We start from the raw sequence: 47,140 nt of genomic DNA, 5'->3' as shown, positions 1-47,140 counted from the left end.
TCTCAATTCATTAAATTGTCTAATCTTCGATTAGCAGATTATAAAAAAAGACTGTACCATTTGTTTTATGATACAGCCTCTTCCGCTATACAGCGCCGCCTCGCTACGCAAGCGATAGTGAGATATATTGGATTTGCACGCGGGAGACGCAAAATATCGCGTCTTTACATAAAAAATACTTAATCAAACAAGCCGCCCGCCAGGTATTTCATTCCCGAATCGCAGGCAACAGTAACTATGGTATGGCCGGGGCCCAGGACTTTGCCAATTTTAATGGCAGCACAAACGTTCATGCCGCTTGATGTGCCTGCAAAGATGCCTTCTTTAGCAGCCAATAGCTTGGCCATACTGCGGGCATCGGCTTCGTCTATGGCCATTACATCGGTGTAATTGTTTTTGTTAAGCAGGGGCGGTACAAAACCCACGCCTATGCCATCTACTTTGTGCGAGCCCTTTGTTCCCAATGAAATAAGTGGTGCCGATGCCGGCTCCAGGGCAATCACCTTGGTAGCCGGATTTGCTTCCCTTAACGCTAACGAAACTCCGGTAATCATACCCGCAGTACCTACGGCTGCACAAAATACATTAACAGGACCGTCGAGCTGGTTTAAAATTTCACGACCCATTACACGGTAACCTTCAAGGGCGTCGCGGTTTTCAAATTGGCGGGTGAGGTAAGCACCTTCCTGTTGGCTTATTTCACGGGCACGTTCAATCATCCGGGGAATGAGGTTGGGTGTGATCTTGCCGTTTTCGCTTGGGAATAATTCCAGGTCGGCACCAAACAGGCGCATGCTTTGCAGCTTCTCTTTAGCAAAGGCATCCGAAGAAACTACTTTAAATTTATACCCTTTTACACTGCAAACAAACGCCAGCGAAGTGCCGGTACTGCCACCTGTACACTCCACAACCGCCATGCCCGGTTTTAACGCGCCCCGCTTTTCGGCCTCTTCAATGATGGCCAGGGCCATGCGGTCTTTATATGATCCGGTGGGGTTATAGTATTCCAGCTTTACATATATCGATGCGCAGTTTTCAGGTACAATATTTTTGAGCTTTACCAATGGTGTGTTACCAATGGCGTTGCTGATATCATAATTATGCATTGATTGGGCTTTCATAAATAGTGATAGCTTATTGGTTTTATTATTAGGTTTTTGTAGTGCACAATATACTAAAATAACGAGGTGACTTACCCTGAAAAAAGTCTACGATTTTACCGAACGATACCGAAGTGTTTCACCGGAACGGGTCCATCCAGGCAAAATGATGAACAGCCGAGATCAGACTGAGATCAGGTTTACATTTTAGGTGATGATTAAGCCGCTATAATTAATAACCCTTATGGCTTGCCTTTCAAAAAGGCAAAGGATTTTTCTTGTCCAATGCTTTTGCAGCGACAATTATTAACTCAATTACTATGCTGTACAAAACGCAGCCAATCGTTATTCTCAGGCCTAATCCCCACCAACTGTTTAGCGTGTAGAATTTATCTAATACTTTAGACGGGAACAGTATAACGCTAAATATAAATTTTATAACAGGTAAGACTCTGGCAGAAAAAAAACCGGGGCCAAAACCGCTTTCTTCATCGCCAACTACTATTACCATCGATATAAATGCCATGATGCCCAACAGCAAAGCGGATAATAACAGACGGAGGTAGTTTATATTTTTCATTATCCTAAATTTGCAGTGGTTTAAAGTTAGCATTTAAATCAAATACAGGCTATGAAATCCCAACAACCCAACTACCCATCTAAAAAACATATCTTCTTTGATCTTGATCATACCATTTGGGATTTCGACAAAAATGCAGAAGAAGCCCTACATGAGCTTTACCATATTCACGGCCTGGCCAATATTGGTCTAAGCAGTCCCGATTTATTTATTGAAACGTATACCCGCAATAACCACCGCCTTTGGGCACAATATCACATTGGTGAAATTACCAAAGATGAGCTGCGTGAAGCGCGCTTTAAAAGCACTTTTACAGATCTTGGCCTGCACCCCGATTTGATGCCGGTTGATTTTGAGGATGCATATGTAAAGCTATGCCCTACAAAAACAAACCTGTTTCCGCACGCGCACGAAACGCTGGCTTATCTGCAAAATAAATACACCCTGCATTTGATCTCCAACGGTTTTAAAGATTCAACCCGTATTAAAGTAGCCGGTACCAACCTGTCGGGGTATTTTCAAAACATTATTATATCTGAAGATGTTGGCGTTAACAAACCCGATAAAGCCATTTTTCAGCACGCTATTGACCTGGCCGGCGCTACAAAAGATGAAAGCATCATGATAGGCGATAGTCTGGAGGCCGATATTTATGGCGCGCTTAACTTTGGTATGGAGGCTATATATTTTAACCCGTTCAACGCACCTAAACCAGCCGATGTAGCTGTGCAGATAAATCATTTAAAGGAATTGACGGAGATGTTTTAATGAAAAAGAGGTCAATTGCAATTGTGCAAACCATTAAGAATACTTTTCACAACTATATGTACATCTTCATTCAACTCACTTAAAAGCATTAACTTTGGTTTATGAGTTTTGCCCAGGAACGCCGTGCTATTGAAAAAGCCCTTGATAATTACCGGGCGCAGTTAGATGTTATTCCCGATGAGGAGTTTACCCAAACACCGCCCGATGGGGGCTGGTCCTTCGCCGAAGTATACAGCCATATTTTGCAGGCCACTTTAGCCTCGTCAATAGCCCTGGAGCGCTGTACCCATAGTAATTGCCAGCCTACAAACAAAGGCACCACGCTGGCGGGTAAAATTCTGCTGTTATTTGGCCGTTTTCCGCGGGTTGATGCCCCCGCTGTTGTTAACGAAAAAATGCCCGCCACCAAAATAAGTAAGGAGGATGCCAAAAACTTCATCATCAAATGCCGTAAGCGCATGGAAACTATTTTGCCGCTTGTGCCCGCGGCCAATAAAACAAGCAGGTATAAGCACCCGCGCCTGGGCATGTTAAATGCAGGGCAGTGGTTTAAGTTTATTCGCATCCATTTGCAGCATCATTTAAAGCAATTACAACGGGTAAAAATAAAATTATCGGCCGCGTGAAACCTTTTACATTTAACAGAGTCTTAACATCATAATAATGTTGATTTTCTGATATTTGTAAAAATCATTTGTGATGAATTTTGAGTACGCGTATTTGGTTGTTATAGCTTTATTGCTGCTGGTTGGTATTTTTTATGCCAGCCCATATGAATTGAATGTTAATGAAGAAGACGACGACGAATAATCGTTTCTTAAATTATTTACCTGCTTATACTCACCGGCAAATTTTGCCGGTCGGGAATTTAACCCCCAAACTTTAATGGCAAAACGTGAAGTAGATATCGTAGTAATATCTGACGTGCACCTGGGTACTTACGGGTGTCACTCCAAAGAATTGCTTAAATATTTAAAAAGCATTAAGCCCAAAACGCTTATCCTTAATGGCGACATTATTGATATATGGCAATTCAGCAAATCGTACTGGCCAGAAGCGCATATGAAGGTGGTGCGCCGTATTCTTAAATTTGTTACTGATGGGGTTCCTGTATATTACCTAACTGGTAACCATGATGAAATGCTGCGTAAGTTTGCCGATTTTGATTTAGGATCATTCAAGCTGCTTAACAAAGTAGTTTTAAATATTGATGGTAAACGCGCCTGGATATTTCATGGCGATGTATTTGATGTTACCATGCAGCACTCCAAATGGCTGGCCAAATTGGGCGCGGTAGGGTATGATACCCTTATCCTCATCAATAGCATGACCAATTGGCTGCTTACCGCTATGGGCCGCCAAAAAATGAGTTTTTCGCAAAAGGTGAAAGCCCGTTTCAAAGAAGCAGTTAAATTCATTAATCAGTTTGAACAAACCGCGGCCGACCTTGCCGTTGATAAAAATTACCAATACGTAATTTGCGGGCACATTCACCATGCCGAGATCCGCACGATAGAAAACACTGATAAAACAGGATCGGTACTTTACCTAAACTCGGGCGACTGGGTAGAAAGTCTTACCTCACTTGAATATCAAAACGGTAACTGGACCATCTTCAAATACAGCCCCGACGATTTTAATACCGATGCCGACGAAGACGACAAAACCGACGCCGAAGACCTTGACGCCAAAATGGATGTTAAAAGCCTGCTGGAAAGGTTTAAGCAAGAGCCTTCTTAAAAAAGAATCAAGAGATTAGAGTCAAGAATCAAGATGGGAACCTCAGCTTTACAGGCACGGGATTTTTACGTTATTAAAGAAAAATAAAATCGTTTTCAAAAAGGGCATCAGCAAATAGTAATTTGTTTATTAACTTGAGGCCGTAATTTTAATTAAAGTCCATGGGTTTGTAATTGAGCTAATTTTTGTCTTGATTCTTGACTCTTGGTTCTTGACTCCACCCTACTGCACTAATGAAAATATTGTTTGCCATACAAGGAACCGGTAACGGGCACATTAGCCGGGCGCGGGAAATTGTGCCTTTACTACAACAATACGGCGAGGTTGATTTGCTGGTTAGCGGCACTGAAGCCGAAGTATCCCTATCGCAACCACTTAAGTACAGGTTTCACGGGGTTAGCTTTGTGTTTGGCACCAATGGCGGCGTTGATAACTGGGCCACCTGGAAAATCATGAACCTGCGTCGCTTTATCCGCGACTGCTGGACTCTTCCTTTAAAACAATACGATTTAATTATTAACGATTTTGAACCCGTAAGTGCCTGGGCCTGTAAATTACAGCGGGTAAAAGCGGTATCGTTAAGTCACCAATGTTCTTTTGTATCGCCCAACAGCCCGCGGCCAGCAAAAAAAGATCCGTTCGCGCAATGGTTGTTAAAAAATTATTCGCCAACGGCCTACCATGTAGGGTTTCATTTTGAAAGATATGATAGCTTTATCAATACCCCGGTCATCCGCAGCGAGATAAGGCAGATGGAAACCTCCAACCTGGGGCATTATACCGTTTACTTGCCGGCTTATGACGATAAAACACTGTTGAAACACTTAGGGGCTGCAAAAGATGTAAAATGGCAGGTTTTTTCTAAACGGCAAAAGGCACCTTACGTATCGGGCAATGTAGAAATCTTCCCGGTAAATAATGAGGCATTTAATAAAAGCCTGGCAAGCTGCACAGGGCTGCTTACCGGTGGCGGTTTTGAAGGCCCGGCCGAGGCTTTGTTCCTGGGCAAAAAGGTAATGATGATACCCATGAAGGGCCAATATGAGCAGCAATGCAACGCGCTGTCTGCATCAAAATTAGGGGTGCCTGTAGTAGCCGAAATTAATGATCAGTTTGGCGTTCACCTCCATAAATGGATCAACGATGATAAAAAGATAGTAGTTGATTTTCCCGACGAGACGGCCCAGATAGTTGATAATTTGGTAAAGACTTATGCAAAACCACAAAGCATTATAGTGTAATGCGGTTTTTGTACTAATTTTACCCCGCAAATTATCGCCCTATATGATCCAGGTTTTCCGGTCTTTTAATCCTTTGAATGTTTTGTGGCTGGTGTTTGTGCTGTTGCTTACGCGGGTAGGCTACCTCTTTAACATTCCGGATAAGGTTGAATTTGTTTTTGTTGAACCATTTGCGCGCCTGTTGGTGCCGGTTGCGTATGAGTATGTTTTTTCGCCGGCAGTTAACATGTTGCTGGCGGCGGTGTTGGTTTTTATACAGGCATTACTGGTTAATTATTTGGTAAACCACTATAATTTATTGGGTAAGCCTACCTTTTTGCCGGCGTTAATGTATGTAACGCTTTCGGGCCTGTTTTCGCCGTTTTTGATCCTGAGCCCGCCCCTTATTTGCAATTTTTTGCTGATATGGATGCTATTTAAATTCATGACCTTGTATAAAGGTGATGATGCCAAATCAATAACCTATGATGCCGGCATGATAGTGGCATTGGGTTCGCTTTTTTATTTCCCGTTCATCTACATGTTTTTAGCCATATGGATAGCGCTTATCCTGTTCAGGCCTTTTAACTGGCGTGAGTGGGTTTCTGGCGTTTTGGGCTATGGCACCATATTTTTCTTTTTGGCCGTGTTTTATTATCTTAACGATAGAATCAATAAGTTTTACCTTATCTGGCTGCCATTAGGAAAAAAATTTCCGGATCATATCAGCATCAACTCCTACAATTACCTGCTGCTTATCCCGGTTATTATGATCCTGGCATTGTGTTTTTTTAAGCTGCAGCAAAACTTCTTTAAAAGCTACGTGCAAATCCGTAAATCATTCCAGCTGTTATTTTTTATTTTCCTGATAGCGGCCTTTTCTTTTTATGTAAACGCGGCATTTCATATCAATCACTTTGTGTTGTGTATAGCCCCCGCCGCTGTATTTTTTGCGTATTACTTTTTGTACTCAACTAAAAAGTGGTTTTACGAAAGCCTGTTTTTGCTGCTGTTAATCAGTATCGTGTACTTTCAGTTTAACAAATTTTAACTTTTGCATTCGCCCAAATTTCGGCGGTTATGTTAGTTTTGTACCGTGAAATTATTAGTAAGCGGGTTTTTAAATATACGCTAAACTAATAAGGGGTGGATCATACTGTTTAAGATGTTGCCGCAGCAGGGAAGTTTTTGTAATGTTATTAATTACGCGATAAAATAAATCAAATGAAATTGGGTGTAGTTATATTTTCCGCCTCTAATTTAGTTAGGCTTTGATGACACACCTGGTTATAGATATCGGTAATACTTTAACCAAAGTAGCGGTTTTTGAACTGGATCAATTGGTACAGGTAAACCAGTTTGAGATAGTTGAGGCAGATTATTTTTATGAATTGCTTGATAAGTATAAGGTTACCAGGGCTATAGTATCATCTGTAAAAAAAAATACAGAAGCCTGGCTAACTGATTTAGAGGCGAAGGTTCCCCTGGTTTATTTTAATAATTTGATGACCAGCGGCATCAAAAACCATTACCTAACGCCGGGTACTTTAGGTACCGATAGATTGGCCGCTGTAATAGGGGCAAGCCATTTATATCCGGGTCAAAATAGCCTGGTTATTACAGGAGGCACCTGCATTACCTATGATTATGTAGATAGTGGCGCTAATTATTTTGGAGGCAGTATATCACCCGGTTTAAATATGCGTTATAAGGCAGTAAATAATTATACGGCCGGCTTACCGCTTATAAACGCCGATACTGATTTTAATGCGGCATACGGTAACAATACAGAAACCGCGATACGCTCAGGCGTACAAAACGGTATAAAATATGAGTTAACCGGTTTTATAGAAAGTTATAAAGCGGTTAATAATCAGCTAAATATAGTACTAAGCGGGGGCGATAGTATTTTTTTTGATAGGCTGTTAAAAAATAGCATCTTTGCCCCCTATATAAAAAACGAACCTTATTTGGTTTTAAAAGGATTAAACGCAGCTATACAAAAGCATAATGATTAAATATACCCGGTTTTTTTTAACACTTTTATTTGCTGTTAGTTCGCTTGCAGCGTTTTCACAGGCCACTACAAGTTCTCCGTATTCCAGGTTTGGTTTGGGTGATTTCTCTTCGCAGGCAGCGCCTCAAAATATTGGTATAGGCGGTATAGGCGTAGCTACCAACAGGATAAGCTTATTTAACAACATCAATGTTATTAACCCTGCTTCATACGCGGCTATCGGCATCACCACTATTGATGTTGGTGTTTACAGCAATTTTGTAACCTTTAACCAAACAGGTCAATCTGCCCAAACCGATAAAAACTTCAGGCTTAGCCACGTGGCATTTGGTATACCGGTTTCAAAACATTCGGCACTAAGTTTTGGTTTGTTGCCTTACAGCGAGCGCGGTTACAACTATAAAAAATCGGTTAATAATTTCGGTACAAGTTCGCCGGCAGATACCAGCGTTACCAATTATAATTACAGCGGTAATGGTGGCTTATCAAAAGCTTATATAGGTTACGGTTTCACTGTAGCAAAGCATTTGTTATTAGGTGGTAATGTATCATACATATTTGGTAACCTTAAAGACGTAAGCACTGTAGAATCACCTGGTTTGACTGGCTTTTTAAATACAAAAACAGAGCAAAGCAATGCTATTGGTGGTTTAAATTATGATTACGGCGCGCAATACTCAGTTGATTTCTCCGAAAGCAAACACCTCATATTCGGTTATTCTGCTTCGGTGGGCTCAAAACTTGGTTCAACAAGCAGTTATATTGTAAGTCATTATACTAATGATGCATCCGGAAATCCTAATATTGCTGTTGATAGTGTGATTAATAAACAAGGTGCAAAAGGAAAATTAACGTTGCCGGCTATCAACCGGTTTGGTGTCTCGTTCCAAAATGATGGCAAGTTTTTAGTTGGTGCCGACTATTCAATGGGTAAATGGTCTGACTTAAGCATCAGCGGTGTAAACCAGGGCTTGCAAAATAGCCGTACTTTTAATGTTGGCGCGCAATACACCCCAAACATCAATACCATACGTAATTACCTGGCTACTGTTGATTACCGTATTGGTGGTATTTACGATGAAACTTATATGGTGGTTAACAATACCCGTATTAAAAGATATGCCGTTACCGCCGGTTTAGGTTTACCTTTGCGCCCTGCACAAGATGGTCTTAGTTTTTACAAAATAAACATCGCTGCTGAAGTTGGTGTGCGTGGTACATTAGCGAACGGGCTGGTAAAAGAAAATTATGTTAACCTGCACCTTGGCTTCGTTATTAACGACAGGTGGTTCCGTAAATATAAATTCGATTAAGCAGACGATGTATAACAGCAGGGTAAATATGAGGGGCTTAGGCCTGCTGCTATTGCCCCTGCTTGCACTTTTTATATCGTCGTGCGAAAATGATTTGAATAAGGTTAAAGAGATTGCTGCAACACAGAGCGGCGATGTTGTTTCGCCAACTACCGGTGTAGATATGATCATGAGCGATTCTGCAAAGGTGCAGTTTCACTTAACGGCTGCTCTCATGCTGCAATATCAAACCCAAAAGCCCTATAAATTACTTCCCAAAGGCGTAAAAATTATTTTTTACGATAAAACAACTCAAAAAGAATCGGGAAACATCATAGCCGACACAGGTATTATGCCTGATGATCAAAAGCTGATAGAGTTTCGAAAAAACGTGGTGGCAACCAATATTAAAGGCGAAACCTACAAATCTGACGAGTTGTTTTGGGATCAGCAAACTAAAAAAGTATACTCTCATAAACCGGTGCAGGTAATTATGGCAGGTGGTAATGTAATGAATGGTGATAGCTTTGAAAGCGACGATAAATTTTTGCATCCTACACTAAAAAGCAGTACTGGCGTATTTCACGTTGATGAAAAAGTGACACAATAATGTTGTTTTTTTCAGGAAAATTTTGTGTTATAGAATTTTACTAAAAATTGTATCTTGCGCCCTCTTTTAAAAGAATATAAAATTATAAGAAGTATATGGGTATAATGGGTTTCTTGCGCGATCGAATGGGGAAAATTCTCGCATTCTTTATCGGTTTCGCGCTTCTTGCTTTTATTATAAGCGAGGTTGTAAGATCAGGTGGTTCCTTTTTTAGGGACGACAATAATCAACTTGCTGTTGTAAACGGCGAAAAAGTTCCGTTGGATAAGTTTAACAGGCTTTTCGATCAAAATACAAATCAATTCAAACAGCAATCGGGCCAGGCAATATCAGGCCAGATCACCAGCTACATACAGGAAACTACCTGGAACCAGTTGTTGAGCGATCTTTTGCTAAAAAAAGAGATTGAAAAATTGGGATTAGTAGTTGGTACTGACGAAAGTACGGCTATGGTTAGCGGTAATAGTCCAGACCCGCAGATCGCAAGCCAGTTCAGAGATCCTCAAACAGGTTCATTTGATCGTAACAGACTTAACCAGGCATTAAGTTATTTAGCATCTGCTAAAGCAGATACTGCGCAAAAAAATCAATGGGCCCAGTTTTTAACCCAGGTATTTGAAGCTAAGCAAAAGACCAAATATGTAACTATGGTTACCAATGGTTTATACGTAAACTCATTAGAGGCTAATGATGATTACCAGGCAAAAAATAAACTGGTAAGCTTTAAATACGCTACGCTTGATTACGCGTCTATCCCGGATTCGAAAATTACTTTGACCGATGCTGATTATAGCGCTTACTATGATGCTCATAAAGCGGAATTTAAAAACCCACAGGAAACCCGCACTTTTGAATATATAAGCTTTAATGCTGCAGCATCAAAAGAGGACAGCGCGGCCATTAAAACCGACATTACCAAATTGGCCGATAGCCTTAAAGTGAGCACCAATGATTCGCTTTTTGTACAAATCAATTCTGAAACTAAAACTCCGCTGGCTTTCCAAAAGAAGGGGACGCTTGATCCTAAATTGGATACCTTAATGTTCAATTCGGCAAAAGGTTTTGTTTATGGCCCGTATGTATCAAATGGCAGCTACAAATTAGCGAAGCTAAGTGACGTAAAAACTACATTTGATTCGGTTAAAACCAAGCATATTTTAATTAGTCCGCAAACAGCCGGTGGTTTGGATAAAGCTATAGCTAAAGCTGATTCAATTAAAAAATTGATTCAGGGTGGCAAATCGTTTGCAGATATGGCTAACATGTACTCGACAGATAGGGCCAGCGCGACTAAAGGTGGCGATATCCCTGCATTTGACGTAAATGGCGCTATGGGTGCTGGTCAGGGTCAAATAGCTGCTGAGTACACAAATGCTGCTTTTAAAGCAAAAAAAGGTGATTTGGTTATTGCAACATCACAATTTGGTGTTCACCTGATTGAGGTAGAAGATCAAAAAGGATCAATCAAAGTGGTAAAAGTAGCTCTTGTTGATAAACCTATACAGGCAAGCAGCAAAACGCAAACTGTTGCTTACAGCAAAGCTCAGAAGTTTTTAGCCTCTTTAACTAAAGATAACTATGATGCCGAGGCAGCGAAAGAGGGTTTAAAGCCTCGTAACGCCGAGGATGTTGCGGGTACATCATCAAGCTTGCCAGGTTTAGAAAACGCGCGTGATGTAGTTAGATGGGCTTACAAGGCCGATAAAGGCGACATTAGCGACAAAGTATTTACCGTTGGCGATCAATACCTGGTAACACGCTTAACCGAAATTAAACCAAAAGGCACTTTGTCTTTAGATGCTGTTAAAAAACAAATTAAGCCAGCCGTTCTTAACGAAGTAAAAGGCAAACAACTGGATGAGAAATTCCAGGCTGCTTTAAACGGAGCTTCTTCTATTGATCAGGTTGCGCAAAAAGCGGGTACAAAAGCTGTTCCGGTTCAAAATATTGTGTTTGCTAACCCAATTATTCCGGGTCAGTCTGCCGAGTATAAAGTTGTAGGTTCTGTATTTGGTTCACAGCCAAATAAATTATCGAAACCTGTTAATGGCGCACAAGGTGTATTTGTATACACTGTTGACGGCTTTACCAATCCAGCGCCGCTTACTAACAACATCAGGCAAAAACAACAGATCGCGCAAACGTTGTTACAACGCGCCGATGGTTTAGTGTTAGAAGCATTGAAAGATAATGCCAATGTAAAAGATAACAGGGCTAAAGTATTATAGTATAAAATAAAGTAATTTTACATCCGGGAGCAGGAAACTGTGTCCCGGATTTTTTTTGTAATGAATTTTAAGGTTAATCAACCACTGCGAATAAACCTCTGGTGAATTTTGAGCATAGAGGTGGCAAATTGACGAAAAGACTTACGAAGTTTTTAAAACTTCGTAAGTCTGGACCTGCAACTTGTCGTTTGCAAAAACCGATTTAAGCTTTAGAATTTATTGTTTAATCATTTAGCATTTATACAACATGGATATACAGGAAAATATAATAAATAAGGTTGCGCAAAGCGGCTTGGTTACTTTAGACCCGGCTTCGTTTTATCCCGAAGGCGAACGCGTTATTTACGATATTAAGGATAACCTGTTTCATGGTTTGATGCTGCGTGAAAAAGATCTGCGCGACTTTATTAAAGAGCATGATTTTACCCAATACCAGGATAAAAATGTAGGTATAACCTGCACAGCTGATGCCATTGTACCTACCTGGGCTTACATGCTGCTGGCCAATCGCATGGCACCTTATGCCCGCGAAATTGTATTTGGTGACGCCGCCGTATTAGAAACCGTGTTGTTTGAAAAAGAAATTGCCAAAGCCGATTTTGAGCAATATGCCGGTCAGCGTATAGTATTGAAAGGCTGTGGCGATATAGCAGTGCCGGTTTCGGCCTACGTGGAGCTTACCAAAAAGCTTACACCAATAGTTAAAAGCCTGATGTTTGGCGAGCCCTGCTCAACAGTGCCTATCTATAAACGCAAAGACTAATTTTTTTGCGTTAGGGATTGCAGCGAATACCGGCCTGTGACTAACGCCTGTGCAGTATAAGCGTAAAGCCCGGCCCTTGCGGAACGCCCAAAATGTAATTGCATTGGCGTACAATAAAATAGCATTTAAACCATTTATATTAGCAGGCGTCATATCCGCGTGTGCCGTTAAAATCAAAGCGGCTTTATTTAGCAACCCTGTTAATGAAAAAATATTTCCTATGTTCTGCCTTAATGCTGTTCGGTTACTTAATAGGTTACGCGCAGGAAGTTTCTAAAATAAGCGAGCCCGTATTTAAGATTGGCGAAAAGCTAAGCTACAAAATGCAGTATGGATTTTTTACCGCTGCCGAAGCCGATATAAGGGTGGAAGCCAGTGATAAAAAACTGCCCGGTCCGGCTTTTCACCTTATTGCCGAAGGTAAAACCGCCGGTACTTTTGATGTTTTTTATAAGGTGCGCAATAAGTATGAATCGTACGTTGACGAGAATACCCTTGAGCCATATTTTTATACTGAAGACCGCCACGAGGGCAAATGGAAGCATACCGATAATGTAAACTTTGATCAGAAGGATAAAAAGGTAACCGCCAATAAAGGCGAGTTTAGCTATAAAGGCAAAACGTTCGATTTTGTATCAGCCTATTATTTTGCCCGTACTATTGATGTAACCAAGTTAAAAGTGGGGCAAACCTTTCAGCTGCAGTATTTTTTGGATGATGGTTTTCATGATATGAGCATCACCTACTCGGGCACCGAAACCATTAAATGCGATATGGGGACGTTTAACTGCTTAAAGTTTAATCCTACAATTATTCCCGGGCGTATTTTTCGTAAGGATAGTAAGTTGTACCTTTGGGTTACCAATGATGGCAACAGGATACCTGTAAAAGCCCATGTGGAGGTTATTTTAGGCAGTATTACAATGGAACTGAAATCGGCAAGCGGATTGAAGTATCCATTAAACCCCGTAAAGAAGTAAATTAAAGTATGATTGAGGTTGGCAACGTGTTGGTGCACGAAGATGTGATTAAAGAAAACTTTGTGTGTAATTTAAACAAATGCAAAGGTGCATGCTGTCTGGAGGGCGACTCGGGCGCCCCCCTCAATGCCGACGAATTGGATATTTTAAAAGAAATTTACCCCAAAGTAAAACCCTACCTTACCGCTAAAGGCATCAAAACCATTGAACGCGATGGCGTTTATGTAAAGGATTTTGAAGGCGATTATACCACCCCCTGTGTAGATACCAACAAAGAATGCGCCTATGTAATATGGGAAAACGGCATTACTAAATGTGGTATCGAAAAAGCTTATGAAGAAGGTGCCGTTACCTGGAAAAAACCTATCAGTTGCCATTTATATCCTATCCGTATTACCGCTTACCCCGAGTTTGATGTATTGAACTACGACCGTTGGAGCATCTGTAGTCCCGCCTGCACCTTCGGCGATGAGCTAAAAGTACGTGTACACGAGTTTTTGAAAGGACCGCTGATTCGCAAATATGGCGAGGAGTGGTACCAGGAATTGGAAAACGAAGTGGCGGGGAAATAGGGAAGGTAGAATAGAATCAAGAGTCAAGAATCAAGAGTTAAGACAAAAAGGTTTTTTGCTCGCAGTAGAGAAGCAAAAATTGGGTGTCCTGCATATAGGGTGAATTTGCTAATCTATGCTATCTGATCTTCCTTAAATCCGAAATCGAACATCCGAAGTCCGAAATCAATATATCCGCTAATGCCGTTTTTACAATTAAATTGGATAATATTGTAATATCGAAGTATTGGCAAATAAATATTAATGAAAAGAGCTTTAATAACCGGTATAACAGGTCAGGATGGTGCTTACTTAGCCGAGTTTTTGCTCAAAAAAGGCTATGAGGTACACGGTGTTAAGCGGCGCTCTTCATTGTTTAATACCGATAGGATAGATCATTTATATAATGATCCGCATGAGCCAAATGTGAAGTTTAAACTACATTATGGCGATCTTACCGATTCAACCAACCTTATCAGGCTGATACAGGAAGTGCAGCCCGATGAAATTTACAACCTGGCTGCTCAAAGCCATGTAAAAGTGAGTTTTGAAACTCCCGAATATACCGCCAACGCCGATGGAATAGGTACGCTAAGAATACTGGAAGCGGTAAGGCTGCTTGATCTTACCAAAAAAACCAGGATTTACCAGGCATCTACATCAGAGCTTTATGGTTTGGTGCAGGCGGTACCGCAAAGTGAAACAACACCGTTCTATCCACGGTCGCCGTACGCGGTGGCAAAAATGTATGGTTATTGGATTGTTGTAAACTACCGCGAGGCGTATAACATGTATGCCTGTAATGGCATTTTATTTAACCATGAAAGCCCCATCCGTGGCGAAACTTTTGTTACCCGTAAAATTACCCGCGCCGCTTCAAAAATAGCTCTTGGCTTGCAGGATCACCTTTATGTGGGCAACCTATCGGCCCAGCGCGATTGGGGGCATGCCAAAGATTATATTGAGGCCATGTGGCTGATGCTGCAGCAGGAAAAGCCCGAAGATTTTGTAATAGCCACCGGCGTAACTACTACAGTGCGCGATTTTATTAAAATGGCTTTTTATGAATTAGGCATCGAGATAGAGTTTAGCGGCAAAAACGAAAACGAGCGCGGCGTTATTATCGATATCGACGAACAAAAAGCCGTAGATCTTGGTTTAAATATGGATGCTTTAAGATTTGGACAGACGGTTGTAAAAGTTGACACCAAATATTACCGGCCTACAGAGGTTGATTTGCTGATTGGTGATGCATCAAAAGCGTTTAATAAGTTAGGATGGAAACCTAAATATGATTTGCAGGCCCTGGTTACCGATATGATGCAGGCCGACCTGCATTTAATTAAAAAAGATGAATACTTAAAAAAGGGTGGCTTTGCAACCCTCAACTATTTTGAATAAGCAAAAAATTGATTTATCAATTCTACATATGAAGAAAATATTTACCAGCATTTTATTAGTGATTTTAACAGTTGGAATTGTAAAAGCCCAGTCTGTTTATCAACCATACTCGTACCAGTTTTACCAGAAGCTTGATGAGGATGTGTATTCTACCAAAACCCGTGTTCATAGTTCGTTAAAGCCATTTTTTGTTGATGACTCTTTGATACAGCATCACTACGATTCATTGATGAACGGCGTTGGAGGTTTTAAAGGGAAATTCTTTACGGACCACCAGATTGATGTAAAAGGAAGTAACTCCACTTTTTACGCCGATCTGTTGCCTGATTTTAACATCAGCCGCGATTTTTCTGGTAAAAAGAATACCAGCTTTGGCTCATTAGGGCTACAATTTGGCGGTACTGTTGGCAAGCAGTTTTCTTACTACGTTGCCGGTTATGAAAACCGCGCCCAACTGCCAGAATACCTTGCCACCTACACCAACCAAACCGGGATAGCACGCGGACAGGCTTATGCCGGGTTGTACGGTACAGAATATCGCTGGTCATACATCACCGCGGTAGCTTCATACACGCCAAACAAGTATTTAAATATCAGCGCCGGGCGCGATAAAACTTTTATTGGCGATGGCTATCGTTCTGAACTTTTATCTGATTACTCTTCGCCATACCCATTCTTTAAAGTAACGGCAACATTGGGTAGCGTACGCTATATGGCCATGTGGGCTTATATGGATGATCCGCTTACGGCTCGTGTTGATAACAGCGACCGCAAAAAGTTTGGTGTATTCCATTATTTAGACTGGAACGTAAGCAACCGCCTTTCGTTTGGCTTCTTTGATTCCATTATCTGGCCCGAAAAGGATGACGCCGGTCATTACCGGGGTTTTGAATATACCTACCTTAATCCGCTTATCTTCCTGAGGCCATTGGAAGCCTCAAACGGATCGCCGGACAACGCTTTGATAGGCTTTACCGGTAAGTACAAAATAAGTGACGGGGTTACCGCATATGGTCAGTTTATGTTAGATGAATTTGAAAGCAGCAGTTTCTTTTCAAACAAGGGAAGCTCACGCAATAAATATGGCTTTCAGTTAGGTTTAAGAGGACCAAACTTGTTTGGTGTAAAAGGTTTGAACTACCTGCTCGAAACCAACAACGTTAAGCCATATACCTACTCTGAACGTGGTTCGATTGAAAATTATGCCAATAACGGCGAACCGCTTGCGCATCCGTGGGGGGCCAACTTCCGCGAGGCGGTTGCTTTATTAAATTACTCTTACAAAAGGTTTGATTTTAGCGGCGAAGTAGACTACGGCCACTATGGACTGGATATTAACGGCCAAAATTTCGGTAAAGACTTGTACCAGTTATACATTGATCCTTCAAGGCAATACGGTAACTATACCGGCCAGGGCTTAACCACTAATATGGTATTTTTGGAAGGCAAAGTTGCATATCTGTTAAATCCTAAATACAATTTGCGTATTGAGCTTGGCGGCCTTTACCGAACCGAAAAAAACGCCCAGTTTAACGATAAAACGGCTATGTTAAGCTTTGGTATCCGCAGCTCGTTCCGTAGTATGTATAATGATATTGCAAGCTATAAGGTACATTAAACACATAACTTTTGTATATTTGGGTATGATAAGAACGGTAGTAAAACCAGATAATCAAAATATTTCTATCAAGTTGCCAAAGAATTTTGTAGGTAAACAGGTAGAGGTAATTGCTTTTACTATTGAGGAAGCCAGTAACATAGTGGGAGTAACAGATTCGGTTACCACTCATTTTGCCAGCGAAAAAGTTTTAGCTAAAGATTGGTTATCTCCGGAAGAAGATTTGGCATGGCAGGATTTGTAAAAGGGGATATTGTTGTAATTCCATTTCCGTTTTCAGACCTTTCGGGAAGCAAAAAACGACCTGCCATGGTTTTGGCAGATTTACCCGGAGATGACATTATACTGTGCCAAATTACCAGTCAGCAAAGTAATGATGTTTATGCTGTAGCGATAGATAACGCTGATTTTATAAGCGGTTCATTGCCTGTATCTTCAAATGTTCGCCCTTCGCGAATATTTACCGCCGATAAGAAAATAATATTAAAAAAATCAGGTACTTTAAATTCAGGTTGCATCGCAAAAATCTCAAAAACGATTGTCAAGTTATCAGGTTAAACAACTCACACATTCCTCAACTTGTAACTCCTCACCCCAAAACTTACTACCAACATAAATAGGTTAAACGCCAATATAACCGCGATGTAAGCCATATGGCTATCGTGCTTTACCGCGCCCAGGTAATCTGCAACAGGAATATTTTGCGTAACGGTATAGGTAAGCAAAAAGAAAAAGATCTCGAATATCTTTTTACCGCCGCTAACAATGCCCAGGCAGCCGGCTAACAGCACAATAAATATTGCCCCGCTAATGATGTTGATTATAGCGTAGCCGTCTGCCATTACCGCGTAACGTGCTATCAGCGGCGCTGCCAGTACAACGGCTATGATAATACCCGCCAGTAACTGTGCAGGCAACATACGCTGCAATGGTTTGTAGGATGCGTAAGTGAAATAATGCAGCCTGTTGGTTTCTTCCTTAGTAGTTATTTCCGACCAGCGGGTTACCTGTAAAAACCAAAGCGCCGGTAAAATATAAGCATGTGAAATATTTACAGGAGCAAACAGCATACTGATAGCCACTCCGATACTTAATAACCAAAGCCATTTGGAGCCTTTACGGATCAATAGCAGCAATTCGGTTTTAATAAAGGGCAAGATACCATAATCGGTAACTAAGGGCGGCATGAGCGCCCTGTTGATACCGGTAGGGGCAAACATGGCACCGTCTGTATTGGGTTCATCAATCTTTAGCTTTTTCTTTTTGTTACCTGATTGTTTGAAATCAAACCTATGGAAAAAGAAGGATGAGAAATAAACTAACACGAACGAGATTATCAACCATAGTAATCTGCTCAATAAAAATACGCTGGTAATAGCGATCCCATTCCATTCAAAAGTTTTAAAGCCTCGTTTGCTGTTAAAGGTAAAGCCAAGGTTTATGCCCTCAATATGTTCATGATATTTAATGTTGATGTGGTTTTTGATACTGCTGGTCATAGTGCGCACGCCAAAGGGATCAATGAAAACAGCGAGGGTCTCATTTTTTTGCTGGTTGATATTAGCCATCAGGATGCCGAAAAAGAAAAAGAAGGCGATGTATTGCAGTATGCTGCGTCTGCCTAAAAAAACTTCGGCAATAACAGCCAATGATGATATCACCAGCATGGCCGGCAGCACAAACAGCGAATATGGAATTAAAAAATTACTGAATATAAATGGCGAGCCGGAGGTTCGCACAAAAAACATCACTATACTTACCACAAAGGTACAACCTGCAATGGTAAGCAATACCAGGAAATTGCTAAGCATTTTACTAAGCAGGTAACCAAAGTTGGTGATAGGGGTGGTGGCTATAATTAACCCCACTTCGGTATCAATATCTTTTTTGATGCCGCCATTCACCAGGAAAAAGCCATACATGGATAACATAATGGCCGTCATCATCCCAGACACATAACCTACCCATGCTGAATTGTAAACGCCTTTATAACCCACCACGTTTAGTGTAGTATATGATGCCGTTGGTGGCGGCACAAATGAATAGGCGGCATAAAAGGTTATAGCCAGTGTAATCAGAAACGCGTAGCTGCGGGTGCGTTGCAGGTAATCGGCCTTAATAATGCTGTTAATGTATTTCACGGCTTATTTATTATCGTGGGTTAAAAACAAATAAGCATCCTCTAAAGTGGCATTCACGGTTGCCGGAGATAACTCGGGCGCGCCGGTTTGCGAAATAAATCTTACCCTGGTTTTATCCTTTTGCCTGCCGGTATCTATCACCTGGTATTCGTTTTTAATTCCGGCAACATCATTATTATCAACCAATGTTTCAAAAACTTTGCCTTCAACCAGTTTAATAATCTCGGGCTGTGCGGCTTTGGTAATCAGTTTGCCGTTTTTCATAATGGCCACCTCATCCGCAATGGTTTCAATATCTGATACAATGTGGGAGGAGAGGATAATAATGCAATCATCTGCCAGATCGGAGATCAGCTGACGGAACCTTACCCGTTCTTCCGGGTCCAGGCCTACGGTTGGTTCATCAAATATCAATACTTTAGGATCATTAAGCAGGGCCTGGGCAATGCCAATCCGCTGTTTCATTCCGCCGGAGTAGGTGCCTATGGGGCGTTTGGCATCTGCCGTTAAATTAACACCTTCTAATAACATATCAATCCGTTTACGCAGGTTGCTGCCGCCCACGCCTTTCATGGCGGCTATGTATTCTAAAAACTCGTAGGCATTAAGGTTGGGGTATACGCCAAAGTCCTGCGGCAGATAGCCCAGGATTTTGCGGATGCGATCTGGATTGCCCACAATGTCTTCACCATCTAAAAATAAAGTACCGGTAGTTGGCTTACTAATAGTGGCGATGATTTTCATCAACGTTGATTTGCCCGCGCCATTAGGCCCAAGTAAACCCAATACGCCTTTTTCAATGTTGATAGAGTAATCGGCCAGACCGGTTTTATGCTTGTTATATTGTTTGGTAAGATTTTTAATGACTAAGGACATAGGGGTAGCTTTTATGTCCTGTAAGATGCAGGTTGAGGATTTAAGTTACAAGCGGAAAGCGAATAATTCTTAACGAAACAATGATTCGCCTTTACTTAACGAGATCAAGTAATTTAAGCAGTTCCTTGCTATTTATATCTGATTGTTCCGATTTATCATAAATAGACAAAAGATAGATTTCTCCATTGTTTAACGCAAAATAAGTTATCACTCTTGCGCCTCCGGATTTTCCTCTGCCCTTGGATGATATTGCCATCCTAATCTTATAGCAATCGTTGCCAAGTGCTGTCCCTTTTTGGGGATCGGTGATGAGCTCTGAAACAAGTTCAGAAAGGTCTGATTTTATGGAAGGATATTTTTTAGTGAGGTATTTAAATTGCTTTTCAAATGGAGCAATAGTTAAAATCTTATAACTCATTTAAAAAATCATTCACTGAACGGCCTCTTAATTTACCTGATTTTATTTTTTCAGCATTTTTAAATGCCTTTTTTATCTCTTTTATTTCTTCAAAAAGAGCGGCATCTGGCGCAGATATAGTCATAGGTTTAGCCTGGGAGTAACTTTTTATCATCTCCATAAAGCTTTCAGCTTTACTATCTGCTATGTCAATCAATAATTTCATTTGTATAATTTTATGACGCTATTGTATGCGTATTCCTTTTTGCCCCCAGGTTTTTAACCTGTTGAGCTATGCCCGCGGCATCAAAGCCACATTCGGCCCAAAGTTCTGGTTGGTCGCCATGTTCCACAACCCTGTCGGGGATGCCTAAGCGTTTTACCTGCGTTTGCTGGTAACCGTTATCGGCCATAAATTCCAAAATAGCGCTGCCCATGCCTCCTTCAATACAACCATCTTCAACAGTAATTACTTTGCTAAATTTGGTGAATACTTCGTGTAATAAAGCTTCATCAAGTGGCTTCACAAAACGAATATCGTAATGAGCAGGATAGTAGCCTTCGGCGTTTAGCGCGGCTGTAGCTTTTACCGCCTCGTTACCAATGGCACCGATAGATAATATAGCCACGTCCTCGCCATCGCAAATTTTGCGACCCTTGCCTACGGGGATGGCTTTAAATGGCCGTTGCCAATCAACCATAACACCGTTACCACGTGGGTACCTAATCACAAACGGCCCCATGTTTTCCTGCTGGGCAGTATACATCAGGTTACGCAGTTCTTCCTCGTTCATTGGTGCCGATACCGTCATGTTGGGTATGCAGCGCATAAAAGCCAGGTCATAAGCGCCGTGATGCGTTGGACCATCGGCACCGGCAAAACCGGCACGGTCAAGACAAAATATTACATTGAGCTTTTGTATGGCCACGTCATGAATAACCTGGTCATACGCCCTTTGCATAAAGCTGGAGTATATATTACAAAATGGCGTTAAACCTTGTGTAGCCAAACCTGCCGAAAATGTTACCGCGTGCTGCTCGGCAATGCCCACGTCAAAAGCGCGGTTAGGCATGGCCTTCATCATTAGGTTTAGCGAGGACCCCGATGGCATAGCCGGCGTAATACCCATAATTTTAGGGTTTTGTTCGGCCAGTTCTATAATAGATATGCCAAACACATCCTGGTATTTAGGCGGTTGTGGTTTATCAAATTTAGTCTTCTTAATCTCGCCGGTTATTTTATCAAACAAGCCGGGAGCATGCCATTTGGTTTGGTCTTTTTCGGCCAAAGCGTAGCCTTTACCCTTCGTGGTAACGCAATGCAGCAGCTTAGGGCCAGGAATATCACGTAAATCCTGCAAAACTTTTACCAGGTGATTTACATCGTGCCCATCAATCGGACCAAAATATCTGAACTTTAAAGCCTCAAAAAAGTTGCTGCGTTTAAGCAGGGTACCTTTTATGCTTTTTTCTAATTTCTGAGCTATTTTAAACGCATCCGGGCCAATGGCAGATAGTTTGCCCAACACGTGTGCAATATCGTCCCTGAAACGGTTATACGGTTTTGACGTGGTAATATCAGTTAAATATTCCTTCAAAGCCCCAACGTTAGGGTCGATGGCCATGTTGTTATCATTCAGGATGACAAGCAGGTTGGAGTTTTCGATACCGGCGTGGTTAAGCGCCTCAAAAGCCATTCCGGCGGTCATGGCACCATCGCCAATAACGGCTACGTGCTGCCTGTCTGTTTCGCCTTTATATTGCGATGCCACAGCCATGCCCAAAGCAACAGATATGGAGGTAGAGGAGTGCCCTACGCCAAAAGTGTCATATTCGCTTTCAGATCTTTTTGGAAAACCGCTGATGCCTTTATAAAGCCGGTTGGTATGGAATTTTTCGCGCCTGCCGGTTAATATTTTATGACCGTAAGCCTGGTGGCCTACGTCCCATACCAACTGATCGTAAGGAGCGTTCAATACGTATTGCAGGGCAACTGTAAGTTCAACAACACCCAGGCTGGCGGCAAAGTGACCACCATTTACCGAAACCACATCAATAATATACTGGCGCAACTCCTGACAAACTTTTTCAAGTTGGTCTTCTGTAAGTTGCTTTAAATCAGAAGGGTAATTTATTTTCGATAATAAATCTCCGGCCGGTACCTGCATTGACATTAGTTAGCGTATTTAACTTACAAAGTAAGCTATTTATTTATAAATATAGCGTATGGATTTGCGCAAAAATAGAGCAAGGATTTTGGGACTTATGGAGCAAGGACTTATAGACAAAGGAACAAAGACAGTTTTTGTAAGCTGTAAGTAAAAATGGCCAATCAGGTTAATCAAAATCCTGAAATCTGATAAATCTGTTTAATCGCGGTTCAGAAATAAATCCGAAATCGAACATCCGAAATCCGAAATCAAAAAATCTTGACTCTTGACTCTTGATTCTTGACTCTCCTTACCTATTTTTACAGTCATGATCGACGATAGTTTTGCGATAAGGTTGCCCCAGTTTGAAGGTCCGTTTGATCTGTTGCTCTTTTTTATTGAGCGCGATGAACTGGACATTCATGATATCCCTATCGCCAAAATTGCCGACGATTTTTTAAATTACATCCACCAGATGAGCAGCCTTAACATGGAACTTGCCAGCGAGTTCATATTTGTGGCCGCCACCTTAATGCGTATCAAGGCTAAAATGCTGTTGCCGCGCTACGAAAGCGAAGCCGCCGGCGATGATGCAGATACCAAGGAAAACCTGATCCGTAAGCTGATTGAATACAAAAAGTTTAAAGAGGTATGCGAAGAACTGCGCCCTTACGAAGACGAACGTTTTAAACAGGAAAAGCGCGGTAACATAAAGCACGATCTGGAGCAGGTAGAAAAAGTAGTATTACCCGGCGAAGAGCTATCAGAGATAAGTCTTTATAAGTTGATGATGGTGCATGAACGCCTGATGCGTAATTACCTCAATCGTAGTGCCGAGGTTAAGCACACGGTGGTGCAATATCCCTATACTATCGAAAAGCAAAAGAAAGCTGTTGCCGAATTGCTGAAGATTAATAAAATGATGGATTTTAAGGCTCTGGCCAAAGAATCTGAAAACAAGGTACATTTTGTATACAACTTTTTGGCCGTTTTAGAAATGCTGCAACAAGAGCTTATTGACATTCAGATAGGACTGGGGTATAATAATTTTTGGATCTCAGCCAAGGAGGGGTGAGATATTAGATTTGAGATATGAGAAAGAGCAGAAAATATGATTTTGCACAGCCCTTGTTGCCAGATAATTCGTCTGAAAACGATTTTTGGACCGATGTGCCTGAAGAAATTAAGCGCGCCATTCAAGAGGCCAAAGATCAGCTTAATAGCGGCGAAGGAATTGAACACTCCCAAATTATGGCTAAAATGAGAGCCCGTTTTTTATCTAGATAAAACTCAAATCGTCAACACTAATATCATCATATATGTTATCAGATGCCAATCTTGGAAAATTAAGTGATTTATTGGCTGTAAGTTATTGATTGGCAAATTATATTATGCTGATTATCTTGTAGGTAAAATCTAAGCAAAACCATCTCAAATCTCATATCTCACATCTCAAATCTATATCAATTGCTTATCTTAGCGGCGTTTAAAAACACATAATGAAAAGAGACAAACTAATATTTAAACTTTTAGATGAGGAGCAACAACGCCAGGAAGAGGGCATTGAACTAATTGCATCTGAAAATTTTGTAAGCCGGCAGGTGATGGAAGCGGCGGGTTCTGTTGCTACCAATAAATACGCCGAAGGCTTACCGGGCAAACGTTACTATGGCGGTTGCGAAGTGGTTGATGAAATTGAAACCATCGCTATTGACCGTGCCAAGCAATTGTTTAATGCCGAGTGGGCAAACGTACAGCCGCACTCTGGCGCGCAGGCAAACGCGGCGGTAATGTTGGCTTGTTTACAGCCGGGCGATAAAATATTAGGTTTTGATCTTTCACATGGTGGTCACTTAACCCATGGTTCGCCGGTGAATTTTTCTGGTAAATTGTACGAGCCTCATTTTTACGGTGTAGTTAAAGAAACCGGTTTAATTGATTATGAGCAGCTTAAAAGAGTTGCCTTAGAGCAAAAACCAAAGCTGATCATTTGTGGTGCATCTGCCTACTCACGTGATTGGGATTATGAATTTATCCGCGCCGTTGCCGATGAGGTTGGCGCATTGGTGCTGGCCGATATTTCGCACCCATCGGGCCTTATTGCCCGTGGTTTGTTAAAAGATCCGCTGCCGCATTGCCATATAGTTACTACAACTACCCACAAAACATTACGTGGTCCGCGTGGTGGCTTGATCCTTTTAGGTAAAGATTTTGAAAATCCTTTCGGCGTAAAAACACCAAAAGGCGAAACCCGGATGATGTCGTCATTGTTAGATATGGCTGTATTCCCTGGTACGCAAGGTGGGCCGTTAGAGCATATCATTGCTGCTAAAGCTATCGCTTTTGGCGAGGCTTTGAGCGATGGCTATATGAAATACGTTGTACAGGTTAAAAAGAATGCCGAAGCAATGGCTGCAGCATTTGTTGCCCGTGGCTACCAGATCATTTCTGGCGGTACCGATAACCACCTGATGCTGATTGATCTGCGTAATAAAAACATTACCGGTAAAGCTGCCGAGAATGCTTTGGTTAGCGCGGATATCACCGTAAATAAAAACATGGTGCCTTATGATGATAAGTCGCCGTTTGTAACTTCGGGTATCCGTGTGGGTACTGCGGCCATTACAACCCGCCATATGAAAGAGAAACATATGGAAGAGATTGTAGAGCTGATAGATGCGGTAATTTCTGATCCGGAAAACGAACATTCTATCAAGAAAATTCGTAAAAGGGTTCATAAGCTGATGCACGACTTTCCGTTGTATCGCGAAGAAGGATCTGAATAGATAAATGACAGCAAAGCAACATGGACTTTTAGATGATGAAAGCGCGCGCTTAACAGCACTGCAATCATACCATGTTTTAGATACTTTACCCGAAAAGGAGTACGATGCCATCACCCGTTTGGCATCATACATATGTAATGTACCGGTTGCTTTGATTACTTTAATAGATGCCGACAGGCAATGGATTAAATCAAAATTAGGCGTCGATGTGGAGCAAACTCCCCGCATCGACGCTTTTTGCAATACAACCATCCTTAGCGACCAAATCCTGGAGATTGGCGATATGCTGGAGGATGATGATTTTAGGGATAACGTATTTGTAACCAATCAAAATTTGCGCTTTTACGCCGGCGCCCCGCTTATTGATCCGGATGGCTATCGGTTAGGATCTGTTTGTGTAATTGATACCGTACCCCGCAAATTAAGCGCCGAGCAGCGCGACGCACTGCGCACCCTGGCCGATGAGGTAATGTCGCACCTTATCCTCCGCAAACAAAAGTACGATCTTGAGCTTAGCCTTGCCCGTCACAAAGAGTTTTATGACCTGTTTGATAGCTCGCCAGATGTTCATTGTATTATGGATAGGCAGTTTAATATTGAGCAGGTAAACCGTAGCACGGAATCTATTTTGGGATATTCGGCGGTTGAGATTATCGGGCAACCCATATGGAATTTTTTTACAGAAAAAGATCGTGAAAATTCGCTTCAAAAACTGAAGGATGGGCTTGGTAAACAGCAACGCAAATTTGAAATAGAAACTATTATTATAACGCCCGCCCAAGGTGCAAAATGGGTAAGCTGGTCGGTTACTTTTAATGATGATAAATGGTATGCCAGCGGCAGGGATATTAGTTATCAAAAAAAGATTTCGCAGGATTTGGAGCAACTTGCTTTGGTAGCCAGTAAGGTGAGCAATGGCGTAGTGATCAGCAATGCCGCCGACGAGGTGGTTTGGGTAAATGATGCCTTTGAGCAAATTACCGGTTATAACCTTGCCGATGTTGAAAATAAATACATTGGCGCTACACTTAAAGGTACCGTTATTGATGCCGCCGCCGAGGCCCGGTTAGTGCAATCAATAAAAAATAAAGAATCATACGAGGTTGAACTTTTAATAACGCCTAAAAATGGCACCCCCTTTTGGATAACGGTTATCAATTCGGTTATCATGAACGGTGCCGGTGAAGTGGAAAAGTTTATCAGGGTTATTATTGATATATCGGCCCGTAAAAAGATAGAGCAGGACCTTGAAGTGTTGTCCTTTGCGGCTCGTAAATCACCCAGCGGTATTTTTATTCGTGATATAGAGGGCCGGTTTTTGTGGATGAACGAGGCTCTGGAGAAAATAATAGGCTACTCTTTTGCCGATCTGGACGGCAAATCGCTCGGCACGTCGTTATTAGGCGAAGACTCAGACCTTTCTGTTTTTGAAAGTGCCGTGCAGGCCGTAAAAGAAAACAGGCCTTACGAGGTTGAAATGAAGGTGTATAAGAAAGATGGCAGCCCGATATGGATCTTACTTTCAAATAGCCCCGTTTTTAACGAAGTTGGCCAGGTTGACAGGCAAATTGGCGTTATGGTTGATATTACCGAACGTAAGAAGAGCGAATCTGAATTAACGCTGCTCTCATTAGTAGCGAGTAAGGCTATCAGTGGTATAGTAATTAACAACAGCGCGGGCGAGGTTGAGTGGGTTAATAATGCCTTTGAAGCAATAACCGGTTACAACATCAGCGAAGTGAAGGGTAATCATTTGGGGGATGTTTTAAAGGGAGCACTTACCGATGTATCTATTATTGAGCGGGCGCGTGAACTTTCTCGCAAAAAACAATCGTTTGAGGTAGATTTGCTTATTTACCGTAAAGATGGGCAGCCGCTATGGATCTCGGTGATTAATTCGGTGATATTGGATGGTATGGGCAGGGTGGACAAGTATGTAGAAGTAATTATTGACATCACCGCCAAAAAGAAAACCGAGATAGAGCTTATAGCCGCCAAAGAGGAGGCTTTGCAGCTAAGCCGCGCCAAGGATATGTTTATCTCTGTAATGAGCCATGAGATCCGCACACCGTTAAACGCGGTAATTGGGATGTCGCATTTGCTGTTGGAGGATGACCCGTTGGAATCTCAAAAAGAGAATTTGAGTATTCTTAGGTTTTCGGCCGATAATTTATTAACGCTCATTAACGATGTACTTGATTTTGCCAAGATGGAAACCGGCAACGTTGAGCTTGAAAAAGCGCCACTTAATCTGCGCGACCTGTTGCAAGGCATCAACAGTTCATTACAATATAAAGCAGCCGAAAAAAAAATATATCTTAGCAAAAGCATTGATGATGCTATACCATCGGTTATTTTGGGCGATAAAACCCGTTTAAGTCAAATTATCCTAAACCTCGTAAGTAACGCGGTTAAGTTTACCGAAACAGGGGGAGTGACCATCGATTTAAAGGTGATCCAGGAAAGCGATACGGATATCAGGATAAGGTTTTCGATAACAGATACCGGAATTGGTATTGCAAGTGATAAAATAAACCTCATATTTGAGCAATTTAAACAAGCCGAAGCCGATACTACACGTAAATACGGAGGCACAGGTTTGGGCCTGGCCATAAGTAAGCGCCTCATTGAACTGCACGATTCAAGAATAAATGTGGATAGCGTTTTGGGACAAGGTTCAACCTTTTGGTTTACCATAACCTTTAACAAAGCGGATAGCCACCAAAATAGCAATAATAACAAAGTGGAAGAAGGACTTAAAATTAATGTTTTAGTGGTTGATGATAACCAGATAAACAGGTTGTTGATCAACAAAATTCTAAAAAAATGGGGCGCTGATGCCGATTTTGCCGAGAACGGCATTGAGGCTGTAAACAAAGTAACAACCAATCAAAACTATAACGTAGTGTTGATGGATATTCACATGCCCGAAATGGGCGGCCTGGAAGCTACCCAGGTAATCCGTTCAAATCCCGAACCCTATTTTCAACAGTTACCTATCATCGCGCTAACAGCATCTATGTTAAGCAACCAAATGGGCGAAATTGGCAATGCCGGTATGAATGATTATATCCTTAAACCCTTTGATCCAAAAGTGCTTTACGATAAACTGAGCAGGTATCAGAACCAATAATTAAATGTGCAGATGTGCGGATTTCAGATATGCAAATGAAGCCGCAAAATAGTCACTACCGCGAGCTTCCGGCTCGTGGTAATCATGGCTTCAGCTTTCAGCTGAACTTCAATAACCACTACTCGGCGTAGGCAATAGTGGCGATACTCAGCCTCAATCCCGGCACCTTTAATAATTCAATGCCGCAGGCTTCTAAGGTTGAGCCGGTAGTTACAATATCATCTACAAGCAACACGTGTTTGCCTTCCAATCTTTCCGGCTTATCTATAGCAAATACCTGCTGCATGTTTTCAAACCTGGCAAAGCGCGATTTATGGGTTTGGGTGGTGGTGGCTACGGTGCGTATTAGGTTATCAATCTCCACAACAGCGTTCAGTTTTTCGGCAAGGCCATCGGCAAAACAGGCGCTTTGGTTATAACCGCGTTCCTTTAGGCGTTTTTTGTGAAGCGGAACCGGGATGATGTAGTCTACCGTATCAAAAAAAGTGTTTTGTTTTAATTGGCTGCCTGCTATGTTACCCAACACATTACCAATCTGTTTCATGCCGCTATACTTAAAATGATGCATCAGGTTTTGTACTTTGCCGCCTTTGTTAAAAAAGTACAGGGCGTAAGCTGCCTCAACATTAATTTTGCCATAAAACTGCTGGGCAACAATATTATTTTGTTGGGTATGAAAGTTGGTGAAGGGAAGGTTGTAGCGGCAATCGGAGCAAATTACCTTTTCGCCGGCTACCAGGCTGGCATTGCAGGCCGGGCAAAGGTCGGGGAAAAGCAGTGCTACAAAATCGGCCAGGTATCCGCCAAATAATTTCATGGCCTTAATGTAAGGCACATTTTTGTTAAACGGCTACTGTTTTTGCTTTTTCTTTAATAGCCAGTTGTCCGCAGGCTGCATCGATATCTTTACCGCGGCTCCTGCGCAGGTGCGTGTTAATGCCTTGTTTGGTGAGGTAATTGGCAAAGGCCTCTACCTTATCTTCCCCGGCATTGATATAACTGGCAAAAGCTATCGGGTTATATTCAATGATATTTACTTTACAAGGCAGGTGTTTACAAAACTTGGCAAGCTCCATGGCGTCCTGGATGCCATCATTAACGCCATCAAAAATAATGTACTCGTAAGTTACCGGGTTTTTGGTTTTGGCGTAGTAATATTTAAGCGCTTCGGCCAGGGCCTTTAAGGAGTTTTGCTCGTTAATAGGCATTATGGTGTTGCGCTTTTCGTCGTTAGCGGCGTGTAGCGAAAGGGCCAGGTTAAATTTAACTTCATCGTCGCCCAGTTTTTTGATCATTTTGGCAATGCCCGCTGTTGAAACCGTAATTCTTTTGGCAGCCATGTTTAAACCATCCTCGGCAGTAATGCGCTCAACAGATTTCATCATGTTGGCATAATTAAGCAAAGGCTCGCCCATCCCCATGTAAACAATGTTTGACAGCGGCTGACCGTAATTTTCACGGGCTTGCTGATCAATCAAAACTACCTGATCGTAAATTTCATCGGCATTAAGGTTTCTTTTGCGCTCCATATAGCCTGTAGCGCAAAATTTACAGGTAAGACTACAGCCCACCTGCGATGATACACAGGCCGTCATCCGGCCCGGGGTTGGGATTAAAACACCCTCAATTAGGTGCGCATCGTGTAAAATAAAAGAATTTTTTATAGTTTTATCAGCACTAACCTGTGAAGTATGAATTTTAACGTTGTGAATTACAAAATTTTCATCCAGTTTAGCACGTAGTTCTTTTGAAATATTGCTCATTTCATCAAATGAGAAACATGATTTTTTCCAAAGCCATTCATATACTTGCTTAGCTCTGAAACTTTTTTCCTCCATTTGGGTAAAATGTTCCTGTAAAGCACTCAAACTCAGGCTGCGGATGTCTATTTTGTTTTTTGCAATATTCACGTTGCAAAGGTACTTAATTTAAAAAAATCTTTTTCTTTTTTTAAAGTCATTCTTTTTGATGGTAAAAAACAATAATTAAAAGTTAATTGTTTTAATTTGGAGTGAGCATAAGTTGAAAGAACGTTTAGAGACAGATACCAAGTTTTACAGATGAATGAAAAGTTTTAAAGCCGATTACGTTTTTCCCATTTATGCCGATCCTATAAAAAATGGTATTGTCACAGTTGATGATACAGGTAAAATAATCTCGGTTACCGATTCAAACAACCCTCCGCCAGGGGTTAAACACATTGAAACCTTAAGTGGTATCATTTGTCCGGGTTTTATAAATACCCATTGCCATACCGAACTTTCGCATCTTAAAGGTAAAATTAAAACCGGCGGCGGCCTGGTTAGTTTTATTAAAGATATTCAGACTTTCAGAAACTCCGACCGGCAGTTGGTAGATGAGGCCATTGAAAAAGCCGACCAGGAAATGTACGATAACGGCATTGTAGCCGTGGGCGATATTTCAAACACCAACCACAGCATAGCTGTAAAAGCAAAAAGTAAACTACACTACCATACCTTTGTAGAAACCTTTGGCTTTTTACCGCAAAATGCCGAAGATGTTTTTAACAAAGCAATGGCCTTGCTTGCCGAGTTTAAACCCCAATCGGTATCTATAACGCCGCATGCGCCTTATTCGGTTTCAAAGGAGTTATTTAAACTCATCCGTAAGCATAGCGAAAATGGCCAAAACCTCATTAGCATACACAACCAGGAGTGTGAGGATGAGAATAAATTTTACCGCTATAAACTTGGTGGTTTTTTAGACTTGTATGATTCTTTTGGTATCGACATTAGCTATTTTAAGCCACAGGCCCGTAACTCCCTGCAATCCATCATTCCGCTGTTAACCAACAAGCAGGAAGTTTTGCTGGTGCATAATACCTGTACAAATTTAAAAGATATCTATTTTATAAAACGCTTTGACCGTAAGGTAAACTTTTGTTTTTGCCCCAACGCCAACGTTTACATAGAAGGTAAACTGCCCAAAATTGAACTCTTCGTTGATCAGGGCTTTAATATCACCCTGGGTACCGATAGCCTGGCCTCAAACGATGCGTTATGTATTATGAGCGAAATGCGGGTGATTCAAAAAAAATTCCCTTCATTAAGTTTAACCCGGCTGCTGGAGTGGGGAACCATTAACGGTGCCGAATTTTTAGGCATCGACGATGAAAAAGGTTCACTAAAACCAGGCAAAACCCCAGGCTTAAACCTTATAACCGGCTTAGATGGATTGAAGCTTACGCCGGAAAGCAAGGTTAGAAGGTTGATTTAGTTGGATTATGTTGAATGGGTTAGAATCAGTTATTTTGCAAAAGCATTAAGTAGATGTGTATTGGTAACAACCACTCACCTAATCAACTTACTCTAACTCAATCAACCCAAAACAATGAAACATCTCAATATAACAGTAAAAGGTAAAGTACAAGGCGTTTTCTTCCGTAAATCAACCAAGGCCACGGCCGATCAGTTGGGGGTACGGGGCTTTGTTTTAAATGAGCCTAACGGCGATGTGTACATTGAAGCCGAAGGTGATGATTTTGCCATGGATATGTTTATGGATTGGTGTAATGAAGGCCCAGAATATGGCGAGGTAACTTCTGTAGAAACCCATGAGGGCGAATTAAAAAACTATCGTAATTTTGAAGTTGTAAAAAGGCGTCCGTTATAGTAAAGGGAAGCACCACAAACTATACAGTATATCAACATTGTCAACCGCTAAAAAATTCGCCGGGCAAACGGCCATATACGGGTTAAGTACTATTATTTCCCGTATGATTTATTTTGTACTTACTCCCATTTATACCCGTACACTTTCTGTTGGCAGTAATGGCATTTTTACAACAATGTATGGTAATGCCTCTATTGTAAACGCTGTACTGGCGTTTGGAATGGAAACTACCTATTTCAGGTATCTGCAAAAAAGAGCGGATAACAAGCAGCAGGTTTACAACAATGCCTTTGGTGTAGTTATCATAGTTGCGCTTGCATTTTCGCTTTTAAGCTTTCTGTTTTTAGATAAAATTATAACCTATATGCAAGCCGGCGTAAAGGCCGATCATGCCGATTACGCTTTTTACGTTAAAAATTTCCTGGTTATATTGGTTTGCGATGCGTTTTGCGTTATCCCGTTCGCCAAAATCAGGGCTGATGGAAGGCCTGTTAAGTACGCGTTTATCAAATGCACCAACATTTTGTTTGTGATGGTGCTTAACCTGTTCTTTTTATTTGGCGTTCCTTTTTTTCTCAAGCATCAGTTGCCGGGTGCTCAATGGATGGCATCATGGTACAGGCCGCATTGGGTAGGTTATGTTTTTTTGGCAAATGCCATAGCAAGTATACTAACCATAATTTTGCTATTACCAGAAGTGCTCAAACTGCGCTTAAGGTTTGATGGTGTGATGTTTAAAGAGATGTTCATTTACAGCTGGCCGGTGTTGGTTGCTAACATATCGTTTATTATTAATGAGTCGGTAGATAAAGCGATGCTTAAGCAAATGCTTCCGGCGGCTATAAGCGATCAGCAGGTAGGTATTTATGGCACCTGTGCAAAAATCGCTTTGTTTTTAAGCTTGTTTATACAGGCATTTCGTTTAGGGGCCGAACCTTTTTTTTTCAGCCATTCCAAAAATAAAAACTCGGGCGATACCTACGCCCGTATCATGACCTATTTTGTAATTGCAATGGCAATGATATGTGTAGCACTCACTGCAAATATCAACGTTTTAGCCACTTTTATATTTGGCAGGCACACAGCTCATAATCAATACTGGCAGGGGTTAGGTGTGGTGCCGCTTTTGCTATTTGGATATGTGAGCCTGGGTATTTATGTTAACCTTTCGGTGTGGTATAAACTATCAGATCAAACAAAATACGGATTATATATATCTGGTATAGGGGCGGTGCTAACGCTTATTTTAAACTGGTTGTTTATTCCTAAATACAGCTATATGGCGTCGGCCTGGGTATCGTTAATTGCTTATGCTACTATGATGATCTTATCTTATATATGGGGGCAAAAAAATTACCCTATACCTTATAACCTGAAAAAATGCCTGGCTTATGTAGTTATATCGGTATTACTGGTATACCTGTCATTTGTGGTATTTAATCATAATATTTTTGTGGGTAACGGCCTTTTTCTGTTATTTGCCGTTGGGGCATTTTATTTTGAACGCAAAGAACTAAAGATTATCTTTAAGAGATGACCATCAGCATAATCAATAAATCAAACAATAGCCTGCCGGCTTATGAAACCGCCCATGCCGCCGGTATGGATTTGCGTGCCAACCTGGAGGAGTCTGTACGGTTAAACCCGATGGAGCGTAAACTGATTGCAACGGGATTGCACATTGAATTGCCTGTTGGTTTTGAAGCGCAGATACGCCCGCGCAGTGGTTTGGCATTTAAACATGGTATTGGCATTGTTAATTCGCCGGGCACTATCGATGCCGACTACCGGGGCGAGATCAAAGTATTGCTCATTAATTTTGGCGCCGAATCTTTTGAAATAAACCATGGTGATAGGATAGCGCAAATGGTAGTAGCCAAACACGAAACCGTTAGCTGGAACCTGGTGGAGGTATTAAATGATACCAGTCGTGGCGAAGGCGGTTTTGGCCACACAGCTGTTAAATAGAATCAAGAATTAAGAGTCAAGAATTAAGACAGAGTGCATTAGTAAGGTATTTAGCATGAATAAACAGAGTTGGAGAAATAATAATCGGGAGGGAAGAATGGGCAATGGTTATACTGTTGCAGTTTTATCGCTTGCTGTTTGTTTCCTAACTATAAATACAAACGCCCAACAAAAAGTATCTACCGGCAAACCGATGACGGCGTTTGATAGTACCGAGGTGAGGCAGTTATTCTTTTCGGCCCTGCGCGAAAAAACGGTGGAGAATTTGAAACACGCGTCTGAACTGTTTGAGCGGGTAATTCAAACCGACCCACGGAATGATGCCTCGCTTTACGAACTGGCTAACTTAAAAAAAATCCAGAATGCTTATGCCGATGCCCAGCCCTTACTGGAGCGGGCTGTAGCTATCAAACCCGATAACGAATGGTATTGGGCAGCACTTGCCGATAGCTACGAAAAAAGCAATAACATCAGCAAGCTGGAGAACGTTTTTGACCAGCTTATCCGCATTAATCCCAATAAACCCGAGTATTATTACGATAAAGCCAACGCCTACACCATTCTGAAACGATATGATGATGCGCTGAAAGCTTATGACCAGGTTGAGCAAATTACCGGGCCTACGGACGATTTGCTGGGCAGTCGCCAAAAAATATATTTAAAGCAGGGGAAAATTGATAAGGCTGCCGCCGATATTGAAAAAGCCATTACCGATAATCCCGGACAGATTAGGTATTACCTGTTGCTGGCAGAAATATACAATTCAAACGGCTTAAGTGATAAGGCGCTTAAAGTTTTACAGCAGGCCGAAAAAGTGGATAATAGCAACGGCATGGCGCATTTGGCCCTTGCCGATATTTACCGTGATAAAAAGAATACGGATCTTAGCTTCAAAGAACTCACACTGGCCTTTGCCGCGCCGGAAGTAGCTATCGATCAAAAAATAAGGATCATTACAGGTTATTATCCCAAGTTTCCTGATCCTAATGCCAAGGGAAGCGCGCTTGAGTTAAGCAGGATTTTAACGCTTGCACATCCGGCAGATAGCAAAGCATTTGCCATATACGGCGATATGCTGCTCCAAAACGATAAATTGAAAGAAGCCAAAGCTGCCTATAAAAAATCATTGGAACTGGATGATAAGATTTACGCAGTACATGAGCAATTAGTACGGGTAGAATTGAGCCAGAATGATTTGGACGGCGCGCTGAAAGATGGCGAAAACGCTTTATCGCTGTTCCCTAACCAGGCATGGATCAATTATTTGGTGGGGGTGGCCTACGCGCAAAAAAAGGATTTTGGCAAAGCGTTAGGTTATGTTAAAAATGCAACTTCATTAGAAATTCAGGATAAGGAGCTACTTTCGCTCAGCTTTTCGTTATTAGGTGATTGTTATCACGACCTTAAGAACAATAAAAGTTCTGATGAGGCTTATGACAAGGCATTGGCGGTTAATCCGGATAATGCTTACACCTTAAACAATTATGCTTACTATTTATCGTTAAGAAATGAAGCTTTAGAAAAGGCGGCGCAAATGTCGGCCCGTTCAAACCAATTGCAACCAAATACCGCGTCGTTTGAAGATACCTATGCATGGATACTGTTTATGCAAAAGAAATATGCCGATGCTAAAATCTGGATGGAAAAGGCGTTATCGCACGATAAAGAAAATAGTGCGGTAAAGTATGAACATTACGGCGATATTTTGTTTAACCTTGGTAATACGGACGATGCTGTGCAAAATTGGAAAAAAGCCAAAGGCTACGGCGAGCAATCGCCGGTTTTAGAGCGTAAGATAAATGAAAAGAAATATATTCAATAAGTTACTGGTAGCTTGCTGCCTGCTGGCAATTGTAAGTTGTAAGGCCCGTAAGCAGGTTTTAGTAACCCGTAAACCCGATACTGTTGCCAAAGCTGTTGATAATAAAGTGAGTACCAAGCTTGCCGCTATAAGGGCGCAGCAGGTTTCGTTTAATACATTTAGCGCTAAGGCAAAAACTAATTTAGATATTAATGGCAACAGTAACGATGTAACCCTTAATATCCGTATTAACAGGGATAAAAAAATCTGGGTATCTATCACCGCTATTTTAGGCGTGGAAGTGGCCCGCGCGGTAATTACGCCCGATAGCATCCTGATGATAAACCGGTTAGATGGTGTTTATTTAAAAAAGCCATTTAGCTATGTATATGGCTATGCCAGCAAACAGGTTAACTATAAAACGCTGGAATCATTGTTAGTTGGCAATGCTATTCCTGAATTACTGAATGAAAATGGCGACCTGGTAACCGCCAACGGTAATACTACTTTTAGCGGTAAGTTGGATGATTTAATTTACAAATTGGTTGTTGGTGCCGATAATAAGGTTACCCAAACTAATTTAAATAATGAGGTACAGGCACAGTCATTACAGGTTGCTAACGGTACTTTTATACAGGCAAGTAACAGGGTGCTGCCATCACAAATAGATATTGCATCAATAGTAAAAGATAAAAAAATACACGTTAACCTGCATTACACCAAGGTTGATTTTAACCAACAGCTTGAATATCCTTTTAGTATCCCTGACAGGTACGAGCCGGCTAAATAATTCCTATTTTTGTTTGATGAAATTTTTAAAAGCAGTTTTCTTTATTATAGCAGTCCTCGTAGCTGTAGATGCGCATGCCCAAAGCAGCGCGGAACTGAAGCGCCGGAAAGATAAATTATCTGAAGAGCTTGAACAGCTTAACAAAGATTACCAGGAAACTACTAACAATAAGAAAGCTACTTTAAAACAGCTAAGCCTGTTAAAAGCGCAGATCAATATCCGCGAAGAGAAGATCAACGTGATTAACTCTGAGGTAAGAAATTTAGATAATCAGATCTCTGAAAGCAATAATACCGTACATAGCTTGCAGAGCCAGTTAGATCAGTTAAAAAAGGAATATGCTGCCATGATCCTTTTTGCTTATCGTAACCAAAGTGCCTATAACAAACTGATGTTTGTTTTTGCATCGAAGGATTTTAACCAGGCCTACAAGCGTTTAAAATATTTGCAGCAGTTTGGTACCTATCGTGAACGCCAGGCCGGCTACATACAAGGTACGCAAAAAGAGCTGCATGTAAAGATCAACGAATTGGATAAAACCAAACAGGAAAAAAATACCCTGTTGGTTGATCAGGAAAAAGAAAAGAAAACGCTGGGAAGCCAAAAGGACGACCAGGTAAAAGTGGTAAAAGACTTATCACAGCACGAGGGACAGCTGAAACAACAGCAAAAAGACGTGCAAAATAAGATTGCTAAAACTAACAGGGAAATTAGCGCAGCCATCCGCCGCGAAATTGAAGAAGCCCAGCGTAAAGCCGAAGCCGAAGCAAAAGAAGCAGCAAGGTTAGCAGCGTTGAAAGCAAAGGCCGAGAATAAGCCCGCGCCTGTGGTGGTTAAAGCAGCGCCTAAAACCAGTTCGGGATATTTGAACGCTACGCCGGAAGCGGCCAAGCTATCAAACGACTTTTTGGGTAACAAAGGCCGTTTACCATGGCCGGTTGCCAACGGGATTATTACCCAGGGATTTGGTCAGTATACAAGCGAGGGCATTCGCAGCGAAAATACGGGTGTGGATATCCGTACTAATGCCGGCAGTAATGTGCGGGCGGTGTTTGAAGGCGAGGTGATTAGGGTGGTTGACGTAAGTGGTACCTACCTGGTAATGATTAAACATGGTGAGTACTTTACGGTGTACGGCAACCTGCGCTCGGTAAGTGTAGCCCGCGGACAAAAGGTAAGCACCAAACAATCGTTAGGAGTTGTTGCTACCGACCCATCAACCGGCGAAACGGAAGTGAACTTTGATATTTACAGGGTAAAAGAGGCGCAAAATCCTAAGTTATGGCTGGCGCCTAATTAGTTGTAAATACAAGAGATATTAATTGTTTATATTTGTAACCTAAAAAAAATGCAATGCTAAGTACAGTTTTTTTATTTTTAAATATTGGTACAGGCGAGATGGTACTGATACTTTTTGCAGCATTAATGCTATTTGGAGGCGAAAAGCTTCCGGGAATGGCACGGACACTTGGTAAAGGTATCCGTGATTTTAAAGATGCATCTGAAGATGTTAAACGAGAGATCAATAACCAGATCAATAACTACAGCGAAAAAAAGGAAGAAACCACAACAACTCCGGTAATAGAAGAGAAAGCTACGCCCGTTGTTGAAGAACACTCAACTCCGCTTATTGCAGAACACAGTGCTGATGAAACGCCCGTTGCCGAAAGCGTGGAGCATCACCCCAACCCGGTGATTGCCGAAAATAAGTTGCCGCATTCAATCCCGGTAGCCAATCCTTTCGTAAGTAACCACGAGCCGGAGCCAGTTAGCAGCACCGAATCAAAAATCGACTTAAGCAAACATTCATAATCGCTTAAGCAAATACAAAAGAGCTTCTACATTAATCATAATATTAACATACATAAAACTTAAAAAATCATGGGTGGATTAGGCGCACCAGAAATTATTCTGATCATCATTGCAATTCTTTTATTATTTGGCGGTAAAAAAATACCTGAACTAATGAGAGGTTTAGGAAAAGGCGTTAAAGAATTTAAAGACGCGCAAAACGGCGAAAGCTCTTCTTCATCAGAAGACAAACCTAAAGTTTAATACTTTGAGGTAAAGCGTTTTTAGCGCTTTTAATAACGATATAAACTTATCTGTTGAATAATTTATTATTACAACGGATAAGTTTTTTTATTTTAGCCCCATGGCTAAATTTTATTCCTCTTTAACCGAAATAAAGAGCGGGTTGCAGCGTGCGGAGATTACTGTTCAGGGTTTGGTGAAAAACTATTTGGGCGAGATCAAAAAAAACGCCCATTTAAATGCTTTTAACGAAGTGTTTGAAACAGAGGCTTTGGCAAATGCCAAAGAGGTTGATGACCGCGTTAAAAATGGCACTGCCGGTAAGCTGGCCGGTATGGTTATAGCCATTAAAGATAATATTTGCTACAAAGGGCATGAGGTTAACGCCTCCTCCAAAATTCTCAAAGGTTTTACATCTATATATTCATCAACTATTGTTGAGCGCTTGCTGGCGCAGGATGCCGTGATTATTGGCCGCTGTAATTGCGATGAATTTGCCATGGGCGGCTCAAACGAAAATTCGTTTTTCGGTCCGGTAAAAAACCATGCCGATGAAACCAGGGTATCCGGCGGTTCGTCGGGTGGTTCGGCAGTTGCGGTGCAGGCTAATATGTGCCATGCAGCTATTGGTACCGATACTGGCGGCTCGGTAAGGCAACCAGCATCTTTTTGCGGAGTTATTGGTTTTAAGCCTACTTATGGCCGTATCTCCAGGCATGGTATTATCGCTTACGCGTCGTCATTTGACCAGGTAGGGCCTATAACCCGCTCTGTTGAGGACGCGGCTTTACTATATGAAGTAATGGCCGGTCCCGATGATTATGATAATACTTTGGCACAACAAGCGGTCGAGCCTATTGCCATCAGCCAGGAAAAACCTGCCGCAAAAAAAATAGCTTATTTACAGGAAGCGCTTTCAAGCCCCGGCGTTGATGCCGAGGTGAAAGACGCCATGGTTAAATATATTGATAAACTAAGGGCCGAAGGCCATACCGTAAAACCGATAGCTTTTGAGCAGTTGGATTACATGGTCCCGGCTTATTATATATTAGCTTCAGCTGAAGCTTCATCAAACCTGGCCAGGTTTGATGGGGTGCATTACGGCTATCGTAGCCCAGCGGCTACAGGTTTGCAATCCACCTATAAACGCTCACGGTCTGAAGGGTTTGGTAAAGAAGTGAAACGCCGCATTATGTTGGGCACCTTTGTATTGAGTGCCGGTTATTATGATGCCTACTATGCCAAAGCGCAAAAAGTACGCAGGTTGATTCGCGAAAAAACAGAAGAGATTCTGAATGAATATGATTTTATCCTGATCCCTACAGCACCTGAACCGGCTTTTGCCATAGGTGCCGAAGAAAAAGATCCGGTTGTAACGTATCTTTATGATATTTTTACCGTACAAGCATCTTTAGCTGGTGTGCCCGCCATATCGTTGCCGGTTGGCAATAATACCAAAGGTTTGCCGTTAGGATTACAATTATTAACCAAACATTTTAACGAACAACAGTTGTTAAATTTCTCTGAATACTTCCACAAGCTTTAAAGAAGGGAGTAGTTTAGCAGAATACCTGGTGCGGCAAGCATCATTACTTAATCAAATCCACCAATAAATGAAGAGATTATTTACGCTTACCATCTGCCTGTCACTACTGCAAATCATTCAAGCCCAAGCTCTCCCGTCAACAAAACAGATCAGTCATATTGCAGCGTTTCATGCTGATGTAAACGCCGATACTACCATAGTGCCGGTAATTAACCACCCACTGCCCGTGGGGGCGCAAGGTAGTATTTATAAACGCCGGCTGGATTCTGTCCGCAAGGATATTCAGTTAGATTATAACGAATATGTACAAAGCTATATTGATTTGTACATGCACAACCGCGACGAAATGGGGCAGGTTGCCGGTCTTACCAAATACTACTTCCCAATTTACGAGAAAGCTTTCCGCGACGCGGGCATTCCCGAAGAAATAAAATTTTTATCCATAGTAGAGTCTAAGCTTGATCCTAACGCCATATCAAGAGTGGGAGCAACAGGTCCGTGGCAGTTTATGGCCACTACAGCCAAAATTTACGGTCTGAGCATGACGGATTATATAGATGAGCGCCGTGACCCAATCCAGGCCAGTTACGCTGCTGCTGCTTACCTGAAAGATGCTTACCAGGAATTTGGCGATTGGCTGCTGGCTATTGCGTCCTACAATTGTGGTAAAAGCAATGTAGAGCATGCCATGGAAAAAGCAGGGGCTGGAAGCGATTTCTGGACTATTCGCCAATACCTGCCTGCCGAAACACGTGGTTACGTACCCGCTTTTATCGCCATGAATTACGTAATGAATTATTTTGGCAAGCATAATATAACCGCGCAGGCCTGCAACTTTTCCATAAAAACGGACACCGTGATGGTTAAAAAGTTTGTATCGTTAAGTAATGTTGCCCGCGCCTTAAACGTAGGCGTCGGCGAGATCACTATTCTTAATCCGGCTTACCGCAGGTTAATTGTAAACGGTACGCCTAAGGCGCCACGCAGGTTAATTTTACCACAAACCTCAAAAGAAAATTTTGCTGCTTTATACAACGTGTTGAATAGTGCCGGAGACGCGGTAGCGCCAATGGAATTTGCCAAACCCGCGCCGGTTTATGCTGCTACGCCCGCCCCGGTAACGCGTGCGGCTTTTGTAGAAACCGGCAAAACAGATAGAAAGATAACCACCTTTCATAAAGTTAAAAAAGGTGAAACTTTGGCCGGCATAGCCGATTTATTTGGCTGCGAAGTGCACGATTTAAAAATATGGAACAACCTGGAAGGTAACCGCGCACCGATAGGTAAAACCATTAGGGTGGCAGCCGGTGGCGATATCTCGGCCAGTGTAACTGCCGATGCTAAACCCACGTTGTAAATACAGGATAATATCCGCTTACGGAATAGCCCGATTTTGACATGTTTCAAAACCGGGCTTTTTTATTTGAGGTTACCATAAAAAGAATTGTAATTTTGAACGCTTGAATTTTGAGAAGATGAACAAGAACAACCGCAAACAGGACGCCCTGAATTACCATTCAATGGGTCGCCCGGGCAAGATACAGGTAGTGCCTACCAAGCCTACCAATTCGCAACGAGACCTTACAATGGCTTACTCGCCTGGCGTGGCCGAACCTTGCCTGCGCATAGCCGATAATGTTGAAGATGTATATAAATACACAGCCAAAGGTAACCTGGTAGCTGTGATCAGTAACGGTACCGCAGTTCTTGGTTTAGGTAATATTGGTCCAGAAGCCAGTAAGCCGGTAATGGAAGGCAAGGGCCTGCTGTTTAAAATTTATGCCGATATAGATGTGTTTGACCTGGAGGTGAATGCAAAAAGTGTTGACGACTTTGTAAATATTGTAAAGGCACTTGAGCCTACATTTGGTGGTGTAAACCTTGAAGATATTTCGGCACCAACCTGTTTTGAAATTGAACGCAGGCTTAAAGCCGAAATGAATATCCCGGTGATGCACGATGATCAGCATGGTACCGCCATCATCTCCGGCGCGGCCTTGATGAACGCCTGCGAAATTCAGGGGAAAAAGCTTGATAAGATAAAAATGGTGGTGAACGGTGCCGGTGCTGCTGCGGTATCCTGCTCCAAAATGTACCTGTCATTAGGGGTAAAAAAAGAAAACCTGGTGATGTTTGATATCAATGGTGTGCTGGATGAGCAACGTACCGATCTGGACGATATCAGGATGGAGTTTGCTACCACCCGCACCGATGTTAAAACATTAACCGATGCTATGAAAGATGCCGACGTATTTGTTGGTCTTTCGGCAGGTAACGTGGTAACGCCAAACATGCTTAAGTCGATGGCTAAAAAGCCCATTGTATTTGCAATGGCCAACCCGGTGCCCGAAATTGATTACGATTTGGCTATCGGTACCCGCGATGATATCATTATGGCAACCGGCCGGTCGGATTTCCCGAATCAGGTGAACAACGTATTGGGCTTCCCCTATATTTTCCGTGGCGCGCTTGATGTAAGGGCAACCGCCATTAACGAAGAAATGAAAATTGCGGCTACCATCGCTATTGCCGATATGGCCAAAAAGCCGGTGCCCGAAGCCGTTAACCTGGCCTATAATATTACTAATCTTAAATTTGGTAAGGATTATATTATTCCCAAACCAATGGATCAAAGGTTGATCACAGAAGTATCTATGGCGGTTGCTAAGGCAGCCATCGAATCGGGAGTAGCCCGTAAGGTAATTACCGATTGGGATGCTTATGCCGAGGAACTACGTTCGCGTTTGGGTAATAATGATAAGCTTTTGCGTAACCTAACCAACAAAGCCAAGCAAAACCCTAAACGTGTAGTTTTTGCGGAAGCAGATAACTACAAGATCTTAAGATCGGCCCAGATTGTAAAAGAGGAGGGCATTGCTACCCCGATATTGTTGGGTAACATTGAGAAGATCAAAAAGATCATGCGCGATAACGAGATTGATCTGGGCGATGTACAGATCATTGATCCGCGCGAGGGCTGCGAAAACATGGAGGAGTACGTTGATTTCCTTTATAAAAAACGCCAGCGCAGGGGCATCACCCTGTTTGAGGCCCGCAAAATGATGATAGACCGTAACTATTACGGCGCCAGCATGGTGCAGTTTGGCAGGGCCGACGCGTTGATCTCGGGATTGACCAAAGATTATGTAACCACGGTTAAACCTGCTTTACAGATCATCGGTACCGAAGAAGGTGTAAACCGTGTAGCGGGTATGTATATGATGATCACACCAAAAGGCCCGGTGTTTTTTGGCGATACCACAGTAAACGTAAACCCAACGGTAGAAGAGCTGGTTGATATTACCGTGCTGATAGAACGTTCTGTTAAGCGTTTCAATATTGCCCCAAGGGTAGCTTTACTGTCATACTCTAATTTTGGATCGAACGAAGGAGTGATCCCTGAAAAAACAAGGGAAACTGCTAAGATACTGCATGCCAAATACCCCGATATGGTGGTCGATGGCGATATGCAGGCTAACTTTGCCCTAAACTCCGATTTGCTTGCAGATAATTTTCCTTTTTCGACCCTTAATGGCAAACCGGCTAATACGCTGATATTCCCCAACCTGGAATCGGGCAATATTGCCTACAAATTATTGCAGGAAATAGGTGGTGCTGAAGCTGTTGGTCCGATATTGTTAGGCCTTAAAAAGCCTGTGCACGTATTGCAACTGGGCAGTTCGGTGCGCGAAATTGTGAACATGGTGACCATAGCGGTAATAACCGCACAGGCCAAAGCGGGCGATAAATAAACCTGGCGACGGAAGACTTACGAAGTTTTTAAAACTTCGTAAGTCTGGGCATACGCCTTGTAATTGCTTTAAAGTGAATTAGCTCAATTAATTATGAAAGTGGAGTTGACACATAAAGCATGAGATTGCTTAGTGTCTACCTATGACCTTTTGTAAAAAAAATTGTCATCCTGAGGAACGAAGGATCTTCTTCGCCCTAATCATTGCAAACTTTTATAGCGAAGAAGATTCTTCGTTCCTCAGAATGACAGTTGGAGAAAAGTGCTTCATTTTTGAACAGCTTTTTAATAAATTTAACAAGTAAATAATATTTATATATGTACGATTATATTAGTGGTAAACTAGTTTTTAAAAGCGCATCGCATGTAGTTATTGATGCCACGGGTATAGGTTACCACATCAATATATCGTTAAATACGTATTCAAAACTTGGCACCAGCGAAAGCTGCAAGTTATACGTTTGGCAACACGTAAAAGAAGACGCGCTCACCCTGTACGGTTTTGCCGATGATGGTGAGCGCCGCCTGTTTATGCACCTGATATCTATATCGGGTATTGGGCCAAATACTGCCCGTATGATGCTGTCATCAATAACTCCGGCCGAAATTCAGGCGGCTATCGTAAGCGGTAATGTTGCCGTTATTCAGCGTATAAAAGGCATCGGCCCAAAATCGGCCCAACGGGTAATCCTGGAGCTGCAGGATAAATTACGCAAAGAGGGTCCGGATACCCTTACCGTTGTGCCTGTAAATAAAACTGCTAAAGATGAGGCACTTACTGCCCTGGTAATGTTGGGCTTTGCCAAAAACGCGGCAGAGAAAGTTCTTGACCAGCAAATGAGTAACAACGGTGAAGAATTAACCGTAGAACAACTTATAAAGTTTGCATTAAAAACATTATAATTACGTACAAATTCGACTTAGCTTTTGATCAAAATATTTACTTATAATATTATTATAAGTGTGTTGTTAATTCTTGCTTTCGGCGTGCTGAACAGCGCTTACGCGCAGCAACAGCAGCCTCCGAAAGTTAAGGCCGATACGACCCGGAAAAGTACGCCGCTCCCCCTTGACCTGGCCCAACCCAAAAATGTTAGGCTCAGGGAGGGTGTTTTCAGTTCGGACCCGCCGGGACTGGTGCGTACGGTTGAATATGATCCTGTAACCAACCGATACATCCTATATGAACGTGTAGGAAATTTATTATACCGAGCCCCTCAATACCTAACCTTTGCACAATACCTACAACTCAAACAACGATCTGAACAACGTAGCTATTACAAACAACTGGCAGATGATTATGCCTATGATTCGCAGCAACCCGGATTTATACCGGTGATTAAGGTGCGGAGCCGTACGTTTGAACAAATGTTTGGCAGCGATAAAATTGATATCCGTCCGCAGGGATCGGCAGAAATGATTATGGCCGGGCAGGTAAATAAAAACGAAAACCCGTTGTTCAATACCCGTCAGCGCAGCCAGTTTAATTTTAATTTTGATCAAAAAATTCAGTTAAACGTAACGGGTAACATAGGCGATAAATTAAAAATTACCACCAATTATAATACCGAGGCCCAGTTTCAGTTTGAAAACCAAATAAAGCTGGATTATACAGGCTCGCCCGACGAAATTATTCAGAAAATTGAAGCTGGTACCGTTAGTATGCCCTTGCCTACTACGCTAATTACCGGCAGCCAGGCGCTTTTTGGCGTAAAAACCAAATTGAAGTTTGGCAGGCTGGATGTTACCAGTATTTTATCGCAACAGCGGTCGCAATCCAAAACTATTACCATTACCAATGGTTCGCAACAAGGCGAGTTCAGGCTTACACCGGCAGATTATGAGGCCAACAAACACTTCTTTTTATCACAGTATTTTCGCAATAACTATAACAGGGCGCTGTCAAACATTCCTATTATCAGCTCAAACATCAACATAACCAAAATTGAGGTTTGGACAACCAACCGTACCAATGTTACTACAGATTCAAGGGATATATTGGCATTCACGGATTTGGGCGAAAACAAGCCTTACAATACGCGTTTGCAGAGCGGTGCCGGTTTTAGCGCTTTACCCGCGGGTTTTAAAGGGCCGGGTTTCGCGCAACAATCCAACTCGCTGTTAAACGGTTTGCCTGCCGCGGTAAGGCAAACCAATTCAAACGCGGTAGCTACTTATTTCCAATCGTTGGGGAACGCCGCTAATTACACCGATAACTATTCGAAACTAACCTATGCCCGCAAGTTGGTTGTAGATAAGGATTTTAAGTTGAACCCGCAGTTGGGCTATATTTCCCTTAACTACCCTTTAAATAACGACGAAGTTTTGGCCGTTGCTTACCAATACACCATAAACGGCGTACAATACCAGGTGGGTGAGTTTAGCAGCGATATAGCCGTTGATCCTACCACGCCAAAAGTGCTTTTTGTAAAATTGCTAAAGGGCGAATTGCTGAAAACTAATTTACCAACCTGGGATTTGATGATGAAAAACATCTACTCCCTTGGGGCATTCCAGATAGCACCTACAAACTTTAAACTTACAGTTACCCGTTTGGATGATAAAACCGGTATTGAAAAAACGGTGATGGAGGAGGGTGCTAATACCAAAGGCAAGCTTTGGCTGCAGGTTACCGGACTTGATAATTTGAACCAGCAAAGCGATAAACAGCCCGACGGTTATTTTGACTTTTTAGAAGGTATCACTATCGACTCGCAAAACGGGCGTATCGTATTCCCTACCATAGAGCCCTTTGGATCTGACCTGGCGGCCAAGTTTACAGCCGGAGAGGCCGACCTGGCCAAACGGTATGTTTATCAACCTTTGTACGATTCTACCAAAACTATAGCCCAACAGTTTTTTCCGGCGCTTAACAGGTATGTAATAAAAGGTACTTATTCGTCATCAGGAGGCTCGGAGTACCAGTTAAATGCTGTTAATATTCCGCAAGGTTCCGTAACGGTAACCGCCGGGCAGCTTAAATTAAATGAGGGTACCGATTATACTATTGATTACAACTCCGGGCGGATCAGGGTACTTAACCAGGCCTTGCTATCATCAGGGCAGCCCATTAGTGTAAAACTGGAAAACAACGAACTGTTTGGCGTTCAGCAAAAATCCTTATACGGATCAAGGTTTGATTATCATGTGAACGATAAATTAAATTTGGGTGGTACCATTATGCACCTGACGGAGCAACCCATCACCCAAAATGAAATAGCCGGCGAAGAATCTATATCTAACACCATATGGGGTTTTGATGCCAA

43 protein-coding genes (1 of these 43 running past the window's edge) are annotated in these 47,140 nt (G+C 42.1%); 34 read left to right on the top strand and 9 right to left on the bottom strand.

Features of this window, described 5'->3' with window-relative positions; translation table 11 throughout:
* Positions 1-179 precede the first annotated feature (179 nt).
* Together QWZ17_RS09810 and QWZ17_RS09805 are read right to left on the bottom strand one after the other, a co-directional pair.
* On the bottom strand, positions 180-1,121 hold the full coding sequence (locus QWZ17_RS09810) for a PLP-dependent cysteine synthase family protein (RefSeq protein WP_290305013.1): 942 nt from the start codon (positions 1,119-1,121) through the stop codon (positions 180-182).
* 235 nt (positions 1,122-1,356) lie between these two features.
* Positions 1,357-1,680: a hypothetical protein gene (locus tag QWZ17_RS09805; RefSeq protein ID WP_290305012.1), complete on the bottom strand. Its 324-nt coding sequence runs from the start codon at positions 1,678-1,680 to the stop codon at positions 1,357-1,359.
* Between the two features lie 51 nt (positions 1,681-1,731).
* Here QWZ17_RS09805 and QWZ17_RS09800 point away from each other — a divergent pair, with 51 nt between their 5' ends.
* From QWZ17_RS09800 to QWZ17_RS09725, 16 genes are all read left to right on the top strand, one after another.
* On the top strand, positions 1,732-2,448 hold the full coding sequence (locus tag QWZ17_RS09800) for a YjjG family noncanonical pyrimidine nucleotidase (RefSeq protein ID WP_290305011.1): 717 nt from the start codon (positions 1,732-1,734) through the stop codon (positions 2,446-2,448).
* 101 nt (positions 2,449-2,549) lie between these two features.
* Positions 2,550-3,074: a DinB family protein gene (locus QWZ17_RS09795; protein WP_290305010.1), complete on the top strand. Its 525-nt coding sequence runs from the start codon at positions 2,550-2,552 to the stop codon at positions 3,072-3,074.
* A 259-nt stretch (positions 3,075-3,333) separates the two neighbouring features.
* Positions 3,334-4,188 (top strand): UDP-2,3-diacylglucosamine diphosphatase, encoded by an 855-nt coding sequence (locus QWZ17_RS09790; RefSeq protein ID WP_290305009.1) that lies wholly within the window; start codon positions 3,334-3,336, stop codon positions 4,186-4,188.
* Positions 4,189-4,421: 233 nt separating this feature from the next.
* Entirely contained in the window at positions 4,422-5,429 is a 1,008-nt protein-coding gene (locus QWZ17_RS09785) for a glycosyltransferase family protein (protein ID WP_290305008.1), read from the top strand.
* A 43-nt stretch (positions 5,430-5,472) separates the two neighbouring features.
* Positions 5,473-6,459, top strand: a complete 987-nt coding sequence (locus QWZ17_RS09780; RefSeq protein ID WP_290305007.1) for a DUF6427 family protein — start codon at positions 5,473-5,475, stop codon at positions 6,457-6,459.
* 223 nt (positions 6,460-6,682) lie between these two features.
* Positions 6,683-7,426, top strand: coding sequence for a type III pantothenate kinase (locus tag QWZ17_RS09775; RefSeq protein WP_290305006.1), 744 nt, complete (start codon positions 6,683-6,685; stop codon positions 7,424-7,426).
* Positions 7,419-8,738, top strand: a complete 1,320-nt coding sequence (bamG, locus tag QWZ17_RS09770) for a BamG family beta-barrel-assembly machinery protein (RefSeq protein ID WP_290305005.1) — start codon at positions 7,419-7,421, stop codon at positions 8,736-8,738. Before QWZ17_RS09775 ends, bamG begins: the two co-directional genes overlap by 8 nt.
* Before the next feature lie 28 nt (positions 8,739-8,766).
* Positions 8,767-9,327, top strand: a complete 561-nt coding sequence (gene lptC / locus QWZ17_RS09765; RefSeq protein WP_290305004.1) for an LPS export ABC transporter periplasmic protein LptC — start codon at positions 8,767-8,769, stop codon at positions 9,325-9,327.
* Between the two features lie 95 nt (positions 9,328-9,422).
* Positions 9,423-11,555, top strand: coding sequence for a peptidylprolyl isomerase (locus QWZ17_RS09760; RefSeq protein WP_290305002.1), 2,133 nt, complete (start codon positions 9,423-9,425; stop codon positions 11,553-11,555).
* A 247-nt stretch (positions 11,556-11,802) separates the two neighbouring features.
* Positions 11,803-12,318, top strand: a complete 516-nt coding sequence (locus QWZ17_RS09755; RefSeq protein WP_290305001.1) for a DUF2480 family protein — start codon at positions 11,803-11,805, stop codon at positions 12,316-12,318.
* Between the two features lie 203 nt (positions 12,319-12,521).
* Positions 12,522-13,298 (top strand): DUF3108 domain-containing protein, encoded by a 777-nt coding sequence (locus tag QWZ17_RS09750; protein WP_290305000.1) that lies wholly within the window; start codon positions 12,522-12,524, stop codon positions 13,296-13,298.
* Positions 13,299-13,306: 8 nt separating this feature from the next.
* Positions 13,307-13,870 carry a DUF3109 family protein gene (locus QWZ17_RS09745; RefSeq protein ID WP_290304999.1) on the top strand — a complete coding sequence of 188 codons (564 nt, stop codon included), beginning with the start codon at positions 13,307-13,309 and terminating at the stop codon, positions 13,868-13,870.
* A 243-nt stretch (positions 13,871-14,113) separates the two neighbouring features.
* Positions 14,114-15,250: a GDP-mannose 4,6-dehydratase gene (gene gmd, locus QWZ17_RS09740; protein ID WP_290304998.1), complete on the top strand. Its 1,137-nt coding sequence runs from the start codon at positions 14,114-14,116 to the stop codon at positions 15,248-15,250.
* A 28-nt stretch (positions 15,251-15,278) separates the two neighbouring features.
* Entirely contained in the window at positions 15,279-16,868 is a 1,590-nt protein-coding gene (locus QWZ17_RS09735; protein WP_290304997.1) for a gliding motility protein RemB, read from the top strand.
* A gap of 25 nt (positions 16,869-16,893) precedes the next feature.
* Positions 16,894-17,112, top strand: a complete 219-nt coding sequence (locus QWZ17_RS09730; protein WP_290304996.1) for a hypothetical protein — start codon at positions 16,894-16,896, stop codon at positions 17,110-17,112.
* On the top strand, positions 17,097-17,426 hold the full coding sequence (locus QWZ17_RS09725) for a type II toxin-antitoxin system PemK/MazF family toxin (protein WP_290304995.1): 330 nt from the start codon (positions 17,097-17,099) through the stop codon (positions 17,424-17,426). Before QWZ17_RS09730 ends, QWZ17_RS09725 begins: the two co-directional genes overlap by 16 nt.
* Positions 17,427-17,431: 5 nt before the next feature.
* Here the strand turns inward: QWZ17_RS09725 and QWZ17_RS09720 are convergent, their stop codons facing one another.
* From QWZ17_RS09720 to dxs, 5 genes are all read right to left on the bottom strand, one after another.
* On the bottom strand, positions 17,432-19,009 hold the full coding sequence (locus QWZ17_RS09720) for a hypothetical protein (RefSeq protein ID WP_290304994.1): 1,578 nt from the start codon (positions 19,007-19,009) through the stop codon (positions 17,432-17,434).
* Positions 19,010-19,012: 3 nt separating this feature from the next.
* Positions 19,013-19,885, bottom strand: coding sequence for an ABC transporter ATP-binding protein (locus tag QWZ17_RS09715; RefSeq protein ID WP_290304993.1), 873 nt, complete (start codon positions 19,883-19,885; stop codon positions 19,013-19,015).
* 91 nt (positions 19,886-19,976) lie between these two features.
* Positions 19,977-20,303, bottom strand: a complete 327-nt coding sequence (locus QWZ17_RS09710; protein WP_290304992.1) for a type II toxin-antitoxin system RelE/ParE family toxin — start codon at positions 20,301-20,303, stop codon at positions 19,977-19,979.
* On the bottom strand, positions 20,293-20,508 hold the full coding sequence (locus QWZ17_RS09705; RefSeq protein WP_290304991.1) for a hypothetical protein: 216 nt from the start codon (positions 20,506-20,508) through the stop codon (positions 20,293-20,295). The genes QWZ17_RS09710 and QWZ17_RS09705 overlap by 11 nt, the downstream gene beginning before the upstream one ends.
* A 10-nt stretch (positions 20,509-20,518) precedes the next feature.
* On the bottom strand, positions 20,519-22,450 hold the full coding sequence (gene dxs, locus QWZ17_RS09700) for a 1-deoxy-D-xylulose-5-phosphate synthase (protein WP_290305015.1): 1,932 nt from the start codon (positions 22,448-22,450) through the stop codon (positions 20,519-20,521).
* A 310-nt stretch (positions 22,451-22,760) separates the two neighbouring features.
* On the opposite strand from dxs, the gene QWZ17_RS09695 reads away from it, so the two are divergent.
* The 4 genes from QWZ17_RS09695 (at position 22,761) to QWZ17_RS09680 (ending at position 28,351) form a co-directional block, all read left to right on the top strand.
* Positions 22,761-23,507: a segregation and condensation protein A gene (locus tag QWZ17_RS09695; RefSeq protein WP_290304990.1), complete on the top strand. Its 747-nt coding sequence runs from the start codon at positions 22,761-22,763 to the stop codon at positions 23,505-23,507.
* A 17-nt stretch (positions 23,508-23,524) separates the two neighbouring features.
* Positions 23,525-23,719, top strand: coding sequence for a hypothetical protein (locus QWZ17_RS09690; protein WP_290304989.1), 195 nt, complete (start codon positions 23,525-23,527; stop codon positions 23,717-23,719).
* 212 nt (positions 23,720-23,931) lie between these two features.
* Positions 23,932-25,218 (top strand): serine hydroxymethyltransferase, encoded by a 1,287-nt coding sequence (gene glyA, locus QWZ17_RS09685; protein WP_290304988.1) that lies wholly within the window; start codon positions 23,932-23,934, stop codon positions 25,216-25,218.
* A 4-nt stretch (positions 25,219-25,222) separates the two neighbouring features.
* Positions 25,223-28,351: a PAS domain S-box protein gene (locus QWZ17_RS09680; RefSeq protein WP_290304987.1), complete on the top strand. Its 3,129-nt coding sequence runs from the start codon at positions 25,223-25,225 to the stop codon at positions 28,349-28,351.
* 118 nt (positions 28,352-28,469) lie between these two features.
* Here the strand turns inward: QWZ17_RS09680 and QWZ17_RS09675 are convergent, their stop codons facing one another.
* Together QWZ17_RS09675 and rlmN are read right to left on the bottom strand one after the other, a co-directional pair.
* The gene (locus tag QWZ17_RS09675) at positions 28,470-29,168 is read right to left on the bottom strand and encodes a ComF family protein (protein WP_290304986.1); all 699 of its coding nucleotides are present in this window, start codon (positions 29,166-29,168) and stop codon (positions 28,470-28,472) included.
* Positions 29,169-29,193: 25 nt separating this feature from the next.
* On the bottom strand, positions 29,194-30,261 hold the full coding sequence (gene rlmN, locus QWZ17_RS09670) for a dual-specificity RNA methyltransferase RlmN (RefSeq protein WP_290304985.1): 1,068 nt from the start codon (positions 30,259-30,261) through the stop codon (positions 29,194-29,196).
* A gap of 154 nt (positions 30,262-30,415) precedes the next feature.
* Here rlmN and QWZ17_RS09665 point away from each other — a divergent pair, with 154 nt between their 5' ends.
* From QWZ17_RS09665 to sov, 14 genes are all read left to right on the top strand, one after another.
* Complete coding sequence (locus QWZ17_RS09665) at positions 30,416-31,588, top strand: amidohydrolase family protein (protein ID WP_290304984.1); 1,173 nt, start codon at positions 30,416-30,418, stop codon at positions 31,586-31,588.
* A gap of 114 nt (positions 31,589-31,702) precedes the next feature.
* Positions 31,703-31,984, top strand: a complete 282-nt coding sequence (locus QWZ17_RS09660) for an acylphosphatase (protein WP_290304983.1) — start codon at positions 31,703-31,705, stop codon at positions 31,982-31,984.
* Between the two features lie 37 nt (positions 31,985-32,021).
* On the top strand, positions 32,022-33,521 hold the full coding sequence (locus QWZ17_RS09655; protein WP_290304982.1) for a polysaccharide biosynthesis C-terminal domain-containing protein: 1,500 nt from the start codon (positions 32,022-32,024) through the stop codon (positions 33,519-33,521).
* Positions 33,518-33,952 (top strand): dUTP diphosphatase, encoded by a 435-nt coding sequence (dut, locus tag QWZ17_RS09650; protein ID WP_290304981.1) that lies wholly within the window; start codon positions 33,518-33,520, stop codon positions 33,950-33,952. The genes QWZ17_RS09655 and dut overlap by 4 nt, the downstream gene beginning before the upstream one ends.
* A 55-nt stretch (positions 33,953-34,007) precedes the next feature.
* Entirely contained in the window at positions 34,008-35,774 is a 1,767-nt protein-coding gene (locus QWZ17_RS09645) for a tetratricopeptide repeat protein (protein WP_290304980.1), read from the top strand.
* Complete coding sequence (lolB1, locus tag QWZ17_RS09640; RefSeq protein ID WP_290304978.1) at positions 35,752-36,543, top strand: lipoprotein insertase outer membrane protein LolB1; 792 nt, start codon at positions 35,752-35,754, stop codon at positions 36,541-36,543. The genes QWZ17_RS09645 and lolB1 overlap by 23 nt, the downstream gene beginning before the upstream one ends.
* A gap of 16 nt (positions 36,544-36,559) precedes the next feature.
* Positions 36,560-37,843, top strand: coding sequence for a murein hydrolase activator EnvC family protein (locus tag QWZ17_RS09635; protein ID WP_290304976.1), 1,284 nt, complete (start codon positions 36,560-36,562; stop codon positions 37,841-37,843).
* Between the two features lie 53 nt (positions 37,844-37,896).
* The gene (locus QWZ17_RS09630; RefSeq protein ID WP_290304975.1) at positions 37,897-38,355 is read left to right on the top strand and encodes a Sec-independent protein translocase subunit TatA/TatB; all 459 of its coding nucleotides are present in this window, start codon (positions 37,897-37,899) and stop codon (positions 38,353-38,355) included.
* Positions 38,356-38,424: 69 nt separating this feature from the next.
* Positions 38,425-38,598, top strand: coding sequence for a Sec-independent protein translocase subunit TatA/TatB (locus QWZ17_RS09625; RefSeq protein WP_290304974.1), 174 nt, complete (start codon positions 38,425-38,427; stop codon positions 38,596-38,598).
* A 100-nt stretch (positions 38,599-38,698) separates the two neighbouring features.
* A complete protein-coding gene (gene gatA / locus QWZ17_RS09620; protein WP_290304973.1) occupies positions 38,699-40,123 on the top strand; it encodes an Asp-tRNA(Asn)/Glu-tRNA(Gln) amidotransferase subunit GatA in 1,425 nt (474 codons plus the stop codon).
* 67 nt (positions 40,124-40,190) lie between these two features.
* Positions 40,191-41,480: a lytic transglycosylase domain-containing protein gene (locus QWZ17_RS09615; protein WP_290304972.1), complete on the top strand. Its 1,290-nt coding sequence runs from the start codon at positions 40,191-40,193 to the stop codon at positions 41,478-41,480.
* Positions 41,481-41,598: 118 nt separating this feature from the next.
* Positions 41,599-43,875 (top strand): NADP-dependent malic enzyme, encoded by a 2,277-nt coding sequence (locus QWZ17_RS09610; protein ID WP_290304971.1) that lies wholly within the window; start codon positions 41,599-41,601, stop codon positions 43,873-43,875.
* Between the two features lie 317 nt (positions 43,876-44,192).
* Complete coding sequence (gene ruvA / locus QWZ17_RS09605; RefSeq protein WP_290304970.1) at positions 44,193-44,777, top strand: Holliday junction branch migration protein RuvA; 585 nt, start codon at positions 44,193-44,195, stop codon at positions 44,775-44,777.
* Positions 44,778-44,837: 60 nt separating this feature from the next.
* Positions 44,838-47,140, top strand: the beginning of a protein-coding gene (sov, locus tag QWZ17_RS09600) for a T9SS outer membrane translocon Sov/SprA (RefSeq protein WP_290304969.1). The gene runs 4,720 nt beyond the window's last position; the window shows 2,303 of its 7,023 coding nt (coding positions 1-2,303); it begins with the start codon at positions 44,838-44,840; its stop codon lies beyond the right edge, outside the window.

It is taken from the genome of Mucilaginibacter flavus (genome assembly GCF_030409315.1).
Taxonomy (GTDB): Bacteria; Bacteroidota; Bacteroidia; order Sphingobacteriales; family Sphingobacteriaceae; genus Mucilaginibacter; species Mucilaginibacter flavus.
Note: the sequence above shows the minus strand (reverse complement) of the source record. Positions and strands in the feature narration are given on the sequence as shown.

Bases quoted from the DNA above. Each gene is read 5' to 3' on its own strand.
- QWZ17_RS09750 (WP_290305000.1), top strand. From the start codon at position 12,522: ATGAAAAAATATTTCCTATGTTCTGCCTTAATGCTGTTCGGTTACTTA.
- QWZ17_RS09745 (WP_290304999.1), top strand. From the start codon at position 13,307: ATGATTGAGGTTGGCAACGTGTTGGTGCACGAAGATGTGATTAAAGAA.
- QWZ17_RS09635 (WP_290304976.1), top strand. From the start codon at position 36,560: ATGAAATTTTTAAAAGCAGTTTTCTTTATTATAGCAGTCCTCGTAGCT.
- QWZ17_RS09615 (WP_290304972.1), top strand. From the start codon at position 40,191: ATGAAGAGATTATTTACGCTTACCATCTGCCTGTCACTACTGCAAATC.
- ruvA (WP_290304970.1), top strand. From the start codon at position 44,193: ATGTACGATTATATTAGTGGTAAACTAGTTTTTAAAAGCGCATCGCAT.
- bamG (WP_290305005.1), top strand. From the start codon at position 7,419: ATGATTAAATATACCCGGTTTTTTTTAACACTTTTATTTGCTGTTAGT.
- dut (WP_290304981.1), top strand. From the start codon at position 33,518: ATGACCATCAGCATAATCAATAAATCAAACAATAGCCTGCCGGCTTAT.
- QWZ17_RS09610 (WP_290304971.1), top strand. From the start codon at position 41,599: ATGAACAAGAACAACCGCAAACAGGACGCCCTGAATTACCATTCAATG.
- QWZ17_RS09680 (WP_290304987.1), top strand. From the start codon at position 25,223: ATGACAGCAAAGCAACATGGACTTTTAGATGATGAAAGCGCGCGCTTA.
- glyA (WP_290304988.1), top strand. From the start codon at position 23,932: ATGAAAAGAGACAAACTAATATTTAAACTTTTAGATGAGGAGCAACAA.
- QWZ17_RS09630 (WP_290304975.1), top strand. From the start codon at position 37,897: ATGCTAAGTACAGTTTTTTTATTTTTAAATATTGGTACAGGCGAGATG.
- lptC (WP_290305004.1), top strand. From the start codon at position 8,767: ATGAGGGGCTTAGGCCTGCTGCTATTGCCCCTGCTTGCACTTTTTATA.
- QWZ17_RS09645 (WP_290304980.1), top strand. From the start codon at position 34,008: ATGAATAAACAGAGTTGGAGAAATAATAATCGGGAGGGAAGAATGGGC.
- QWZ17_RS09625 (WP_290304974.1), top strand. From the start codon at position 38,425: ATGGGTGGATTAGGCGCACCAGAAATTATTCTGATCATCATTGCAATT.
- gmd (WP_290304998.1), top strand. From the start codon at position 14,114: ATGAAAAGAGCTTTAATAACCGGTATAACAGGTCAGGATGGTGCTTAC.
- QWZ17_RS09695 (WP_290304990.1), top strand. From the start codon at position 22,761: ATGATCGACGATAGTTTTGCGATAAGGTTGCCCCAGTTTGAAGGTCCG.
- QWZ17_RS09780 (WP_290305007.1), top strand. From the start codon at position 5,473: ATGATCCAGGTTTTCCGGTCTTTTAATCCTTTGAATGTTTTGTGGCTG.
- QWZ17_RS09715 (WP_290304993.1), bottom strand. From the start codon at position 19,885: ATGTCCTTAGTCATTAAAAATCTTACCAAACAATATAACAAGCATAAA.
- QWZ17_RS09710 (WP_290304992.1), bottom strand. From the start codon at position 20,303: ATGAGTTATAAGATTTTAACTATTGCTCCATTTGAAAAGCAATTTAAA.
- QWZ17_RS09730 (WP_290304996.1), top strand. From the start codon at position 16,894: ATGATAAGAACGGTAGTAAAACCAGATAATCAAAATATTTCTATCAAG.
- QWZ17_RS09785 (WP_290305008.1), top strand. From the start codon at position 4,422: ATGAAAATATTGTTTGCCATACAAGGAACCGGTAACGGGCACATTAGC.
- QWZ17_RS09690 (WP_290304989.1), top strand. From the start codon at position 23,525: ATGAGAAAGAGCAGAAAATATGATTTTGCACAGCCCTTGTTGCCAGAT.
- QWZ17_RS09805 (WP_290305012.1), bottom strand. From the start codon at position 1,680: ATGAAAAATATAAACTACCTCCGTCTGTTATTATCCGCTTTGCTGTTG.
- QWZ17_RS09755 (WP_290305001.1), top strand. From the start codon at position 11,803: ATGGATATACAGGAAAATATAATAAATAAGGTTGCGCAAAGCGGCTTG.
- QWZ17_RS09735 (WP_290304997.1), top strand. From the start codon at position 15,279: ATGAAGAAAATATTTACCAGCATTTTATTAGTGATTTTAACAGTTGGA.
- dxs (WP_290305015.1), bottom strand. From the start codon at position 22,450: ATGCAGGTACCGGCCGGAGATTTATTATCGAAAATAAATTACCCTTCT.
- QWZ17_RS09675 (WP_290304986.1), bottom strand. From the start codon at position 29,168: ATGAAATTATTTGGCGGATACCTGGCCGATTTTGTAGCACTGCTTTTC.
- lolB1 (WP_290304978.1), top strand. From the start codon at position 35,752: ATGAAAAGAAATATATTCAATAAGTTACTGGTAGCTTGCTGCCTGCTG.
- QWZ17_RS09660 (WP_290304983.1), top strand. From the start codon at position 31,703: ATGAAACATCTCAATATAACAGTAAAAGGTAAAGTACAAGGCGTTTTC.
- QWZ17_RS09795 (WP_290305010.1), top strand. From the start codon at position 2,550: ATGAGTTTTGCCCAGGAACGCCGTGCTATTGAAAAAGCCCTTGATAAT.
- QWZ17_RS09725 (WP_290304995.1), top strand. From the start codon at position 17,097: ATGGCAGGATTTGTAAAAGGGGATATTGTTGTAATTCCATTTCCGTTT.
- QWZ17_RS09810 (WP_290305013.1), bottom strand. From the start codon at position 1,121: ATGAAAGCCCAATCAATGCATAATTATGATATCAGCAACGCCATTGGT.
- QWZ17_RS09665 (WP_290304984.1), top strand. From the start codon at position 30,416: ATGAAAAGTTTTAAAGCCGATTACGTTTTTCCCATTTATGCCGATCCT.
- QWZ17_RS09800 (WP_290305011.1), top strand. From the start codon at position 1,732: ATGAAATCCCAACAACCCAACTACCCATCTAAAAAACATATCTTCTTT.
- QWZ17_RS09790 (WP_290305009.1), top strand. From the start codon at position 3,334: ATGGCAAAACGTGAAGTAGATATCGTAGTAATATCTGACGTGCACCTG.
- gatA (WP_290304973.1), top strand. From the start codon at position 38,699: ATGGCTAAATTTTATTCCTCTTTAACCGAAATAAAGAGCGGGTTGCAG.
- QWZ17_RS09775 (WP_290305006.1), top strand. From the start codon at position 6,683: ATGACACACCTGGTTATAGATATCGGTAATACTTTAACCAAAGTAGCG.
- QWZ17_RS09760 (WP_290305002.1), top strand. From the start codon at position 9,423: ATGGGTATAATGGGTTTCTTGCGCGATCGAATGGGGAAAATTCTCGCA.
- QWZ17_RS09705 (WP_290304991.1), bottom strand. From the start codon at position 20,508: ATGAAATTATTGATTGACATAGCAGATAGTAAAGCTGAAAGCTTTATG.